This is a genomic window from Bacillus sp. AG4(2022), from assembly GCF_031844465.1.
Taxonomy (GTDB): Bacteria; Bacillota; Bacilli; order Bacillales; family Cytobacillaceae; genus Bacillus_AB; species Bacillus_AB infantis.
In genome coordinates, this window is sequence record NZ_JAUZVH010000004.1 from 1 (window position 1) to 57671 (window position 57671).

Annotated in this window: 46 protein-coding genes and 4 tRNA genes (1 of these 50 running past the window's edge); 44 read left to right on the top strand and 6 right to left on the bottom strand. The window is 46.6% G+C overall.

From position 1 onward, the window contains the following. Window positions 1-472 precede the first annotated feature (472 nt). The 28 genes from Q9R36_RS11590 to Q9R36_RS11725 all read left to right on the top strand — a co-directional run bounded on the left by Q9R36_RS11590 (window position 473) and on the right by Q9R36_RS11725 (window position 30664). Entirely contained in the window at window positions 473-1414 is a 942-nt protein-coding gene (locus Q9R36_RS11590) for a YybS family protein (protein WP_311225154.1), read from the top strand. A 22-nt stretch (window positions 1415-1436) separates the two neighbouring features. After that, a complete protein-coding gene (locus Q9R36_RS11595) occupies window positions 1437-3410 on the top strand; it encodes a DHH family phosphoesterase (protein ID WP_009791714.1) in 1974 nt (657 codons plus the stop codon). Continuing rightward, window positions 3407-3856 (top strand): 50S ribosomal protein L9, encoded by a 450-nt coding sequence (gene rplI / locus Q9R36_RS11600; RefSeq protein WP_009791713.1) that lies wholly within the window; start codon window positions 3407-3409, stop codon window positions 3854-3856. Before Q9R36_RS11595 ends, rplI begins: the two co-directional genes overlap by 4 nt. A gap of 180 nt (window positions 3857-4036) precedes the next feature. Then, window positions 4037-5401, top strand: a complete 1365-nt coding sequence (dnaB, locus tag Q9R36_RS11605; protein ID WP_009791712.1) for a replicative DNA helicase — start codon at window positions 4037-4039, stop codon at window positions 5399-5401. Window positions 5402-5621: 220 nt separating this feature from the next. Further along, window positions 5622-6914: an adenylosuccinate synthase gene (locus Q9R36_RS11610; RefSeq protein WP_009791711.1), complete on the top strand. Its 1293-nt coding sequence runs from the start codon at window positions 5622-5624 to the stop codon at window positions 6912-6914. A gap of 335 nt (window positions 6915-7249) precedes the next feature. Next, complete coding sequence (locus tag Q9R36_RS11615; RefSeq protein ID WP_022544624.1) at window positions 7250-7927, top strand: response regulator transcription factor; 678 nt, start codon at window positions 7250-7252, stop codon at window positions 7925-7927. 1 nt (window position 7928) lies between these two features. Next, window positions 7929-8930: a sensor histidine kinase gene (locus Q9R36_RS11620; RefSeq protein WP_009794708.1), complete on the top strand. Its 1002-nt coding sequence runs from the start codon at window positions 7929-7931 to the stop codon at window positions 8928-8930. An 86-nt stretch (window positions 8931-9016) separates the two neighbouring features. Beyond that, window positions 9017-9700 carry an ABC transporter ATP-binding protein gene (locus Q9R36_RS11625; RefSeq protein WP_009794707.1) on the top strand — a complete coding sequence of 228 codons (684 nt, stop codon included), beginning with the start codon at window positions 9017-9019 and terminating at the stop codon, window positions 9698-9700. Further along, window positions 9697-12234: an ABC transporter permease gene (locus Q9R36_RS11630; RefSeq protein WP_101548495.1), complete on the top strand. Its 2538-nt coding sequence runs from the start codon at window positions 9697-9699 to the stop codon at window positions 12232-12234. The genes Q9R36_RS11625 and Q9R36_RS11630 overlap by 4 nt, the downstream gene beginning before the upstream one ends. A gap of 174 nt (window positions 12235-12408) precedes the next feature. Continuing rightward, window positions 12409-12484, top strand: a tRNA-Lys gene (locus tag Q9R36_RS11635). A gap of 12 nt (window positions 12485-12496) precedes the next feature. Further along, window positions 12497-12568: transfer RNA gene (locus Q9R36_RS11640), tRNA-Glu, on the top strand. 248 nt (window positions 12569-12816) lie between these two features. Beyond that, a tRNA-Asp gene (locus tag Q9R36_RS11645) sits at window positions 12817-12892 on the top strand. Window positions 12893-13073: 181 nt separating this feature from the next. Further along, window positions 13074-13146, top strand: a tRNA-Phe gene (locus tag Q9R36_RS11650). A gap of 337 nt (window positions 13147-13483) precedes the next feature. Continuing rightward, complete coding sequence (locus Q9R36_RS11655; protein ID WP_311225155.1) at window positions 13484-14962, top strand: peptidoglycan DD-metalloendopeptidase family protein; 1479 nt, start codon at window positions 13484-13486, stop codon at window positions 14960-14962. A 247-nt stretch (window positions 14963-15209) separates the two neighbouring features. Next, the gene (gene yycF, locus Q9R36_RS11660) at window positions 15210-15920 is read left to right on the top strand and encodes a response regulator YycF (RefSeq protein WP_009794703.1); all 711 of its coding nucleotides are present in this window, start codon (window positions 15210-15212) and stop codon (window positions 15918-15920) included. 9 nt (window positions 15921-15929) lie between these two features. Then, window positions 15930-17759, top strand: a complete 1830-nt coding sequence (gene walK / locus Q9R36_RS11665; protein WP_009794702.1) for a cell wall metabolism sensor histidine kinase WalK — start codon at window positions 15930-15932, stop codon at window positions 17757-17759. Further along, entirely contained in the window at window positions 17756-19081 is a 1326-nt protein-coding gene (locus tag Q9R36_RS11670) for a YycH family regulatory protein (RefSeq protein WP_311225156.1), read from the top strand. Before walK ends, Q9R36_RS11670 begins: the two co-directional genes overlap by 4 nt. Continuing rightward, on the top strand, window positions 19062-19907 hold the full coding sequence (locus Q9R36_RS11675; RefSeq protein WP_101548499.1) for a two-component system regulatory protein YycI: 846 nt from the start codon (window positions 19062-19064) through the stop codon (window positions 19905-19907). Before Q9R36_RS11670 ends, Q9R36_RS11675 begins: the two co-directional genes overlap by 20 nt. A 4-nt stretch (window positions 19908-19911) precedes the next feature. Beyond that, complete coding sequence (locus Q9R36_RS11680; protein ID WP_009794699.1) at window positions 19912-20706, top strand: MBL fold metallo-hydrolase; 795 nt, start codon at window positions 19912-19914, stop codon at window positions 20704-20706. 251 nt (window positions 20707-20957) lie between these two features. Next, the gene (locus Q9R36_RS11685) at window positions 20958-22184 is read left to right on the top strand and encodes a S1C family serine protease (RefSeq protein ID WP_009794697.1); all 1227 of its coding nucleotides are present in this window, start codon (window positions 20958-20960) and stop codon (window positions 22182-22184) included. A 147-nt stretch (window positions 22185-22331) separates the two neighbouring features. Further along, window positions 22332-22490, top strand: coding sequence for a CxxH/CxxC protein (locus Q9R36_RS11690; RefSeq protein ID WP_009794696.1), 159 nt, complete (start codon window positions 22332-22334; stop codon window positions 22488-22490). Between the two features lie 101 nt (window positions 22491-22591). Further along, complete coding sequence (gene rlmH / locus Q9R36_RS11695) at window positions 22592-23071, top strand: 23S rRNA (pseudouridine(1915)-N(3))-methyltransferase RlmH (RefSeq protein ID WP_009794695.1); 480 nt, start codon at window positions 22592-22594, stop codon at window positions 23069-23071. Window positions 23072-23580: 509 nt separating this feature from the next. Next, window positions 23581-25248, top strand: a complete 1668-nt coding sequence (locus Q9R36_RS11700; protein WP_224948541.1) for a sensor histidine kinase — start codon at window positions 23581-23583, stop codon at window positions 25246-25248. Then, a complete protein-coding gene (locus tag Q9R36_RS11705) occupies window positions 25245-25973 on the top strand; it encodes a LytR/AlgR family response regulator transcription factor (RefSeq protein WP_009794692.1) in 729 nt (242 codons plus the stop codon). The genes Q9R36_RS11700 and Q9R36_RS11705 overlap by 4 nt, the downstream gene beginning before the upstream one ends. Before the next feature lie 128 nt (window positions 25974-26101). Then, complete coding sequence (locus Q9R36_RS11710; protein ID WP_311225157.1) at window positions 26102-27337, top strand: L-lactate MFS transporter; 1236 nt, start codon at window positions 26102-26104, stop codon at window positions 27335-27337. Between the two features lie 182 nt (window positions 27338-27519). After that, a complete protein-coding gene (locus Q9R36_RS11715; protein WP_311225158.1) occupies window positions 27520-28770 on the top strand; it encodes a DUF2254 domain-containing protein in 1251 nt (416 codons plus the stop codon). Window positions 28771-29032: 262 nt separating this feature from the next. Then, window positions 29033-29317 (top strand): hypothetical protein, encoded by a 285-nt coding sequence (locus tag Q9R36_RS11720; protein WP_311225159.1) that lies wholly within the window; start codon window positions 29033-29035, stop codon window positions 29315-29317. A gap of 99 nt (window positions 29318-29416) precedes the next feature. Continuing rightward, entirely contained in the window at window positions 29417-30664 is a 1248-nt protein-coding gene (locus Q9R36_RS11725; protein ID WP_311225160.1) for a TerD family protein, read from the top strand. Window positions 30665-30745: 81 nt separating this feature from the next. On the opposite strand, the gene Q9R36_RS11730 is transcribed toward Q9R36_RS11725, so the two are convergent. Beyond that, window positions 30746-32188: a DEAD/DEAH box helicase gene (locus Q9R36_RS11730; protein WP_009794687.1), complete on the bottom strand. Its 1443-nt coding sequence runs from the start codon at window positions 32186-32188 to the stop codon at window positions 30746-30748. Window positions 32189-32793: 605 nt separating this feature from the next. On the opposite strand from Q9R36_RS11730, the gene Q9R36_RS11735 reads away from it, so the two are divergent. From Q9R36_RS11735 to Q9R36_RS11780, 10 genes are all read left to right on the top strand, one after another. Continuing rightward, window positions 32794-33606: a formate/nitrite transporter family protein gene (locus tag Q9R36_RS11735; RefSeq protein WP_035402980.1), complete on the top strand. Its 813-nt coding sequence runs from the start codon at window positions 32794-32796 to the stop codon at window positions 33604-33606. A gap of 53 nt (window positions 33607-33659) precedes the next feature. Then, window positions 33660-36632: a formate dehydrogenase subunit alpha gene (fdhF, locus tag Q9R36_RS11740; RefSeq protein ID WP_009794685.1), complete on the top strand. Its 2973-nt coding sequence runs from the start codon at window positions 33660-33662 to the stop codon at window positions 36630-36632. Then, window positions 36632-37111 carry a helical membrane plugin domain-containing protein gene (locus Q9R36_RS11745; protein ID WP_009794684.1) on the top strand — a complete coding sequence of 160 codons (480 nt, stop codon included), beginning with the start codon at window positions 36632-36634 and terminating at the stop codon, window positions 37109-37111. Before fdhF ends, Q9R36_RS11745 begins: the two co-directional genes overlap by 1 nt. Window positions 37112-37195: 84 nt before the next feature. Further along, the gene (locus Q9R36_RS11750; RefSeq protein ID WP_009794683.1) at window positions 37196-37567 is read left to right on the top strand and encodes a Na-translocating system protein MpsC family protein; all 372 of its coding nucleotides are present in this window, start codon (window positions 37196-37198) and stop codon (window positions 37565-37567) included. A 369-nt stretch (window positions 37568-37936) separates the two neighbouring features. After that, window positions 37937-38212 carry a hypothetical protein gene (locus tag Q9R36_RS11755; RefSeq protein WP_022544620.1) on the top strand — a complete coding sequence of 92 codons (276 nt, stop codon included), beginning with the start codon at window positions 37937-37939 and terminating at the stop codon, window positions 38210-38212. Window positions 38213-38421: 209 nt separating this feature from the next. Continuing rightward, a complete protein-coding gene (locus Q9R36_RS11760) occupies window positions 38422-39129 on the top strand; it encodes a DNA alkylation repair protein (RefSeq protein ID WP_009794681.1) in 708 nt (235 codons plus the stop codon). A gap of 75 nt (window positions 39130-39204) precedes the next feature. Next, entirely contained in the window at window positions 39205-39738 is a 534-nt protein-coding gene (locus tag Q9R36_RS11765; RefSeq protein ID WP_022544619.1) for a glycerol-3-phosphate responsive antiterminator, read from the top strand. Window positions 39739-39978: 240 nt separating this feature from the next. Beyond that, window positions 39979-41997 (top strand): alpha/beta fold hydrolase, encoded by a 2019-nt coding sequence (locus tag Q9R36_RS11770; RefSeq protein ID WP_311225161.1) that lies wholly within the window; start codon window positions 39979-39981, stop codon window positions 41995-41997. Between the two features lie 77 nt (window positions 41998-42074). Next, a complete protein-coding gene (gene glpK / locus Q9R36_RS11775; protein WP_009794678.1) occupies window positions 42075-43565 on the top strand; it encodes a glycerol kinase GlpK in 1491 nt (496 codons plus the stop codon). A gap of 269 nt (window positions 43566-43834) precedes the next feature. Next, window positions 43835-45502, top strand: a complete 1668-nt coding sequence (locus Q9R36_RS11780) for a glycerol-3-phosphate dehydrogenase/oxidase (protein ID WP_311225162.1) — start codon at window positions 43835-43837, stop codon at window positions 45500-45502. Window positions 45503-45572: 70 nt separating this feature from the next. Here the strand turns inward: Q9R36_RS11780 and Q9R36_RS11785 are convergent, their stop codons facing one another. The 4 genes from Q9R36_RS11785 to Q9R36_RS11800 are packed head-to-tail and all read right to left on the bottom strand — an operon-like array spanning window position 45573 to window position 49522. Next, a complete protein-coding gene (locus Q9R36_RS11785; protein WP_101548521.1) occupies window positions 45573-46391 on the bottom strand; it encodes an ABC transporter ATP-binding protein in 819 nt (272 codons plus the stop codon). Continuing rightward, entirely contained in the window at window positions 46391-47422 is a 1032-nt protein-coding gene (locus Q9R36_RS11790) for a FecCD family ABC transporter permease (protein WP_009794675.1), read from the bottom strand. Before Q9R36_RS11790 ends, Q9R36_RS11785 begins: the two co-directional genes overlap by 1 nt. Next, window positions 47419-48453, bottom strand: coding sequence for a FecCD family ABC transporter permease (locus tag Q9R36_RS11795; RefSeq protein WP_311225163.1), 1035 nt, complete (start codon window positions 48451-48453; stop codon window positions 47419-47421). Before Q9R36_RS11795 ends, Q9R36_RS11790 begins: the two co-directional genes overlap by 4 nt. A 1-nt stretch (window position 48454) precedes the next feature. Further along, window positions 48455-49522, bottom strand: coding sequence for an iron-siderophore ABC transporter substrate-binding protein (locus tag Q9R36_RS11800; RefSeq protein WP_009794673.1), 1068 nt, complete (start codon window positions 49520-49522; stop codon window positions 48455-48457). 409 nt (window positions 49523-49931) lie between these two features. Between Q9R36_RS11800 and Q9R36_RS11805 the strand changes: the two genes are divergently transcribed. Continuing rightward, window positions 49932-51323, top strand: a complete 1392-nt coding sequence (locus Q9R36_RS11805; protein WP_311225164.1) for a DUF1565 domain-containing protein — start codon at window positions 49932-49934, stop codon at window positions 51321-51323. A 246-nt stretch (window positions 51324-51569) separates the two neighbouring features. Continuing rightward, a complete protein-coding gene (locus tag Q9R36_RS11810) occupies window positions 51570-52961 on the top strand; it encodes a hypothetical protein (protein ID WP_094767815.1) in 1392 nt (463 codons plus the stop codon). Between the two features lie 81 nt (window positions 52962-53042). Here the strand turns inward: Q9R36_RS11810 and Q9R36_RS11815 are convergent, their stop codons facing one another. Further along, the gene (locus tag Q9R36_RS11815; RefSeq protein ID WP_009794669.1) at window positions 53043-53588 is read right to left on the bottom strand and encodes a GbsR/MarR family transcriptional regulator; all 546 of its coding nucleotides are present in this window, start codon (window positions 53586-53588) and stop codon (window positions 53043-53045) included. A gap of 312 nt (window positions 53589-53900) precedes the next feature. Between Q9R36_RS11815 and proV the strand changes: the two genes are divergently transcribed. The 4 genes from proV to Q9R36_RS11835 all read left to right on the top strand — a co-directional run. After that, window positions 53901-55127, top strand: a complete 1227-nt coding sequence (proV, locus tag Q9R36_RS11820; protein ID WP_009794668.1) for a glycine betaine/L-proline ABC transporter ATP-binding protein ProV — start codon at window positions 53901-53903, stop codon at window positions 55125-55127. Then, window positions 55124-55957, top strand: coding sequence for an ABC transporter permease (locus Q9R36_RS11825; RefSeq protein ID WP_009794667.1), 834 nt, complete (start codon window positions 55124-55126; stop codon window positions 55955-55957). Before proV ends, Q9R36_RS11825 begins: the two co-directional genes overlap by 4 nt. 15 nt (window positions 55958-55972) lie before the next feature. Further along, window positions 55973-56863: a glycine betaine ABC transporter substrate-binding protein gene (locus Q9R36_RS11830; protein ID WP_009794666.1), complete on the top strand. Its 891-nt coding sequence runs from the start codon at window positions 55973-55975 to the stop codon at window positions 56861-56863. A gap of 287 nt (window positions 56864-57150) precedes the next feature. Next, window positions 57151-57671 carry the 5' end (the start) of a right-handed parallel beta-helix repeat-containing protein gene (locus tag Q9R36_RS11835; protein ID WP_311225165.1) on the top strand. The gene runs 886 nt beyond the window's last position, so 521 of the gene's 1407 nt are visible here — the first part of the coding sequence; the start codon lies at window positions 57151-57153; its stop codon lies off the right edge, out of view.

Sequence of the window (57671 nt, forward strand, 5' to 3'; positions counted from 1 at the left end):
CATACATAGAAGATTGTTTTGGATCTTTGATGCCCACAGGATTCGGGTCATGCAGACGCTGCCGCAGGATGTGGCGTTTTTAGTCTGCGTTCCTTTATAAAGGATCCTCCGCATTTCGATTGTCCAGCTTCAAAGCCTAGCCCCTCGAGTCATAAGCCACTTAGGAATTAAAGGCAAAGAACGCCTTTTATTCTGCCGCGTGTTATGCTTGTCGGCTCTGGGCAAGCCGCTGCCGCATTTCGATTTGTCCAGCTGCGGGTGCTAGCCCCTCGAGTCATAAGCCACTTCAGCATTGAAGCCAAAGAACACCTTCTATTCTGAAACGTTTTATGCTTGTCGGGGCTGAGCAAGCACCCTCCGCATTTCGAAAGGTTGAACCAAGCCTTCATACCCGATAAAATAGTAATAGGAATATGTCTTTGACCTGCTGCTGGATGCAGCTTAGTATAAAGAGAATTTGAGAGGTGAAGCAGTGAAGAATGTCCATAAGTTGACTTCGGGTGCAGTCATGCTGGCAGTGTTTGCTGTCCTGATGCTGCTGACCCTTTACGTCCCTGTCCTGGGGGTTGTCACAAATCTGTTTTTAGCAGCGCCGTTTATTTTATTTGCTGCAACGAATGACCGCAAAAGCTCGCTGGTCTTTTTGACAGGGGGCATCCTCATTTCGCTGATTGTCGGGACGATACTGGCGATTCCGCTTGCGCTGCTCTATGGTATAACGGGAACTGTAATGGGGGATTTTATCCGGGAGAAAAAGTCGCGGTTCAGCACGTATATGGCAAGCTCACTTGCCTTCCTGATCCTGCTGGTTGCCCAATACGGGATCGCGGTCCAGTTTTTTGAGCTGAATGTGATAAAAGAATCGTTTGATATCTTAAAGCAGTCTGTCGATAAGATTGTGTCTTTGATGGAAAATCTCGGCCAGCCGCTCGATGAAAAGATGAAGGATCAGCTTTACAGCGGCATTGAATTGACCGAGACACTCATTCCGAGCTTGCTGATTATGGCATCATTTATCAATGTCCTGATCCTCCAGGCAGTATCCCTTCCAATCGTGAAGCGTTTTGGCGTGAATATGGAAAAATGGGGCCAGTTCCGGAATCTGTCCCTCCCGAAGAGTGTACTCTGGTATTATCTGATTACCATCATTGCGGCCCTCCTTCTGAAGCCGGAGGAAGGGACAGTCCTTTTTGATGCGTTTATAAATCTGAGTTTTATCCTGCAGCTGCTTATGATTGTGCAGGGGCTCTCGCTCGTCTTTTATTTCTGCCACATAAAAGGCTATCCAAAGGCCGTGCCGGTCATAGCCGCCGTCCTGAGCTTCATCCTGCCTTTTCTCCTTTATATTATCAGGATATTAGGTATAATTGACTTAGGATTCAATTTGAAAAAATGGTTAAAAGAAAAAGTCTGACACTACTGTAGGAGCTGAAAACATGCCATCGTATTTAGAAAAGCGATCCATCCGCTATCCGCTTTATTGGCTGATGGGAATAACAGTGGTGGTCCTTGGGATATTGGCATATTACAACTGGATCCTTGGCCTGGCAGGTGTGCTGCTGATTGTGCTGCCATTCTATTTCATTTTTATGATAGACTACCGCCAGCGCCGGGAAACAGAAGAGTATATATCAACACTCTCATACCGTGTCAAAAAAGTAGGCGAAGAAGCCTTGATGGAAATGCCGATCGGGATCATGCTCTTCAATGAAGAGCTATATATCGAATGGACCAACCCATTCCTTGCTTCCTGCTTTGATGAAGATACACTGGTCGGAAGATCGCTTTATGATGCAGCAGAAACACTCGTCCCTTTGATCAAGCAAGAGGTGGAGTCTGAGATCATCACCCTCCACGAACGGAAATTCAGGGTCATACATAAGCCGGATGAACGGCTCCTGTATTTCTTTGACGTGACCGAGCAGACGGAAATTGAAAAGCTGTATGAAGATGAAAGGACCGTACTGGCCATCATCTTCTTAGATAACTATGATGAGCTGACACAGGGGATGGACGACCAGACGAGAAGCAGCCTCAACAATCTTGTCACCTCCCTCCTGAATAAGTGGGCGACGGACAATGGCGTCTTCCTGAAAAGGATTTCGTCTGAGCGCTTCATCGCGGTGTTCAATGAAAACATCCTCCAGCTGCTTGAAAGAGGAAAGTTCACGATCCTCGACGACGTCCGGGAAACAAGCTCGACCCAAAATGTCCCGCTCACCTTAAGCATTGGCGTCGGCTCCGGTGTCTCTTCACTGCCAGAGCTCGGTTCGCTGGCACAGTCAAGCCTTGACCTTGCCCTCGGCAGGGGGGGCGACCAGGTGGCCATCAAGCAGCCGAATGGGAAAGTCAAATTCTTCGGCGGCAAGACCAATCCTGTTGAAAAAAGGACGAGGGTCCGTGCAAGGGTGATTTCCCACGCATTGAAGGAATTGATCACTGAAAGCGATAAAGTGATCATCATGGGCCATAAAAGCCCGGATATGGACGCTGTAGGCGCTTCGATCGGCATCCTGAAGGTAGCTGAGATGAACCAGTGTGAAGGGTATGTGGTCATGAACTTCCAGGATATCGATACAGGCGTCCAGCGGATGATGAAGGAAATCCGCAAGAATGAATCCCTCTTCTCGCGCTTTATCAGCCCTGAGGAGGCGCTTGAGATTGCGACGGATGATACCTTGCTTGTTGTGGTGGATACCCATAAGCCGTCCCTTGTCATCGAGGAGCGGCTGCTCAGCAAGATTGATCATGTGGTGGTCATTGACCACCACAGGCGCGGTGAGGAATTCATCAAGAACCCGCTGCTCGTCTATATGGAGCCGTATGCATCCTCGACAGCGGAACTTGTCACCGAGCTGCTTGAATATCAGCCAAAGAAAGGCCGGATCGAAATGCTCGAAGCCACCGCCCTTCTTGCCGGGATCATTGTCGATACGAAAAGCTTTACGCTCAGGACCGGTGCCCGAACCTTTGATGCCGCCTCCTATCTGCGCGGCCAGGGAGCGGATACCGTCCTTGTCCAGAAGTTCCTCAAGGAGGATGTCGACACCTATGTGAAGCGGGCCAAGCTGATTGAGACAGTATCCCTATACCGGGAAGGGCTGGCGATTGCAAAGGGGAACCCTGATCAGACATTCGATCAGGTGCTGATTGCCCAGACTGCCGACACCCTCCTGACAATGGATGGGATCGATGCTTCTTTTGTTATCTCCAAACGGGCAGATAATCTGGTTGGCATCAGCGCCCGCTCGCTCGGCGATGTGAATGTCCAGATCATCATGGAAAGCCTTGAGGGCGGAGGGCATCTCACGAATGCAGCAACACAGCTGACAGACATAACAGTCGATGAGGCGGAAGAGCGCCTTCATCAGGCTATAGATGATTACTTTGAAGGGAGACGGAAAGAATGAAAGTCATTTTCTTAAAAGATGTTAAAGGAAAAGGAAAAAAAGGTGAAGTCAAAAACGTGGCTGACGGCTATGCCCACAACTTCCTGCTGAAGCAGGGGCTTGCCATTGAAGCGAATCAGGCGAATATCAGCACACTGAGCGCACAGAAAAAGAAAGAAGAAAAAGTTGCTGCCAATGAACTGGAAGAAGCGAAAGAGCTTAAAGAAAAACTTGAAAAGATTACAGTAGAATTTTCAGCAAAATCAGGTGAAGGCGGAAGATTGTTCGGCTCCATCACAAGCAAGCAGATTGCTGAAGAGCTTAATAAAAAGAACGGCATCAAGATTGACAAGCGCAAAATCGAGCTCAGCGATGCGATCCGCACGCTCGGCTATACAAAGGTTCCTGTAAAGCTTCATACTGAAGTAACTGCTACATTGAATGTCCATGTAAAAGAAGTAAACTAATTTTGGAAGTTCCATTTACAGATAAACATGTTAAAATATAAGAGTTGAGAGAAATGTGGTCGGTGCCAAGCTGATCACATTTTTCCTGCTTAATCGGCCTTTTTTGTGAATTCAATGGATTTTTGCATAGATTTTTAATAGATATAAAGATAGATAGGCATTAAGAGGGAGTTGGAATAGATGAGTGATCTGTTTGCAGACAGGCTGCCCCCGCAGAATATAGAAGCGGAGCAGGCTGTGCTCGGTGCCATTTTCCTGGAGCCGGCATCTTTGACGCTGGCATCTGAGATGCTGATCCCGGAAGATTTCTACCGGGCAGCCCACCAGAAAATTTACAACATGATGCTTAAGCTGAATGACGAAGGAAAGGCTGTTGACCTTGTCACTGTAACCGAGGAGCTGGCAGCTGCCAAGCTGCTGGAGGATACAGGAGGCGTCAGCTACCTGAGTGAATTGGCAGGCTCTGTGCCGACAGCGGCCAATATTGAATATTATGCGCGGATCGTCGAGGAGAAATCGCTTCTCAGAAGATTGATCCGGACGGCGACAGGCATCGCCCAGGACGGCTACTCCCGTGAGGACGAGGTTGAAGTTCTGCTCGGCGAGGCGGAAAAGAACATTCTTGAGGTGGCCCAGCGCAAAAATGCCGGCGCCTTTCATAATATTAAAGATGTGCTTGTGCGCACCTACGATAATATTGAAGTCATGCACAACCGCAAAGGTGATATCACGGGGATTCCGACGGGATTCGCCGAATTGGATAAAATGACTGCCGGTTTCCAGCGGAATGACCTGATCATTGTGGGCGCCCGTCCATCGGTTGGTAAAACAGCCTTTGCCCTGAATATCGCGCAGAATGTTGCCACCAAAACTAATGAAAACATCGCGATTTTCAGTCTTGAGATGGGTGCAGAGCAGCTTGTTATGCGTATGCTCTGCGCTGAAGGCAATATTGACGCCCAAAGGCTCAGGACCGGCTCACTGACAGATGATGACTGGGGCAAGCTGACGATGGCGATGGGAAGCCTCTCAAACGCAGGAATCTTCATCGATGACACGCCGGGTGTAAGGATCACCGAAATCCGTTCCAAGTGCCGCCGCCTGAAGCAGGAGCACGGCCTTGGCATGATCCTGATCGACTATCTGCAGCTGATCTTAGGAAGCGGCCGCTCCGGCGAGAACCGACAGCAGGAAGTATCGGAAATTTCCCGTTCCCTGAAGGCGCTCGCCCGTGAGCTCCAGGTTCCTGTCATCGCCCTGTCCCAGCTCTCCCGTGGAGTGGAGCAGCGCCAGGATAAGCGCCCGATGATGTCCGACATCCGTGAATCGGGAAGCATCGAGCAGGATGCCGATATTGTGGCATTCCTGTACCGTGACGATTATTATGATAAAGAATCAGAAGACAAGAACATCATTGAAATCATTATTGCCAAGCAGCGTAACGGCCCGGTCGGTACTGTCCAGCTGGCGTTCGTGAAGGAATATAATAAATTCGTCAATCTCGAGAAGAGGTTCGATGACTCAGGCATGCCGCCTGGTGCGTAAAGCCGCAGTTCTGTACTGCGGCTTTTTTCTGTGGAAAAAAGAATAGGACCTTTCTCATATGCAAAAACTAAAGGATAGCCTACAAAAAAAATTACGAACGTATTTTTATGATTTCTTTAAAAATGTTCGTGTTTCATTGACTTTTATTGCTTTCCCTTGGTAAAATTAGAGTTGTTTGAAGAACGGATACATATTTACACTCTTTGGAGGTGCTTTATAAATGTCATCAGTCGTTGTAGTTGGAACTCAATGGGGAGATGAAGGAAAAGGAAAGATTACAGACTTCCTTTCAGAAAATGCTGAAGTGATTGCCCGCTACCAGGGAGGAAATAATGCCGGCCATACCATCAAGTTTGGCGGGGAGACCTACAAGCTTCATTTGATTCCATCCGGAATTTTTTATAAAGAGAAAAACTGTGTCATTGGAAACGGCATGGTTGTAGATCCGAAAGCCCTGCTCAAGGAGCTTGCGTATCTGCATGAAAGAAATATCACAACCGACAATCTGCGCATCTCAAACCGCGCGCATGTGATTCTCCCTTACCACCTGAAGCTGGATGAAGTGGAAGAGGAAAGAAAAGGCGCCAACAAGATCGGCACCACAAAGAAGGGCATCGGGCCTGCGTACATGGATAAAGCTGCCCGGAACGGCATCCGCATCGCCGACCTTCTTGACCGTGAAGTGTTTGAAGAGAAGCTGCAGCGCAATCTTGAAGAAAAGAACCGCCTGCTGGAGCGCTTCTATGAAACAGAAGGCTTCAAGCTTGAGGATATTCTTGAAGAGTATTATGAGTATGGCCAGCAGATCAAGCAGTATGTGTGCGACACGTCTGTTGTGCTGAACGATGCCCTTGATGAAGGCCGCCGTGTTCTGTTTGAAGGAGCACAGGGCGTTATGCTCGATATCGACCAGGGGACATACCCGTTTGTTACTTCTTCCAACCCGGTTGCGGGCGGCGTAACGATCGGTTCAGGAGTCGGCCCTACGAAAATCAAGCATGTTGTCGGCGTATCCAAAGCCTACACAACACGTGTCGGTGACGGACCGTTCCCGACTGAGCTTGATAATGAGATCGGCAATAGGATCCGCGAGGTTGGCCGCGAGTATGGTACAACTACGGGCCGTGCACGACGTGTCGGCTGGTTTGACAGTGTTGTTGTCCGCCACGCCCGCAGGGTCAGCGGCATCACTGATCTGTCCCTGAACTCTATTGATGTTCTGACAGGCATCGAAACGCTGAAAATCTGTGTTGCTTACCGCTATAAAGGCGAAGTGATCGAAGAATTCCCGGCGAGCCTGAAGGTGCTTGCTGAATGTGAGCCTGTGTATGAAGAGCTCCCAGGCTGGACTGAGGACATCACTGGCTGCAAGTCGCTGGATGAGCTTCCGGCCAATGCCCGCCACTACCTCGAAAGAGTTGCCCAGCTGACAGGCATTCCATTGTCCATCTTCTCTGTCGGTCCGGACCGCTCACAGACAAATGTTGTCATGAGCCCTTGGCGCCAGAATTAATAGTTGAAGCCCTCTTTATGGGGGCTTTTTTTCATGGAAAGGTTTAGGATGGGGACATTCAGATCTTTTTTGTTAAGAGTAATTAAAAATTTCAGGAGCCTCTGTTTATTGGAGTGGAAGGCACGTAGACTCCTGCGGGATTGCAGCGGCAATGCTGAGAACCCGCAGACGCGGAGCGGTGAGGAGGCTCAGCATCGCCCCGCGGAAAGCGAAGTGCCTGGAACGGAAACGAACAGACCACATATGGACGCTATCACTCTACCCACATTTTGACGAACCAATCTATTTTCCCCTATGATTAGCATACATAAGAAGATTTTGTCAGGGGGGATAGTATGAACATTCTGGTTGTTGAGGATGATCGGACGATAGCGGCGGGGCTGGAGTATTCTTTGCAGAATGAGAAATATGGTACATTCGTATGCCATGATGCCGCGGGGGCGCGGGAATTGATCAGGACGAAGCTGGATGAGATTGATCTTTGCCTGTTTGATCTGGGGCTGCCGGATGGAAGCGGGTATGATTTGTGCTCACTTGTGAAAAAGCAGAGCGATCTGCCTGTCATTTTTCTCACGGCAATGGATGAAGAAGTGAATGTCGTGATGGGACTGGATATGGGGGCTGATGATTATATCACGAAGCCATTCCGGGTCCGCGAGCTGCTGTCGCGCATCAGGTCGGTGCTGCGCCGCTATGATAAGCAGGACAGGCAGACTGTCACCTTCCAGGCAATCACGGTTCATACCGGCGAAGGGAAGGTCTATAAGCATGGAGAAGAGATCCAGCTGACGGCCCTGGAGTACCGCCTCCTCCTGATCTTTGCGAACCATAAAGGGCAGGTGCTGACGAGGAGCCAGCTGCTCGATAAAATCTGGGACGTTGCCGGCGATTTTGTGAACGATAATACACTGACCGTCTACATAAAGCGGCTAAGGGAAAAGCTCGAGGACGATCCGCAAAAGCCTTCCATCATCAAGACCGTCCGCGGTCTCGGCTATAAGGCAGGCGACTGAGATGCTGCGGAACAAAGAATTCAGGACCTTTTTGTTCACAAGCATCGGCCTTGCAGTTCTATGTGTGCTGCTATCCTCCCTTTTATCCTGGCAGGCAGCCCTGGCAGCAGGGACGGCCTCTATCCTCCTTTTAGCTGCCTTTTTAATTTTCACTTCCTGGCGCTACCGTGAGATTGAAAAGCTTTCACGCTATCTAAGGAGGATCAGCAGTGGAGATTATATGCTCGATGTCCGGGATAATCATGAGGGCGAACTCAGCATTCTGAAATCTGAGATCTATAAGGTGACCATCAGGCTCTCAGAGCAGGGCGCCCTCCTGCAGGAAGATAAAACGAAGCTGACAGATGCGATTTCAGATATATCACATCAATTGAAGACCCCTCTTACCTCGATGATGGTCATGTCAGACCTGCTGAGTGATATGTCGCTTGCGGATGATAAGCGAAAAGAGTTTACCCGCCGCATTCAGGTGCAGCTGGAAAGAATCGAATGGCTGGTTTCCTCCCTTTTGAAGCTTTCAAAAATTGACGCTGGCACTGCCCTTTTTAAAACAGAAAGAGTGAATGTCCCGCAGCTGATCAAGGAGGCTGTTGAGCCGCTTCTGATTCCCATCGAGCTCAAGGAACAGGAGCTTCAGGTCAGAGGGGCAGAGGGCGTCTTCTTCACCGGCGATCATAATTGGACGAAGGAAGCATTGATCAATATCATTAAAAACAGCATCGAACATTCCAGTGAAAAAGGGCGTATCAGCATCAGCTGCAGCCAAAATCCGCTCCTCACCGAAATTATTATCGAGGATAATGGCAAGGGCATCCTAAAAGAAGATCTTCCCTACATTTTCAAGCGCTTTTACCGGGGCAAGAATGCCTCGGAAGACAGCGTTGGCATTGGGCTGGCCATGGCATACGGGATCATGAAAAGGCAGGGCGGAGATATTGAAGTGGCCAGTAAAAAGGGTGTCGGAACAAGATTTACGCTGAAGTTTTACCACCAGGTCATTTAGCAGATGACTAAACTGTCACTTTAGAGTCACGCTAGAGTCATTTTCGCCAGATATACTGAACCTATCAAATCATTGGAGGCTCTAGCATGGAAATCTTGAAAATTGAGAATCTGTCTAAAGTGTACGGAAGCGGAGATACTGCTGTAAAGGCATTGGATGACGTATCTTTTAGTGTCAATAAAGGAGAATTTGTTGCGATCATCGGCCCATCGGGATCCGGGAAATCGACCCTCCTTCATATGCTCGGCGGGGTGGACCGCCCTACAGGAGGCCGTGTGCTGGTCGATAACACTGATATTTACAAACTGAATGAAACACAGCTCGCCATCTTCAGGAGAAGACAGATCGGACTGATTTACCAATTTTACAATCTGATCCCGATCTTGAGTGTTGAGGAAAATATCACGCTCCCAATGCTGCTTGACGGCCAGAAGGTCGACCGGGGGCAGCTTGAAGAAATTGTCGGGATCCTTGGACTGCAGAATCGCCTGTCCCATCTTCCAAACCAGCTGTCCGGCGGGCAGCAGCAGCGCGTGTCCATCGGCCGTGCCCTTATCAGCCGTCCGGCTATCATGCTTGCTGACGAGCCGACCGGAAACCTGGACAGCCGAAACAGCGGTGAAATCATGGAGCTTTTAAAAATGTTCAATAAAACTTATAAGCAGACACTGATTGTTATCACCCATGATGAGCGGATCGCGATGCAGGCTGACCGGGTCATTTCCATTGAAGACGGTAAGGTTGCGAAAAATGAGGTCATCCGGCCATGAATATCATAAACAAGCTGACATTGCGGCATTTGAAAAAGAACAGGAGAAGGACACTTGTCACGATTATCGGCGTCATCATCTCAGTCGCCATGGTTTCGGCGGTTTCCACCCTGTTTGTCTCCTTCCTCGGGATGATGAAGCAGGAAGCTATCCAGAATTCCGGGGATTGGCATGTCATCTACCGTGATGTGTCAGAAAGCCAGATGGAAGCGATACGAAAGGACGAGCAGACGGAAAAGCTGTTTTTCACAAGGGACAGGGGATATTCATCGCTTGAAAATCCCTCCAATAAAAATAGGCCTTATCTTTTTATCAAGGAATTCGATTCAGAGGGAATGGAGCACTTCCCTGTTGAATTGAGTGAAGGGCGCCTTCCAAAAAAGGAGAACGAAGTCCTTTTTCCAAAAGAAATCGTGGAAAAGCAGAATTACCAAATAGGCGATGAAATCACTCTTGAAATTGGGGACCGGCATATCCCAAATGATGACCGCTCTTTTGGCCAGGGGGATTATCTGCAGTACGATGAAACAGAAGTAATTGAAACATTAAGCAAAAAAGAGGAAGGCATCTTTACAATTGTCGGTACGATGGAGCGTCCGGAATGGGAACCATACTCCGCACCCGGCTACACAATCGTTAGCTATATGGAGCAGGATCCCTTTAAGGGCGGAGCAGCTGATATCGGTGTAACGGTGAAAAAGGTGAACCGGTCGCTCTACGAGCATGCCAAAGAGCTGGCCGAAAAAAATGGAATTACTAAAGTCAGCTTCAATAGCGAACTGCTTCGTTATTATGGGGTGACCGATAGTGATAATCTGGCTATCACGCTTTATTCTCTTGCAGCCATTATCATATTAATTATTATCATCGGTTCGGTATCCCTGATCTATAATTCATTTGCCATCAGCGTCTCCGAGAGGGCCCGCCATCTCGGAATGTTATCCAGTGTCGGTGCGACCAAAACACAAAAACGGAATTCTGTCTTCTTTGAAGGGGCGGTAATCGGGGTGATATCCATCCCGCTTGGACTGCTGGCAGGAATCGGCGGCATCTTTGCAACCTTTCTGGTAATGAATCGGACCTTTGGCGATACCCTGGGGATAGACGATGGACTGACCTTAACCGTGACACCCATGTCCATCCTGCTTTCTTGCCTGATCTCGATTCTGACGATTTTCATCTCCACCTATATGCCGGCGAGGAAGGCTTCAAAGGTCTCTGCCATCGACGCCATCAGGCAGAGCCAGGATGTGAAGCTGACCGGCAAAGCGGTAAAAACGTCCAGATTGGTCAGGAAAATCTTCGGCCTTGAAGCAGAAATTGGTTTGAAGAATCTGAAACGGAATAAAAGAAGATATCAAGTGACAGTGTTCTCGCTGGTTATCACGATTGTTCTTTTCCTGGCAGTTTCCTATTTTACTGCAAACCTGAAGCAGTCGATTACGATGACACAGGTGAACTATAACTATGATGTACAGATATACAGTTCTGAAGATCAGGCAGCCCTTGAACCTTATATGAATCTAAATTATGTGAGTGATGCTTCCTTAATGGAGGAGGCCTATTTTTCAACATGGATCAATGAGTCAGAGCTGCCGGATGAAGTGAAGGCGCAGGAATATTATGAAGATATGCTCCAGGGTGGGAAATATCCTTATTCTCTCGTGCTGCATGGAATAGATGAGAAGAGCTTTAAAACATATGCTAATAAGATCGGAGCCGATGTGAATGAGCTCCAGGATAAAGTAATCATCCTTAATAAATTTGTGTACGAAGACGTACAGACGGGGAAAAAGATTGAAACTGGCGGAATCAACGGAAAGCCTGGAGATAAGCTGGATCTGTATCTCCCAGAGGAGAACAGTCCATTTCAATCCCTTGAAATCGGCTTTGCTGCTGTAGAGGCGCCGATGGGCATCCTGCCGCTAGGCAATTATGAAGTTCATCTCCTGATGCCTCAGAAGCAGTTCGAACAGCTGAAGCAGAATAGTGCAGAGACTTCTTATTCCTTGTTCCTGGACAGCTCAAAGCCTGAAGAAATGCAGGATCAGCTTGATCAGATCGAGTCAGAAAATCTTATGATCCAGAATGTCTATCAAAACCGTGAACGGGATGAACAGATGGTAACGTTCATGTCAGTTTTCACCTACGGCTTCATCACGCTGATTTCCGCCATTTCAATTGCGAATATCTTTAACACCATTTCAACGAGCATTGCGCTCAGGGGCAGGGAGTTCGCCATGCTGAGATCAATCGGGATGACACCGAAGGGCTTTAATAAAATGATCAACTATGAAAGCATCTTTTATGGACTCAAGGCCCTGCTGTACGGGCTTCCGATCTCACTCGGTGTTATGCTGCTCATGTATTGGTCATTGCAGAATACATTCCAATACTCATTCGCCGTACCATGGATAAGTGTTCTGATCGCCATCGCTGCGATTTTCATCATCGTGAGCGCCGCCATGCTTTACTCGATTCAAAAGGTGAAAAAGCAGAACATTATTGATGGCCTGAAGCAGGAAAATATCTAAAAATATATGCCTCTCCAGTGCAAAAAGGAGAGGCATATGTTTGCTTTCAGCTGAGAATGGTATACAGATAGAGGCGGCATTCTAGCTTGCAAAATATTTTTTAAAAAATAAGTTGCAATAGTTTTAGAATCTATGATATTATAAAAAGCGTCGTCACAAGAGACAACATATTGAGAGCCATTAGCTCAGTCGGTAGAGCATCTGACTTTTAATCAGAGGGTCGAAGGTTCGAGTCCTTCATGGCTCACCATTTTACTCCAATGGCCCCTTGGTCAAGCGGTTAAGACACCGCCCTTTCACGGCGGTAACACGGGTTCGAATCCCGTAGGGGTCATCGGCATTTGGCTGGTCGGCAAGTAGCTGGCAAGGACGGCTTCCTTGCTGACTGCCATATACATAATCTAGTGGTTTCATTTGAGAGAGTAGTTTCCTTTTTAAGAGTGGTCCCGTGGTGTAGCGACGAGCGAAGCTTCTGTGAAAAATCAGCGAGTTGTCTCGACGCATCAGCTTCCCTGGTTAAGCTTTTAGAGGAAGAGACAGGACAACGCAAACAACGAGCATAGATAATTTCTTTTTAAGAGTGGTCCCGTGGTGTAGCGGTTAACATGCCTGCCTGTCACGCAGGAGATCGCGGGTTCGATTCCCGTCGGGACCGCCATTTATATAGATTCTTTTTAAAGTGGTTTGGAAGAATAACTTAATATGGCTCAGTAGCTCAGTCGGTAGAGCAGATTGCTACCTTCCCTGAAAAGCTTCTGCGGCAATCTGCGAGGAAGTTCGCGAGAACCTTCCGAGCAAAGGACTTAAGCAATACATATTTTAGAATTAAATATTATTATGGCTCAGTAGCTCAGTCGGTAGAGCAAAGGACTGAAAATCCTTGTGTCGGCGGTTCGATTCCGTCCTGAGCCATCCCGTGAAGAGAGAGTATACCTTGTATGCTCTCTCTTCTTTTTTGTTACGGTTTTGTAATATACCCCACACCCTTTTATGGCAGAGATAAGACAAATAGCGGGCAGAAAGCTTGGAAGTATAGGGATTTATGCCTATCTGCGAAAAAAAGATGTTTTTGTAATAAAATGTAAGATTTTATACAATTTTATTACAATGCTGAGACAAGTCCAGGCCCCAGCTTGTTTTATGGTACATTATAGTGGCGTCAAAATAGTACAAAACGAACAATGGTAGATACATAGAACTATGAATATAGATTTGTTTGTTTCCGAAGTCTAGGGGGATCCATTTTACAATGAAGAACTGGGGAAATAGGTTAACAGCATTATCAGGTGCTATGAAAGCCAAAGTGAATAAAGGCAGGAAGTCGGCAATTGCATTGACAGCAGCAGCGGTTTTGGCCGCAGGAGGCACACATCCTGCCGCTGCAGACAGTGAGCAGCTGACAACGGTCTATTATGTATATATTGACGGGAACTACGCCGGTACGGTCCTTGATAAGGAGAGTATTCAATCCAAAGTCGCTCAGCAGGTGGAGAAAGCCCAGGAATCTTATGACTATGAATTGTCTGCAGGGGCTGATATCAGTTACATCCCTGAGCAGGTGTTCAATACAAATATCAAGACAGAAGAAAGCCAGGTGCTGGAGGAAGTGGCGGAAGTCGGCGTCAGCACAGAGGCAGCAGGAATTGTAATTGATGGAGAGACAGCCGTTTATCTGGAAACGATGGAAGAAGCAGAAGCTGTTCTTGAGAAATTCAAGCTTCAATATGCCAGCGAGAAAGAGCTGGATGGATTAGAAGCGTATAAACAAGCTGAAGAGAGCAAAGAAACCCTTCCGCCGCTTGAGAAAAATGAAGAGCGGCTGACAAGGGCCGCCATGTCTGAAGAAGTGAAGGCAGAGGAAATGAAGGCTGATCCAAAGCTGATCCTGTCAGAGGAAGAGGCATTAAAGCTTTTAAATAAAGGAACATTGGAAGAAAAGAAATATACAGTCCAGGAAGGCGATGTGCTCGGCAAGATTGCCGCTAAGCATGATTTGGATCTTAATAAGCTCCTTGCTCTCAATCCCGGGATGAAGGAAGACAGCATCGTTAAGGTGGGCCAGGAAGTCAACGTGACAGTCCTGGAGCCGATGATCCACGCGGTTATTGAGAAAGAGCTTTATAAGAAGGAAAAAATCGCATTTGAAAAAGAGGTCATTGAAGACAGCTCGATGTTCAAGGGCGATACGAAGGTGAAGCAGGAAGGCAAGGACGGCGTTAAAGGGGTGACCTACAAGATCACTGAACAAAATGGCGTGCCTGTCCGAAAGGCGGCTATTTCTGAAAAAGTGCTTGAAGAGCCTGTGAAAGAGATTGTCATCAAGGGTACGAAGGTCATTCCATCCCGCGGCGACGGCAGCTTTGCCTGGCCAGCGGACGGCGGGTATATTTCCAGCAAGCTTGGCTACCGCTGGGGCAAAATGCATAAAGGAATTGATATCGCACGGCCGAGCAGCCGGACAATCAGCGCAGCAGACAACGGTAAAGTCGTGTCAGCCGGAATGACTGGTGACGGCTATGGGAAAAAAGTCATCATCGACCACCAGAATGGATACAGGACGCTATATGCCCACCTCGATTCAATCGATGTGAAGATTGGGCAGACTGTCCCTAAAGGAACAAAGATCGGCATGATGGGCTCAACTGGCGATTCTACCGGCGTGCACCTTCATTTTGAAGTGTATAAGAACGGAAGCTTGCAGGATCCATTGAAGTACGTGAACCGATAGGAGGAAGTCTCTAGTGTGGATGCTAGAGACTTTTTCTATAGGCAGGGAAGCAGCAGGGGCAGGCACTTGAAAGGGACACGGATCGGCATCTTCCAAAAATTGCATAACCTAGGAACAACCCGTTCATCGCTATTAGATGAATTCCGGCGCATAACATGGTAAAGTAAAATAGAGAACTTATGTTTTGATGAGCAATGAAAAATAATAGATATATGATAGATAATCTGCTTCTTAAAGGAGAATGGGTATGGATAAGAAGATATTGGTTGTAGACGATGAAAAGCCGATTGCGGATATACTGCAGTTCAATTTGAAAAAGGAAGGCTATGAGGTGCATTGCGCTTATGACGGCAATGAGGCGCTCGAGAAGGTGGAGGAGGTCAAGCCTGATCTGATCCTGCTTGATATCATGCTGCCGCAGCGCGATGGCATGGAGGTATGCCGCGAGGTGCGGAAGAAGTATGAAATGCCGATTATCATGCTGACGGCCAAGGATTCAGAAATTGATAAGGTTCTCGGCCTTGAGCTTGGCGCTGACGATTATGTGACAAAGCCGTTTTCGAACCGGGAGCTTATCGCCCGTGTGAAGGCGAACTTGAGAAGGCACCAGCAGATTGCTGCAAAAGCCGGGGAAGAGGAAGAAACGAATGAGATTGCGATCGGTTCCCTTGTCATCCACCCGGATGCCTATGTGGTTTCCAAACGCGGTGAGACAATCGAGCTGACACATCGGGAGTTTGAACTGCTGCACTACCTGGCCAAGCATATCGGACAGGTCATGACACGTGAGCATCTGCTTCAGACCGTATGGGGCTATGATTATTATGGGGATGTCCGTACCGTCGACGTTACGGTAAGGCGCCTGCGCGAAAAGATTGAAGACAACCCGAGCCACCCGACCTGGATTGTAACAAGAAGGGGAGTAGGCTATTATTTGAGGAATCCGGAACAGGAGTAAAGAGCCATCATGAAAAAAGTCGGTTTTTTCCGTTCGATCCATCTGAAGTTTGTTTTAATTTATGTGCTGCTGATCATCATTGCTATGCAGATCATCGGAGTGTATTTTGTCGGCCAGCTTGAGAAGACGCTGCGAAGCAATTTCCAGACAGCGATCGAGGAAAGAGTCGACCTGCTATCAGTCTATTTGGAAGAAATCATTACCAAGGAACGGCCTGCCGGCGAGGACCTGCCGACAAAGGAAGAAGAGGTCCAGCGTATTCTGCGTGACTATACTTCCAAGGATATTATTGAGCTCCGGGTCATTGACGGTGAAACACAGAAAGTCCTTGGTTCCAATAAAGATGGGTATGTAAATCAGAAGGCTGTAGATGCACTCACGACTTCAGCCCTGGCCACACGGGCCCCCAAAAGTGATGAGTATACAGATCAGAGCCTTGGGAACCGCAGGGTCTGGGTCCTTGCTTCGCCGGTGAAATCGGCCAATGAAGAAGTCGTCGGTGTGGTATATGTAAAGGCAGATATCGAAAATGTCTTTGAACAGAAGAACCAGATCAACAGCATTTTTGCATCAGGCATCATCATTGCTCTTGCAATCACTGCCTTGCTCGGCATCCTGCTCGCACAGACGATCACGCGGCCGCTGTCTGATATGAGGCGGCAGGCATTGGCAATGGCAAAAGGGAATTTCTCCCGCAAAGTTAAAGTGTATGGCTATGATGAGATCGGGCAGCTGGCCATCACATTCAACAGTCTGACGAAGAAGCTGCAGGAAGCCCAGGCTACTACAGAAGGGGAGCGCCGCAAGCTGTCTTCAGTCCTTTCCTATATGACCGACGGCGTAATTGCGACCGACAGGCGGGGACGGGTTATCCTGATCAATGAACCGGCTGCAAAAATGCTGAATGTTCCACGTGAAACAGTGCTGTCGAGCCCGATTGTGAATCTGCTCGGCCTTGAGGAAGATTATACGTTTGAAGAGCTGCTTGCTGAAAGGGAGTCCGTCATCCTGGATTATAGTACAGAGACAACTCCATATGTGCTCCGCGCCAATTTTTCTGTTATTCAAAAAGAGACAGGCTTTGTTAATGGACTTATTACTGTATTGCATGATATTACGGAACAGGAAAAAATTGATTTGGAGCGCCGGGAGTTTGTGGCGAATGTATCCCATGAATTGCGGACACCGCTGACGACGATGAGGAGCTATCTTGAAGCGCTGGCGGAAGGGGCTATGCATGATGAAGATATTGCCCCCCAATTCCTTAATGTGACAAGGACAGAAACAGAGCGGATGATCCGGATGGTCAATGACCTTCTTCAGCTTTCAAAGCTGGACAGCAAGGATTACCGCATGAAGAAGGAATGGGTCAATTTTGTCGACTTCTTTAACCGGATCATCGACCGGTTCGATTTTTCAAAAGAGCAGAATGTGACCTTCCAGCGCAATCTGCCGGAGCATGCGGCATTTGTGGAAATTGATGAGGACAAGCTTACACAGGTTGTTGATAATATCATTTCGAATGCGCTGAAATACTCACCTGAAGGCGGACAGGTCTCTTTTAACATCGTCGAGCAGGAGGAGCAGCTGCTTATCAGGATTTCCGACCAGGGCGTCGGGATTCCGAAGGACAATCTGGATAAAGTATTCGAACGGTTTTACAGAGTGGATAAAGCTAGAACGAGAAAGCTTGGCGGCACCGGCCTCGGGCTTGCCATTGCCAAAGAGGTTGTGGAAGCCCATGACGGCAAGATATGGGCAGAAAGTACAGAAGGAAAAGGCACGACCATTTCCTTTACGCTTCCTTTCGTTCGTTCTGATGAGGATGATTGGGAATGACCTATGAAGATATTAAATCAATAATATTGGCAGTTCTTGTGTCAGGGAGCATTCTGCTGACATGGAGCCTCTGGACCTATCAGCCTACTTCCGAACAGCTTGGCGAGGAAAATACCGTTCAGGAAGTCGAGCTGGAGGCAAAGAAAGATGTCGGGGACCTCATCGAGCCGAATATGGCCCTGTTCCATTATGAAGACAGCCAGCATCTTGGCACCCTTTCCGCCGAGGAAACAGAAAAGCTTCTTACTGAAATTAAAAAATGGAACTTTGATGATTTTTCGGATATAACAGACGAAGTCGGGAATATTGACCTCTTTGTGCAGGAAGCAGGCCATGCTGAAATCATATACCCGGGAATCACGCCGATGAATCTTTATAAAGAGATCCTGCAGATTAAGGACAGACGGCTGGAGAATATTTACTTCAATAAGATGGTCATAGACATGCAAACTGGACAAAAAAGCGGAATCGTCTACTTTGTCGACACGGAAAGAGGAAGGGTGTACAAAACGGGTGTTGGGCTTTCGAATATCCAAAATTTTAACACCAGGTTCTACCGGCTGGCGAGTGCTTCAACCAATCCTGCTTTTGCCCGCTATGCTCCTTTTGATACCGGGAAGAAATTGATTTTCATACCGGAAAACAAAGTGGAGATGCCGAGATACAGCTTTTTATCGGAAGAGTATGATTCTGAAAGATTTAAAGAAGCATTATTCGACGATCTGGATTCTGTCCAGAAAAGCTATCTTGGGACCGGGGAGGAATTCACAAATGAATCCAGCCTGCTGAGGATCGACCAGAATAAGGTTGAATTCAAGAATCCTACTCCTGAGGATAATGAAAGCCTCAGCCCTGACAATCTGCTGAAGAAAAGCATCAATTATGTGAATGCCCATGGCGGCTGGACTGATAATTACCGCTATGTCCGGATGGATGAGAATAAACACCAGGTGTTTTTCCGGATCTACCGCAATAATTACCCGGTGTTCAGCGAGGATCTGAATCTGTCGGAGATCCAGCTCCGCTGGGGCGGCAGTGAAATCCTTGCCTATTTCCGGAACAATTTCAAACTGGCAAACCTGATAAGTTCTGCTGATGTTACGCTGAGATCCGGCCCGGAGATCCTCGACTATCTGCAGAAGAAAGAGGATTTTGAAGCCGGGAAGCTGGAGGATATCACGCTCGGCTATCAGCTTGATAAGAAATCAAAAACGGAGCTGATCCAGCTTGAGCCTTCCTGGTTTTATAAATACGAAGGCAAGTGGCAGCAGATCAGCACATTTGAACCGGGAGGGAACGATTATGGATTGGAGCAGAATTAAAACGATCTTTATCCTGACCTTCCTCATCCTGGATATCTACCTGGTCTATGAATACTCCCAGCTTCGCATGAACGGCAGCCAGGCGCTTCCGCAGGACAAGCTGGAGAACAGCTTCAAGAGTGCCAACATCAAGTTTGAAGCTGACATACCAAAAGGTGAAGTGCGGGACGGCAACCTGACCGCGGTTTCGAAGAATTTTGCAGAAGAGAACCTGGAAGAGCTGAAGGAAACAATCCTGAAGGACCAGGATATCTCCACCCTTGAGGAAAATGCCCTGAACTCGACCTTAAACAAGCCATTTAAGGTCGGCAAGGACTTCAATCAGGCGGAACTTGATAAGTTCGTCAGGCAAAACATCTATGAAGGCGATAAATACGGTTTCTGGGAAAAAAGCGATGACAGCAATAAGATTACCTATTATCAGAAGTTCGAAGGAAAATTCCTCTACAAGAATGTAAATGGGGAGCTCACCTTTTACTTGAATGCCGACCAGGAAATTGTTACCTACAGACAGACGCTGTTTGAAAAAGTACAGTATCTGAAGGGCGATAAAAAGAAGCTGATTGATCCGACAGAGGCGATTGAAAACCTTTATAGGAATCAAAGTTTAAAAGAAGGCAGCAAGATTACAGACGTGGAACAAGGATATTATTCCAATATCCAGGATGACTCTTCCACCTGGGTGCTGAGCCCTGCCTGGAGAGTTGTCGTGGACGGCAAGGAGAACTTGTTCGTCAATGCCTTTAAAGGCCAGGTCCTCAGTCTCGACAGCGAGAAGAAAGACCTGGGAGAAGATTCGGAAGAAAAAACTGAAATAGTGGAGTGATAATATGTCTTTGCATTTTAGTGTTCTCGCCAGTGGGAGTACGGGAAATGCGATTTATGTTGAAGCGGACGGACAGTCCTTTATCGTGGATGCAGGCCTGAGCGGCAAGCAGATGGAGGCGCTGATCAAGCAGATCGACCGCAGCCTCGGCAATCTGTCCGGAATATTGGTCACCCATGAGCACAGCGATCATATCAAAGGCGTTGGCATCGTTGCCCGCAAATACGGCCTTCCCGTCTACGCGAATGAAAAGACGTGGCAGGCGATGAACGGCCTGATCGGGGAAGTGCCGCTCGACCAGAAATTCACCTTTGATATGGAAACCGTGAAAAGCTTCGGCTCGCTTGATATTGAATCTTTCGGTGTATCCCATGATGCGGCTGAGCCGATGTTCTATATTTTCCATCATGAAGGCAAGAAGCTTGCCCTCATCACGGACACAGGTTATGTGAGCGACCGGATGAAGGGAATCATCAAGAATGCCGACGCGTTTGTATTCGAAAGCAATCATGATGTCCAGATGCTCCGGATGGGGCGCTATCCATGGAATATCAAACGAAGGATTCTCGGCGACTTTGGGCACGTGTCCAATGAAGATGCGGCGCTTGCGATGAGCGAGGTGGCCGGCGACAATACAAAGAGCATTTACCTGGCCCACTTAAGCCAGGATAACAATATAAAAGATCTGGCGCGCATGTCTGTCAGCCAGACGCTGGAATCGCGCGGAATCCTAGTCGGGGAACAGTTCAGCCTGTATGACACTGACCCGAAGGCTCCGACTCCGCTGACAGCGGTTTAAGGTTTACCGGCGGAATAAATAGGAAAAAAGAATGGTACGAGCATGATGCCATTCTTTTTTTGTGCTTTTTTTTAAGTCTTGGATATCACCACAGCCTCACTTTTGATCAGCATCTGATAAAAATTATGAACAAAATCGTAAGATTCCTTCAGGCAGTTTGTTTTTCTTAGAAATTCCCGGCCCGGCGAGTATAATATTGGATAGAAGGAAGAATAATTCTTAGCAGCTTTGTGAGAAAGGATTGGTCAAACTTGGGTTATTATGATCAGGATTATCAGAACCGCTATAAAAAGCAAAAAGGAAATAAGGGCGGCTATTTCTTGGCCAGCCTGATCGGCATCATCCTTGGCGCCATACTGGTCATTGTCGCTGTCCCTAAGCTGATTGACTATGATGTGCTCCCATACTCAGCGAACGAGGATGCAGGACAGGCTAATACAGGCGGAAGCAATAATAATGTAACCACCCGCAATGTTTCGCTCAATGTTGAATCAGATATAACGAAAGCAGTCGATAAAGCCGGCGATGCGGTTGTCGGCATCGATAACATCCAGAATGCGAGCATGTGGTCAGGCGCAGAAGAAGGGGACGGCCAGACAGCTGGAACCGGCTCAGGCGTCATTTATAAAAAAGAAGGCGGCAAAGCCTATGTCGTGACGAACCATCACGTGGTAGAGGGAGCTTCAAGGATTGAAGTGACACTTGCAGATGGAACGAAAATCCCGGCCAAGCTGCGCGGCAGCGATATTTGGACCGACCTTGCCGTATTGGAGGTCGAAGGGGAAAAAATCGATAAAGTTGCTGAATTCGGCGATTCAGATGCTTTGAAAATCGGCGAACCGGTCATTGCCATTGGAAATCCGCTTGGACCAACCTTCTCAGGTTCTGTTACCCAGGGAATCGTTTCAGGCCTTGAGCGTGCCATTCCGGTTGACATCAACCAGGACGGGACAGTAGACTGGCAGGCAGAAGTCCTGCAGACTGATGCTGCCATCAATCCGGGGAACAGCGGCGGTGCCCTCATCAATATCAATGGTCAGGTGATCGGCATCAACTCGATGAAGATTGCCCAGGATACGGTTGAAGGAATCGGCTTATCGATCCCGATCAACTCGGCCCAGCCGGTCATCAGCGACCTGGAACAGTTCGGGGAAGTGAAAAGGCCGTATATGGGTGTTGAGCTGCGCTCTGTTAATGAAATACCTGCCTACTATCAGCAGGAAGCCCTGAAGCTGCCTGAGGATGTGACAAACGGTGTTGCAGTCATCCGTGTGTCTCCTAACTCACCGGCCGACCAGGCAGGATTGCAGGAATTTGATGTTATCGTCGAAATGGACGGCGAACAGATCAATGATGTCATCGATCTCAGGAAGCATCTGTATAATAACAAGCAGGTCGGAGATCAGATGAAAGTGAAATTTTACCGCGGCGGAAAGGCACAGGAAACAACCCTGAAGCTGTCAGGCGAAACTATCTAAAGAGAAGAAACTAACAGGAAGGCCAAGAGGCTTTCCTGTTTTTTCTTTTGGTGTTACGATGGATGTGGATAAGTATTTCGACAAATAGAAGAATGAAATTTATCCACAATTCTTATAATAAAAAGAAAAACTGATAGGAGTGCCAAAATGATTTACAGCTGCGAAGAACACATTGATATAGCCATTGATACCGTGGTGGACGAGTATGAAACGTTCCCTGTGATGAATAAAATTGAAGACAGCCAGTTATCAACAACCTGTGAATATTGTCGAAATAAGGCAGTATATATGGTGGCGAACAAGTGATTCCATACAAGATGTGGATATAAAATGTGGATATGTGGATAACTTTTGTGGATATCTTGTTTGTAAGCTGTTTGTAATTAAATTGTAAAGGATTGTGAATAGTGAATATCTCAATCATCACCGTTGGAAAGCTAAAAGAAAAGTACCTGAAACAGGGCATCGACGAATACCTCAAGCGCCTGTCCGCCTACGCCAAAATGGATATCATCGAAGTCCCTGACGAAAAAGCCCCCGAAGAACTGAGCGACATTGAAATGATTCAGGTCAAGCAAAAAGAAGGCGAAAGAATCCTCGCCAAAATTCATCCCGATGCCCATGTCATCGCCCTGGCTATTGAAGGGAAGATGAAATCATCTGAGGAGCTTGCTGATACGATCGATAAATTGGCTACATACGGAAAAAGCAAAATTGCCTTTGTTATTGGAGGATCACTTGGCTTGAGCCAGGAGGTTTTGCAGCGGTCAGATGAGAAGCTGTCATTTTCGAAGATGACATTTCCGCATCAGCTGATGAAGCTGGTTTTGCTGGAGCAGGTTTATCGGAGCTTTCGGATCAATCGGGGGGAGCCTTATCATAAGTAGTTGAGATTTAACAAAATGCCTCTCCTGATGAGGAGAGGCTGGGATAAAAATAGAAAAGGTTATCCTGTAGGGGATAAGATTAAGAAGACTGACTGATTAATAGACGGAAGAATTCCGCTTAATTAGTAAAATTGATAAAAATCAGCGCAAATAGACGGAGAAATTCCGCTTATTAACTTGAAAATTGTGAAATTGTAATAATTTGCTTTGCATAACCGGAAAATCTCCTCTTATTTACCTAAAAATGAATTCCATTCTGTATTTAGCCGGAAAATCCCCGCTTATTTTTCTTATGTAGGATCCATCAATTAAAAGAAGCCAGCTAGGTAAAGTATTAACGTGCCGGGAGTCAGGCACCTCACAAAGCCAAATCATAGCTTTGTGTTTTTTATTACCCTAAAATAGCATTATCCTCAACTTTCCAGCCAATAATGATAAGAATACAAAATACCTCATCTATATCATGAATTTATTTATAAGTACTTTTGCACCAAGGAGGCCACACCATTATGTACGCTTCATCTGAGTTAGAAATGCTCATTCGGTTAATCGAGCGGGCTGCACTTTTGCTGATTACGTTGTTTTTCATGGCGAGGGTGCCGAAGTTTAAGGAGATTTTGCAGAGGGACCATCATTCCCCGGTAGAGCTGTCGCTGCTGACGGGGATTTTCTGTGTGTTTGCCCTTTTTGGGACCTATTCGGGAATTGAAGTGGAAGGGTCAATTATTAATATCCGGACGATTGCTATTGTCTCCGGAGGAATCCTGTTTGGGCCGTGGGTTGGCATAGTAACAGGGATTGTTTCCGGGGTGCACCGCTATTTGATCGATATTGGCGGGGTGACCTCTGTTCCGTGCCTGATCACCAGTATTCTGGCAGGGTTCACTGCTGGCTATATCCATGTTTATATGAAAAAAAGCAGGCGATGGATTTATGGGATTATCGCCGGGATGTTCTGCGAGACCCTGACGATGATTCTTATTTTAGCAATGGCTGATTCCTTTGAATTGGGTGTCGCGATTGTATCGAAGATAGGGATTCCGATGATTTTGGGACAGGTCAGCATTGGACTGATCATCCTGATGATTGCGAGTGTGGAAGGGGAGAAAGAGCGGATTGCCGCCCAGCAGTCCCAGCTGGCCCTTAATATCGCTAATAAGACTCTGCCATATTTCCGCTCGATTAACGGAGAATCGCTTCGGACGATTTGCAGGATCATTAAAGACGATATCAAGGCGGATGCTGTTGCGATTACGGATACGAAGGATGTTCTTGCCTATGTCGGATATGGGGAAGAGAAGTATAAGATTGGACAGGAAATCATCAGTGATCTGACGAAAGAAACGATCCGCAATGGGCAGATTACCATCAGGAACAATATTGCCGATCATCATACACCGCAGATCCACTGCCTGCTGATTATTCCTCTATCAGAGCAGGGCATTATAACAGGGACATTGAAAATTTATTACCGGAGAGCCTATACCATCACAAATACACTGCAGACGATGGCGATTGGACTGGCGCAGATCATCTCTACTTTGATGGAAGTTTCGAGAGTGGAGCAGATTAAGGAAGAAGCCAATAAAGCCGAGATAAGGGCCTTGCAGTCAAAAATCAATCCTCACTTCTTGTTCAATGCCCTTAATGCGATTGCCTCAACGACAAGGCGTGACCCGGAAAAAGCAAGGGAACTGATCATCAGTCTATCTGGGTATATGCGCTATAATTTGGAAGTTGGCGAAGAACTGATTGAAGTTCAAACGGCGCTTGAGCAGGTGAGAAATTATATTAAAATAGAAAAAGCAAGGTTTGGTGAACGTCTTCAGGTTGTTTATGATATAGACGATCTTCATTTAAAACTGCCAAGCCTGCTGATCCAGCCTTTAGTGGAAAATGCCGTGGTCCATGGCATATTAAAACAAAAAGGGCCTGGCAGCGTGACGATTTCCATTAAAGAATTCCAAGATAAAATTAGAGTGAGTGTCAGGGATACAGGAAAAGGAATCGATCAGGAAGTGATTGACCGCCTGCACAAAGGGGAGGTTTCCTCCAAGCAGATTGGCCTTTTCAATGTGCATCAGCGGGTGAAGCTGATTTACGGGACTGATCTGGTGATTCACAGGCTGAATCCGGGCACGGAAGTTTATTTTGACATAGGTAAGGAGCCATCATGAGAGCGATCATAGTAGAAGATGAAATTCCGGCGAAGGAAGAGCTGGAATATTTAATAGAGACGCATAGCAAAATCGAGATTGTGGCTTCGTTTGAGGACGGGCTGGATGTGCTGAAGTTCCTTCAGGAGGAAGAAGTCGATGCCATCTTCCTGGACATCAATATCCCCTCATTGGATGGGATGCTGCTGGCAGGAAGCATCAGCAAGTTTGCTAAGAAGCCGTATATCATTTTCACAACAGCTTATAAGGAGCATGCGGCACAGGCCTTTGAACTGGAGGCTTTTGATTATATTTTAAAGCCTTATGAGGAAAAAAGGATTGCCGCTATGCTTTCCAAGCTGGAAGCAGCCTTTCAGAAGGGAAAGCAGACGCAGGAAGAGATTCCCCAGGACCGCAATCGCCGGATTAATCTGAGGAAAAATGAAAATATCATCGTGACGGAGGTAAATGATATTTATTATGCAGAAGCAAGTGAGAAAATCACCCTGGTTTACACAGAATCGGAAGAGTATACGATGCCTGTGTCAATTAGCGAATTTCATGACAGCCTGCCTCAGGATCTCTTTTTTAGATGCCACCGTTCCTATAGTGTGAATCTGTCCAAGATCCATGAGATTGTGCCATGGTTCAATAATACATATGTATTGAAACTGAAGGGTGTGAAGGCGGAAATACCGGTCAGCAGAAGCAAGTCGAAAGCGTTCCGGCAGATTATGCATTTGTAAATACCACTCATTCCGAATATCAGGCATTTCGTTCTGAAAGCGATTTAATTCCTATTTTCAGCGGTAGAATTCAAGTATAAACACAATTGCTTGAGATTATGAAACCGCTTAGAAAGAGGAGATTCGACATGAACGAACGAAAGGCAAATCGACTTCTTATCATCATTGGCACCATTATCGTCCAGATGGGTTTGGGCACCATTTATACGTGGAGCCTTTTCAATCAGCCTCTAGTCGATAAATTCGGCTGGGAATTAAGCGCAACCAGCATTACTTTTTCCATTACAAGCTTTGCATTAGCATTTGCGACCCTGTTCTCAGGGAAGCTGCAGGATAGATGGGGCCTTCGCCGTTTGGTGGCCGCGGCCGGGATATTGCTTGGTGCTGGGTTAATCCTCAGCTCACAGGTATCCTCATTATGGATGCTGTACGCTGTTGCCGGAGTGATCGTTGGCTTCGCAGATGGTATGGCTTATATTACAACACTAAGCAATTTGATCAAATGGTTCCCAGAGAAAAAAGGCTTGATCTCAGGGATTTCCGTTGGTGCATTTGGGACAGGCAGCCTGATTTTTAAATATGTGAACGCCAGTTTTATCTCATCATTCGGTGTCTCAACAGCCTTCCTCCTATGGGGAGCAATCGTCCTGGTAATGGTCGTTGGCGGCTCGTTTTTACTAAAAGAAGCAAAAGAAACAGCAGACAGCTCTATGAAAGCGGCATCAAAGCAAAAGGATTATACAGTCAGAGAAATGCTGAAAACGAAGCAGGCATATCTGCTGTTTGTGATCTTCTTCACAGCATGTATGAGCGGGTTATACCTGGTCGGGATTGTCAAGGACATCGGAGTCAGCTTAGCCGGGCTGGATGCAGCTACAGCGGCAAACGCAGTCGCATTGGTAGCCATCTTTAATACAACAGGCCGAATCGTTCTGGGTGCACTGTCAGATAAAGTCGGCCGGATGGAAGTTATTTGCGGAACGCTGCTGGTCACTGCCATTGCAGTCACAGTCTTAAGCTTTGTTCCATTGAACTTCCCGATCTTCTTCGCCTGTGTAGCAGCCATTGCCTTCTGCTTTGGCGGAAACATCACTGTATTTCCAGCCATCGTGGCAGACTTCTTCGGACTGAAGAACCAAAGCAAGAACTACGGCGTAATCTACCAGGGATTTGGAATCGGGGCTTTAGCGGGCTCTCTGGTAGCCGCTGTACTTGGTGGATTCCAGGCAACGTTTACGGTTATCGCAGCATTGTGTATCGTCTCACTTGTGATTGCACTGACCATTAAGCCGCCTGGTGAGGGCAAGAAGCGTAAGGAACGTAAGGGGAAGATGAAGTTGGAGCCTCATACGAGAGTTGGATAATATGAAATAGTGCCTAAGTCGGTGCCTGACCCCCAGTACGGTAAAGTGTTAACATACTGAAGGGTCAGGCGCCTTTTATTTGAAAAGAAGAGCCAAGGGACCTGACCCCTTGGCTCTCTTTGTTTCACAAAAACAATTTTAGGGCAAAAACAATTAAAACGCGTAAAGAAAGGGGAAGGGGATTGTTTAAGCAGTTCTTATTTAAAATTAAAGAAGGTACATGGTTCATTCCGGCTGTGTATACGCTCGTCGCATTGATTCTTGCGATCGGTGTGGTATATGTTGATTATTATTTGAACGAATTTTATCCAGAGATCTTTCTTGTGGGGCTGGATTTGGGTAAAACAATTCTTGGGACCATTGCCGGTTCGTTATTGACCATGACGACCATTACCTTTTCTACCACCATGGTTGTGTTAACTACATATTCTTCCCAATTTTCGCCGAGGACGCTGGAGAATTTTATTCAGGATCCGGTGACGATGAGGGTGCTGGGAGTCTTTATTGGCGGATTTGTTTATTGTATATTTACACTGCTGTTTATAAGAGAATCCTTTGGTAATACGGTGGCATCGGCTTCTATTGGCATAATCATTGCGTTCATATGCCTCGCATTTTTTGCCTATTTCATCTACCATGTCGCCACATCCATTCAGGTCGGCAAGCTGATTGAGAGGCTTGCTGACGATGCATTGGATGTGATTAAGAAGGAAAAAGAAAGGTATGAGCAGGATGACCGTGTATCCCTGCTGCAGGTCCGGCCGTCGGTTGTCATTGAAGCAAAGGCTGTAAAGGCCAGACGGTTTGGCTATATTCAGTATATTGATGAAGGCATGCTGATGGAGCATGCCGCTGAACAGGAAAGCATCATTGAGGTTCTCAAGCCAATCGGCCATTTTGTTACGGAAAAACATGATCTGCTTTGTGTCCACAATCAGGAAGAAATACCGGAAGGCCTTGAGGATGCTGTTATCGTAGGGACAGAGCGGACCACTTATAGTGATGTGGAATTTGGCCTGCAAAAAATTGCTGAGGTGGCCTTGAGGGCGGTATCACCGGGAATCAATGATCCCAATACAGCCATCCAGTGCATCAATTATTTAAGTGTCTGCCTGTCTGCAGCCAGCAATTTAAACGGGGAGGTTAAAGCCATCTCTGATGATGAAGGAAGAATGAAGGTTATCATTCCGCATCGGCCATTTGAAGATCTTTTGAATACTTCCTTCAGGCAGATCAGCCACTACGCGAAAGATGATTTTTCAGTCATGCAGGCGATTTTTAAGGCGCTTGAAGAAATAGGCTCAGGCTGCGGCCCGGCAATACGCAAAACCCTTGATAAGTTCGCAGATTATTTGAAAGAACAAGTAGAAACGGCTGCACTCACCAAAACCGAGAAGGATGAATTGTATAAAGTCTGTCTGGTTGAAGAATGATGGGGAAAGGCAGGTTTTTCGACTGCCTGTTTCGAAACTTGGAAAGAATACGTTAAATAATACAGTTTATGGGGACACAATCCGTAAAAGGATTGGTGTCCCTGTTTTTGTTGCAGCAGTTTCTTGATTAGCATGACAGGAATTTTCTGAAATAAAAGAAATTATTTGCTAGAATAGATGAAGAGCTTTTTCAACTCATAGGAAGAAATTAACAGAAAAATAATAATACATGTTCTTCTAAAAATAGGATGGAGGTATAATTATGTGGTTTATACTAGGAGCTGCTGTCATAGCAGCAACCTTTATAAATCTTTATATGTATATGACAGGAAAAGATTACAAATTTGCGATGGCAATGGGATTATCACTTACTGCTTTGACACTCTGTGCACAATACAGCGCTGTATCTAATTGGGTAAACAGTGAAGATTGGCCGGCTTTAATGGATGTTGTACCTACTATGGAGAAGGCGTTGTGGGTTTTGACGATTATTTCTATTTGGCTGAATATAGCACCTACACTTCTAGAGGTGAAAAAGAAAAAATAATTACCTATTGCTGTGATTACCAGATTACTAGTCCACAAGGTTGCTTGATTTCAACTTGCAAAAACATCATCAATGCATTTATGAGAAGGGTTGGTTTATATGAATTCATTGCTTCAGATGGGAGCAAATGCAGTTTTGAGTTCCCCAAAAGGAACTGTAACTGTCAGCTACGAAATGTCCAATATGATAGATATTTCCTTAACCGCTTTCCTGCTGACCGATTCAGGCAAGGTGCAGGGAGACAGCGGGATCATTTTTTATAATCAGCCGAAAAGTCTGTCTGGAGCCGCTGCTCTTATCCCGTCTGTGAATGTGGGTCAGACTAAGGTACATAAACTTGAGTTTGATATGAGTAAACTGCCTGCAGGGATTGCTAAAATAGCCATCACGCTAACCGAGGATAATCATACCGGCTTTTCCAATGTGAGGAATTTAAAGGCGGAGATCAGTGCGGGCGGGGAATTGATTCAATTTGTCCCATCTGTTTTTAAAAATGAAAATGGAATAGTAGTACTGGAATTGTATGTAAGAAACGGCCAGACAAAGGCAAAATCAGTGTGGCGGGGATTCGATTCAGGCCTTGAAGGTTTATGTAAACTTTACGGTGTTGAGGTTGAAGCTGAGGAGCAAAAACAGCCTCCTGCACCTCAAGCTGTTGAAAAACAAGCTTTAAAAGAACCTGCTAAAACACAATCAGTCCCTGAAAAGAAAAGCAGCTTAAATACTCTGCCGCCGATAAGCCTTGAAAAAGCAAAAGGGAAAATAAATCTCGATAAAGGCCAGAAGCCGGTGTTAATTGAGAAAACACCTGAAATTACGGCGACAGTCTCCTGGAAGACAGGGACGGACTATGATATCTATGCTCTGGTTTATACAAAGAATGGCAGGCAGATAGATGTAGCCATGTTCGGGGCCCAGGGGACACCGCCACTCAAGAGGTTTGGCAATGGAGCAGTAGAGCATATGGGGGATGTGGGAAGATTCAGCGGATCCACAAAGAAAGAAGTCATTAAATTGAGGCTGACCAATGATATTCTGGCAGTGGTGCCTGTTGTATATTCAGCTCAGTCAAATGGAACAGGGTCATTCTACAGATACAAGGTATCCATGAGTATTAATAACCATAGCGGAACTTCTGTTACCATTTCCTCCAAGAATGCGAATAATAATGACACGATCTATACCTGTGTGCCCGGAATACTCCATAATACCGACGATGGAGTGATTATAAGCCCATTAGAGCTTTATAGTGCACCCAACTCTGAGTATAGACCCAGACTAGTAATGGGAGCTTCGAATATGGTAGAGGTATTGATGGATCAGGGGCCGATTAATGATTATAAGTAGGGGAAAAAAGAGCCAAGGGGTCTGTCCCCGTGGCTCATAAGTAGGGGAAAAAAAGAGCCAAGGGGTCTGTCCCCGTGGCTCTTACTTAATCGCCTTACTGACCTTCAATTTCTTCCCCTTAACCGTGGCATTCTCCATAGCCTGCAGAACCAGCGATCCTTTCCCATTCAGAATATCAACATATGACATCTGATCATGGATGGTGATGATGCCGATATCGTCTGCTGTGACTCCAGGGATTTTGGCGATGGTTCCGACAAAATCAACGGCACGGATTTTCTTCTTTTTACCGCCGGTAAAGTGGAGCTTCATGATATCCTGGTTGATTCGGGCTGTTTTATTATTTCTGACGACCCGCCTGCCGCTGATTTTTTCTTCGAAGGCAGCTTTTCCGGCAGCAACATCCTGCTGGCTTGGTGCTTCTATGACAGGAATCTCAAAGCCGATGTATCTTTCAATCGCTTTAAGGAATTTTTCTTCAAAAGGTGTGGCAAACGTAATGGCTTTGCCTTTGTTTCCGGCGCGGCCGGTTCTTCCGGTCCGGTGCACATAGCTTTCTTTTTCCATTGGGACATCATAGTTAATGACAAGGCTCACATTATCAATATCAATCCCTCTGGCAGCTACATCGGTGGCCACAAGATAGCGGTAGTTCCCCATTTTAAAGCCTTCCATAACCGCAAACCGGTCTTCCTGCTCCAGTCCGCCATGGAGCCTCTCACTGGAATATCCAGCACCATCCAGTTCAGTGTACACTGTATCAACATGTTCTTTAGTCCGGCAGAAAATGAGGCAGCTGTCAGGATTTTCTGTAACTGTGATGTCTTTAAGGAGCGAAATCTTATCTTCCTGCTTTACTTCCATTAGGAGATGTTCGATCGTCTCAGCGGTTACCCCGGTTGATTCAATCTCAACGTGAACAGGGTCTTTCATATATTCGTGGCAAAGAGCTTCAACATCTTTAGGCAGGGTAGCAGAAAAAACCATGGTCACCCGGTCTGAAGGAAGCTCTTTAATGATGGCTTCCACTTCATCGATGAACCCTCTATTAAGCATCTCATCCGCTTCATCGATGATCAGATACTGTATTCGATCCAGGACGAGCGTTTCCCGGTCGATATGGTCCATAACCCGTCCTGGCGTCCCAACGACCACATGCGTTTTCTGCTTCAATTCTTCCTTTTGCTTTGTAAAAGGTTCTTTTCCGTAGACGGCCACTGCTTTGATGCGTTTGAAACGGCCGATATTCGTAATATCTTCACGAACCTGAACGGCGAGCTCCCTTGTTGGGGTAAGGATCAAAGCCTGCGGGCTTTTTTCTTCCCATTCAACCATATCGCAGACAGGAATACCGAAGGAGGCGGTCTTCCCGCTTCCGGTTTGAGCCTTCACCACAAGATCCTGCTTTTCCATCGCCAATGGAATGACCTTGCTTTGTACCTCTGTTGGAGATTCGTATTTTAACACACCCAGTGCCCTTTGTATTTCTTCGCTTAAATGATAATCCGCAAAACTTTTACTCATTATTTAACCCCGTTTTTTTGTTTTTTCGTCATATGGATAGAATTCTCTTTAAGAAGTATTGTATGCATGATCAGATATGGTTCATTATACTTGAAAATTGCTGGACAAGATATAAGAGTCCAGCCCCCTCAACTCCGCCCCGCGGAAAGCGAAGTGTCTGGAGCGGAAACCATCAGCCCTCATTAGGAACACAACAACGAATAGAGGAACAAAAAGAGTCAACGTTTACTTAAAGATACTTTATAGACAGTATCCCCTGTAAAAAAGTTCAAGAACTATTCGCAAATCGAAGAATCTATGATAGAATTAAAAAGTTATAGAGGATGAAACGTTCATTGATGTTAGTTAATTAACATTGACTGTACATCCTGTTCTTTCATTTCGTATGAAGCGGGAAGGTTTGCTGGTATTACATAATGCTAAGCTTTCAGCCCACTGTAAAATGGTACATGCAAATGCATGGGGCCTTTTTATAGTGGGCTTTTTTTGTGTTCTCGTTCATATGCCCTTTAATACGGCAGGCTGGTTCTAGAGAGATGGTCCTAAGAGGCAGCCTTATGCCTTATGTATTGTGGACCATAAAGACAATAATTGGGGGAAGAAATATGGCATTTCATAGTTCACAGCAGATCGCCGAAATGGCGGTTGAAGCTGGGGTGAAGAAGGCTACCATGCGGCCGGCGCACACACTCATTTTAGGATTTTTAGGTGGAGCTTTTATTTCTTTAGGTTTCTTATTATATATCCGGGTTGTTGCTGACCTGCCGCATGAATGGGGCACTTTCAGCTCGCTTATTGGCGGAGCCGTGTTCCCGGTAGGGTTGATGCTGATCATTATTGCCGGCGGAGAATTGCTGACAGGCAATATGATGGCACTGCCGCTGGCTGTGATGGCGAAGCGCGCGACGTTTAAGCAGCTGGGCAGGAATTGGCTGCTGGTTTTGGTTAGTAATTTTATTGGTTCAATCTTTGTAGCTTATTTCTTTGGACATGTTGTTGGAATGACGGAAACAGGTGCATTCCTGACTAAAACTATAGCAGTTGCGGGAGCAAAAATAGATCAGGCATTCTGGCCGACTCTAATATCCGCTGTTGGCTGTAACTGGCTCGTTTGTTTAGGCATCTGGCTTGCTTTCGGAGCTGATGATATCGGCGGTAAGATTCTTGCGATCTGGTTCCCGATCATGGCATTTGTTGCCATCGGCTTCCAGCACGTTGTAGCCAATATGTTTATCATTCCTGCAGCCATCTTTGCAGGGAGCTTCACATGGGCTGATTATGCTGCAAACTTTGTACCGGTTGCCATTGGAAATGCCATTGGCGGAGGAGTCTTCGTAGCATTGGCTTACTGGATGGTTCATAAAGATTCTCTTCAATCATCTATGAGAGCAAAATCAAGTATTAAGAAAGCCAGCTGATAATTACTCTTGTTTTTTGGATAGATTTGTTTTTTTACTAAGGAGGCTTTACCGTGGGGGAAAAAGTGAATGTTCTGATCAACGGAACAGCACACCAGGTTGAAGAAGGAACTCGTATTTTAGATTATCTCATGCAGCAGGAAATCGAACATCCGCATATATGCTATTCCGAGGTTCTTGGACCGGTACAGAGCTGTGATACTTGTATGTGTGAAGTGAATGGCAATCTGATGCGTGCATGCTCTACAGTTGTGGAAGACGGCATGGACATTGCCACCTCGTCTGAAATCGCCAAAGGCGCCCAAGAGGAAGCAATGGACCGTATTTTAGAAAACCATCTGCTGTACTGCACTGTATGTGACAATAACAATGGCAACTGCCGTGTACATAACACAGCAGAAATGATGGGGATTGAGCACCAGACGCGTCCGCATCGTTCTAAGGGCTATGAAGTCGATATGTCTCATCCGTTTTACCGCTATGACCCTGACCAATGTATTCTGTGCGGCCGCTGTGTGGAAACATGCCAGGATCTTCAGGTAAATGAAACGCTGACCATTGATTGGGAAACAGGGCAGCCGCGCGTATTATGGGACGGAGGAAAAAGCATCAATGAATCCTCTTGTGTTTCCTGCGGACAATGTGTATCTGTTTGTCCTTGTAACGCATTGATGGAAAAATCAATGCTTGGAAACGCTGGCTTCATGACAAGCATGTCTGATGACCTGCTTACTCCTATGATCGACCTTGTAAAAGCAGTTGAGCCGGATTATCAAACAATCATGGCCGTTTCAGAAGTAGAAGCAGCCATGCGTGAAACAAAGATCGAGAAAACAAAAACGGTTTGTACTTTCTGCGGTGTCGGCTGTTCATTTGAAGTTTGGACAAAAGACCGTGAAATCCTTAAAATTGAACCATCAGAGAATGCGCCGGTCAACAGCGTTTCTACTTGTGTAAAAGGCAAGTTTGGCTGGGACTTTGTCAATTCCCAGGAACGTATCACTTCACCATTGATCCGTAAAGGCGATGTGTTTGTGGAAGCGAGCTGGGATGAAGCTCTTTCTGTTGTGGCCAAAAACCTCGGAGAAATCAAAGATACTTACGGAAGCGATGCATTAGGTTTCATTTCTTCATCTAAGATCACAAATGAAGAAAACTATCTGATTCAGAAGATGGCCCGCCAGGTGTTCGGCACACATAATGTCGATAACTGTTCCCGCTACTGCCAGTCTCCTGCGTCATGGGGACTGCAGCAGACAGGAGGCATCGGCGGCGACTCTGGAACGATCCAGGATATTGCAGGTGCAGGGCTTGTCATCCTGGTAGGCTGTGCTCCGGCAGAAGGACATCCGGTCCTTGCGACACGCATCAAGCGTGCGCAGAAGCTACATGGCCAGAAACTGATCACAGTGGATGTGCGCAGGCATGAAATGGGTGACCGTGCCGACTTGTTTGTACGTCCAAAGCAGGGTACTGACTTTGTATGGCTTTCCGCTGTCACAAAGTATATGATTGACCAAGGCTGGCATGATGCGAAATTCATCACAGAACATGTGAATCAGTATGATGAGTTCTTGAGCATGATCGAGTCCTATACGCTTGAAGAAGCTGAAAGCATTACAGGCATTTCTGTTGCAACATTAAAAGAAATGGCTGAAATGATCCGTGACGCAGATGGAACAGTCGTCTGCTGGGGAATGGGTGTAACACAGAATATCGCCGGCTCCCACACTTCTGTTGCCATTGCAAACCTGCTTCTGGCAACTGGAAACATGATGCGTCCGAATGCTGGTGCCTATCCATTGCGCGGACATAATAACGTACAGGGTGCTGCCGATATGGGAACGATGCCTAATATTTTCCCTGGCTATCAGTCTGTGACAAATAAAGAATTACGTGAGAAATTCGAGAAAGCCTGGGGCGTGGAACTGCCTGAAAATCCAGGGCTTGATAATATTGAAATGCTCGGTGAAGTGGATAAAGGCAATCTGAAGGCAATGTTTGTTGCCGGTGAGGATATGGCATGGGTTGATGCTGACTCTAACCATACACAGGCAATGCTTGCGAAGCTGGACTTCCTTGTGGTGCAGGAAATCTTCCTGACAACAACAGCCCAATTCGCTGATGTGATACTGCCGGGTGCTCCTTCTCTTGAAAAAGATGGGACATTTACAAATACTGAACGCCGCGTTCAGCGTCTATACAAAGCATTAGAGCCTATGGGCAACAGCAAACCGGACTGGTGGATCCTTACTCAGCTGGCTAAAAAGATGGGCTATGACTGGAACTACTCTCACCCTAGCGAAATTTTTGACGAAATGGCAAGCCTGACTCCATTCTTCAGCCAGTGCAGCTATGATGTTCTTGAAGGCTGGAACAGCTTCCACTGGGGATCTCAGGATGGATCGAACACACCGCTTCTTTTCCAGGACGGCTTTAACTTCCCTGATAAAAAAGCACGCTTCGGATTGTTTGACTATGTACCGCCTGCTGTATTCCCGGATGAGTTCGATCTATCACTGGATAATGGACGACTGCTCGAACATTTCCATGAAGGAAACATGACTCATAAATCAGAGGGACTGAACTACAAATTCCCTAAAGTGTTCGTTGAAGTATCGCCTGAACTTGCAAAAGAACGCGGCGTAGAAGAAGGCTCGATTGTACGCCTGATCTCGCCATATGGTGCGATCAAGCTGCCGGTCCTTGTAACCGATCGCGTTGTTGGAAAAACGGTCTATGTGCCAATGCACTCTTCAAGCCATGAAAGTGCGGTCAACCTCCTGACTGGCGGTGCGGTTGACGTTGTGACACATACACCTGCTTACAAGCAAGTGAAGGTGCGGATGGAGATCCTCCAGCTGAATGGAGAGAATCCTCTTCCGAAGTACAATCCCCGCTATGCGACACGCACACCGCAAATGGGTCTTGAAATCTACCGCAAGTGGGAACGCGGTGATTATGTACCGCTCAGCACTGTCAACGAACATGTCTTCCCTGGTACCTATGACAGGAGGAATGCCTGATGGCAAAACCGATTAGCATCATTCAAAAGACAGAACTGACAGAAGAACAATTGAAGCAGCAATCCCTGGAGAATCTTCTCTCCGGGATTGCGGAAAATAAAGATTCCCTGCTTGAGACATTGGCTCTCTTGCAGGAATTGCATGACAGCGGGATACTGGATGCTGCCGGAAGCCTTCTGAAAGCAAAAGAGCATGCTGCACATGCTGCAATCGGCCAGCTCACACGCGAGCCTGTCACAAACATGATCAATAACGCAATGGCAGCAGGAGGCATCCTCACCCAGCTTGATCCAGAGACAACAGCCAAGCTGTCAAAAAGCTTGATAGCAGGAATGAAAAAGGCTGAGCAGGGATTAAAAGAGGATAGCAAAATCGGGATTTTTGACTTAATGAAGGCCTTAAAAGATCCTGACATCAACCGTGTGCTCGGATTTGGATTCAATCTATTAAAAGGTATGGGGGAAGGCTTAAAAGAATAAGCCTGAATCCTGGCCCATTCATTTTATAATGAATGGGTTTCCTTTTTTATAACAAACTATGTGTATCAATAGGAGGGACAGATCATGGCAAAGAATCTGGAGCATCAATTCAGTATGCTTGTCCGTGAAATCCGAAAAGAATACGTTGGAAATGGGCCTAAAGAAATAACCACCAAGTTCATTGGCTCCTGGGCTGTCAGTGAAATGAGAGGGAATCTGACCAATGTGGAAAAGTTCATGATCACTTCGGCACAAGGGGAAGATATGGTCCATGAAACGAGAACAAGATTTGTAAAAGAAATCTACAAAAAGCCGGAAGTCCAATTAAAATTTGAAAACCTGATGGACGCCAGAGTGATCAGGCTGTTTTCCGATATTAATATTAAAGAAGATATCGCCATGACTGTATTTGTCTTTGACCGGCCGATTGAGGGGAAACAGGGGAAACAGCTTTGAATTCTGTTCATTTGCGGCGTCATACCAGCTTGTGAATTAGACGATTCATGAATGGCATCTCAGCGTTCTTACAATGAGAGAGATAATCGATTTTCTGCAGAGGTTTATGAATGACAATTAAAAGAAATTATAAAGCTTAGAGGCTTTCCAAATGTTGATTGGACAATCGGGAAGCCTCTTTTTATTGTGCTTTTTTTGGGATTGAAGAAGGTACGGCTTTAATTTCTTTATTATAGGCAAATGCCCATTAAGCTAGTAGAATGGAATGGCTGGTTTTTAGTGCTAAGAAATCCTCACGAGGAATAGGCTGATTTATATAGCACAGATCATACTGCGGACATGCGCATAGCCGCTGCAAGGGGGAACATAATGAAGATATTTCTGATCATCAGCCAGCTCATTTATGTTATTTGCCTTATTCCCTGGTTTCCTATCTGGGGCTTGTCATTTATGAGTTTTGACAGTGGGATCGCCCTTGGAAACAGTGCGTTTGTCATAGGCATCGGGCTGTATCCTGTGGCTGTTATTGTGTGTTCCATTCTGGGCTGGGTGCTTCGCGGGCGCAATAAAAGGCTTGCCATCATCTTTAATTCTGTTCCGATGATCTGGATTATCGGTTTTGGACTGCTGATGATCATCATTTGAAGAGCAACTCCATTGAACCGGGATAAAGGCCGTTCATGCAGGCTGCTGCCCGATTAACAAGGTCAAAGGTTTAATAAATAGGAACGAGGTAAAGCCTGCCAGTAAGGGAGAGGTTTTGCCTCGTATTTTATTTTTACCCGGATTATAAGCTGTGCAGGAATGATAAAATAGAGCTATAAATAAATAGCTCATGGAAGGAAGTGCGGAAGATGGATTTCGAAACAGTCATGCAGGAGCTTGAAGCCCTCGGCAAGGAACGGACAAAGAAAATATACCTGTCCAATGGCGCCCATGAGCCTCTCTTTGGAGTCGCGACTGGGGCTATGAAGCCGATGGCGAAGAAAATAAAGATCGATCAGAAATTAGCCGAAGAACTCTACTCGACAGGAAACTATGATGCCATGTATTTTGCCGGCATCATTGCAGATCCGAATGGTATGATGGAGGCTGATTATGACCGCTGGATCGATTCTGCGTATTTTTATATGATCTCAGACTATGTAGTGGCAGTCACTTTGTCAGAGTCAGAGATCGCTCAGGAGGTTGCAGACAAATGGATTGCCAGCGGTGACGAGCTGAAGATGTCTGCAGGCTGGAGCTGCTACTGCTGGCTGCTGGGGAACCGGAAGGACCATGAATTTGAGGAAGAGAAGATCTCCAGTATGCTTGATCTTGCGAAAAAGTCTATCCATGACGCGCCGGAAAGAACGAAATCTTCTATGAGCAACTTCATATACACTGTCGGGCTTTCCTATTTGCCGCAGCATGAAAAGGCGCTCGGGACCGCACAGGAAGTTGGTGTGGTAGAAATGAAGCGGGAAAATAAAAAGAACAGTCTGCTGAATCCATACGAAAATCTGCAGAAAGAAGTAGATAGAGGACGGCTTGGCTTTAAGAGGAGATATGTCAGGTGTTAGGCTATTGCTAAATCCTGCCCAAACCCGCAGAATGTACCTAACAGACTTCTACTAACATAAACTGGATGTGATCTATTGTTTACTGGCATAATCCCGGCTATTCGAAATATGAAAGATTTTGAGCATGTATTGAAGAGGGATCATGAGCATATCATTCTTCTGGAGACGCGCCTGTCGCAGATCGAAAGTGTGGTCAAGTATGCGAAGCAGAGCGGGAAGAAGGTGTTTGTGCATGCGGATCTCGTTCAAGGGCTGAAGGTGGACGAGTATGGGATTGAATATCTGATCAATAACGTGAAGGTGGACGGCATCGTCTCTACCAGGGTTAATGTCATTTCTTTGGCGAAAAAGCACAATGTCATTGCGATTCAAAGACTGTTTGCACTGGACAGCCATGTACTGGAGCATAATGTCAGGATCAGCCGCAAAGTCAAACCGGATTATATCGAGGTTCTGCCCGGCATCATCCCGGGCATCATGGAAGAAATTCATGAGAAAACAGATATTCCGCTGATTGCAGGGGGACTCATCCGTACCGAAGAGGATATACAAAGTGCTTTGAATAACGGAGCATCTGCCGTCACCACCTCCAATCGGGATTTATGGTGACAGGGCCTTTTTCCTTATTTTAAAATAGAACATTGTTCAGAAAATTGTCGAATTATGTTGACAACGTTTTCATTTGAATTTACACTAGGGATAAGTTAATAACCCGTGACGAGATGAGGAGACACATTAAATGCCTTGAATTCAGGATTCAGGGGTGTTTAATGTGTCTTTTTTGTCTTTCCGATCTGGTTATTTAGGCAATATATCTTGAATATCAATAGGTTAAAAGGGGGATATGAGATGAATAGAGTAAAGAAGCCGGTCGTCTTATTAGTGATTTCTTTGCTGTTAATTCTTGCTGGAAGCTTTGGTGCTTCCCAGTTTAATAGCTCGAGCGGGGATGTGGATGTCTCACGCATTTATTTTGATACACCAAGAGGGGAGCTTTCAGGTCTTCTGTATAAGCCGGATGGTGCAGATCAGGAAGCAAGGCCAGCCATCGTGGCTACGCACGGCTACCTGAACTCTGCAGAAATGCAGGATGCACAGGCTATCGAAATGTCAAAGAGAGGTTACGTAGTCCTCGCCTTGGATCAGTATGACCATGGCCATTCAACAGGCACAATGGAAAAGCCGGTTCCATTCTTCTCCTTCTGGCCGCATGCGATCTATGATGCTGTCCAGTATATGTATGATCAGGATTATGTCCTGAAAGATGAAAACGGCAATGGCATCATTGCAGTTTCCGGCCACAGTATGGGCGGTTTCTCTTCCACCCATGCCGTCATGCTGGATGAAGTGGATTTCCAGGAAAGCGGCATCAGGAAAATCTACAGCTCCCTTACAATGGGGTCTGACTATCAATGGCTGAAGTCTCTCGGCTATACTATAGAAGATATCAACAACTCTTATGGGCCCAGGCCTTCCGGAAAAATTGCCGGACAGTATGATGAATTCTTTTTTGATGCAGAAGCAGCAGCTGCCGGTACGCCTGTAGTGAAGAAAAACTATGCTGCAACAGAAGAAGGCATGAGCTTCCTGGGCAACCCGGAAAAGCCTGAGGCTGGGAAAGTGTATGAGGTGAACGGCGGAGAAAGAATCATTTATCAGCCAAATGAGACACATCCTTGGAATCATTTCTCCAAAACGTCTACAGGAGATGCCATCGATTTTTATGATAGGGCATTTGCCGGCTATAATGGTTCATTAACAGTGGATAGTGATGGGCAGACATGGATGTTTAAAGAGTGGTTCTCTTTTGTCGCCCTGATCGGATTCTTCCTGCTGTTTGTGCCAGTTGTGTCCTTATTATCAAGGCTGCCGTTCCTTAACAGCATCTATACCGGTAGGCCAGAGCCGCTTCCTGCTCCAAAGACAAACGGCGCGAAGCTGGCAGGTTTGATCCTGATCGTAGTCGGGGGGCTTTTCCCTGCCTTATTCTTCTCCGCACTATATGGAGGAGATGTCTACGGAATGAGATTACTAAGACAGATCAGTATGATTTTCATTGCCCTGTCTGCCATTGTCCAGATTTCTTCTTTTGTGAAAAAATCAGAGCGCAACATCAAGACAGTTTCTGCTATCATGCTCGTTCTAAGTGTGATTCAATATATCTATCTAAGGCTGCAGGATAAAATGCTTGCCACAACAGAGCTTTTTGGCGCCCCGACTGTGAATCCAGTTCTGTATTGGGCGATCAATGTGGCAATCATCACACTGATGATGATGGTCGGCTACCATTATGTTGCGAAAAAACCTGAAGGTGCTGCCATTAAGAATTATGGCGTGAAAGCAAGCGTCAAGTCAGTTATTGCTTCGCTTGTCACTGCCATTGCAGCTGTTGCGATCGGCTACGGGGTTCTTTATCTGATGGATGCCCTTTTCCAGGTAGACTTCCGCATTTGGACATTCGCTGTAAAAACATTCGAAGGCCAGCATCTGGCAGCACTGCTGAAATATGCACCATTATTCCTGATCTACTACTTTGTTGTCGGCCTGTCCGTCAACATGAATACAGCGACTGTGAAGTATAATGGATGGAAAGGCTATCTCATTTCTGTCTTCCATTTCATCGGCGGGCTTGTTCTTTACCTGGCCTACCATTACGGCTTGTTGTTTACGACTGGAACTGCCGGCTATCCGGGCGAATCGCTTTCTTCCATCATTGTAATTGGCCTGGTGCCAGCCCTTCTCGTAGCGGCGCTGTTTAACCGCTACTTCTATAGGAAAACAGGAAATGTCTATGTGGGCGCCTTCATCAATACTTTGCTGATGACACTGATCACACTGGCAAACACAGCGCTTTACACGATCTTTTAATAGTCTGCAAAATATATAGAGAGCAAGGGGCCTATCTGCCCCCCGCTCTTTTTTATCAAGCGGAGGGAGGAATATCTATGGGGAAATACATCTTGGCACTTGATCAGGGCACAACCAGTTCCCGTGCCATATTATTCGATAAAAACGGTGAGATTGTGGAAACGGCTCAGCAGGAATTTGAGCAATTTTTTCCAAAGCCAGGGTGGGTTGAGCATGATGCCAGCGAAATCTGGACCTCGATCCTTGCCTGTATGGCATCCGTCCTGCGGAAGGCTGATGTGGGACCGGAGGAAATAGCGGGCATCGGCATCACGAATCAGCGTGAAACCGCGGTTGTCTGGGATAAGCACACGGGGAAGCCTGTTTACCATGCCATCGTCTGGCAGTCCCGTCAGACAGAGCCTATTTGCCGCGACCTGCGGGAGCAGGGATATAATGATCTGTTCAATAGTAAAACCGGCCTTCTTCTGGACCCTTATTTTTCAGGTACAAAAGTAAAGTGGATTCTTGATCATGTGGAAGGTGCAAGAGAGAAGGCAGAAAACGGCGATCTGCTGTTTGGCACCATTGATACTTGGCTGGTATATAAGCTTTCCGGGGGGAAGGTTCATGTGACTGATTATTCCAATGCCTCCCGGACCTTGATGTACAATATTTATGATTTGAAGTGGGATGAAGAGCTTCTTGACATCCTGACTGTACCAAAAAGCATGCTTCCTGAAGTCCGCCCATCTTCTGAAGTGTATGCCCATACAGTGGACTATCACTTCTTCGGGCATAATGTCCCGATTGCGGGCATCGCCGGCGATCAGCAGGCCGCTCTGTTCGGCCAGGCCTGCTTTGAAAAAGGGATGGCGAAGAACACTTACGGAACCGGCTGCTTTATGCTGATGAATACCGGTGAAGAACCTGTTAAATCGAGCCATGGGCTGCTTACGACGCTTGCATGGGGCGTGGATGGGAAAGTTGAATATGCACTTGAAGGCAGCATCTTTGTAGCGGGGTCGGCCATCCAATGGCTGCGCGACGGCATGAGGATGATCGACAGTGCTTCAGCCAGCGAGCAGTATGCACTGAGGGTCGATTCTACAGAAGGCGTCTATGTGGTCCCTGCCTTTGTCGGACTGGGGACACCGTATTGGGACAGCGATGCCCGCGGTGCGGTTTTCGGCCTGACCAGGGGGACGACAAAAGAGCATTTTATCCGGGCGACCCTGGAATCGCTCGCCTATCAGACAAGAGATGTGCTGGACAGCATGGCTGCAGATTCCGGTACAGAGGTGAAATCCCTGCGGGTAGACGGCGGTGTGGTCAAAAATAACTTCCTGATGCAATTCCAGAGCGACATCCTCGGCGCCCCTGTAGACCGCCCGGTTGTCAATGAAACGACCGCACTGGGGGCTGCTTTCCTAGCCGGCCTGGCTGTAGGCTACTGGTCCAAAAAAGAGGAAATCACAGCACACTGGAAAAAGGACCGCACTTTCACGGCAGAAATGGCCGAAGAGACGCGCGAAGAACTCTATAAAGGCTGGAAAAAAGCTGTGGCGGCCACCCGTGAGTATAAATGAAGTCAATTTCCATAATGTGCCACAAAACGATTGGAATGCTTTAATTTTCAGCTTTATTATGGTATACTAAAAACAAGTTAATATATTTGGATGGAGAACTCGAGAGACCACATCGCTCTATTTTTCGGCAACGAAAAGCAGGGCTGATTTGTGGTCTCTTTTTTTGTTTTTCGGGTATGGGACTTATAGAGCTTAAAAAACAAGACAGCTCCTCATAGGCTGGAGCCGGGCTGAAACATGAATATGATGATCCTGAAGGGACTGATTTGATGAAATTCACCAACTTACAAAGACATGATATAAAGGGAAAAATACAGAAGGGGCCATTGGACCTTCTTGTCATCGGCGGCGGGATTACAGGCGCTGGAATCGCGCTGGATGCCGCCCTGAGAGGGATGAAGGTGGCTGTCGTTGAAATGCAGGACTTTGCTGCCGGTACATCCAGCAGAAGCACAAAGCTTGTCCACGGCGGACTGCGCTACTTGAAGCAATTTGAAATTGGGGTTGTCGCAGAAGTCGGCAAAGAGCGGGCCATTGTGTATGAGAACGGGCCGCATGTCACCACACCGGAATGGATGCTGCTTCCGTTCTATAAGGGAGGCACTTTCGGACCATTCACAACGAATATCGGCCTGAGGGTATATGACTTCCTTGCCGGTGTCAAAAAGGACGAAAGAAGAAAAATGATGAAGCCGGAAGAAGCCCTGAAGCGGGAACCGCTGTTAAAGCGCGAGGGGATGAATGGCGCAGGTTATTATGTTGAATATAAAACAGATGATGCCCGCCTGACTCTTGAAGTCATGAAAAAAGCGGTTGAAAAAGGGGCGATTGCACTCAATTATATGAAAGTCACTGATCTTGTCTATGAAAACAGTGCAGTGGCAGGTGTGAAAGCGGAAGATCTGACCGATGGAACGGTACAGGAAATCCGGGCAAAGAAAATCGTCAATGCAGCAGGCCCATGGGTAGACACACTGAGGGAAATTGACCATAGCAAAAAAGGCAAATCGCTGCAGCTGACGAAGGGGATCCATCTTGTATTCGACAGCAAAAGATTTCCGCTGAAACAGGCCGTGTACTTTGACACGCCTGACGGCCGCATGGTCTTTGCCATCCCGCGTGAAGGCAAGACTTATGTAGGCACCACAGATACGGTCTACAAAGGGAATATTGCCCATCCAAGAATGACGGTGGCAGACCGGGATTATGTCCTTGGTGCGATTGACTTCATGTTCCCTGATGTGAAGATCACGGCTGATGATGTGGAATCAAGCTGGTCCGGATTAAGGCCGCTGATTCATGAAGACGGGAAATCACCTTCTGAAATCTCGCGCAAGGACGAAATCTTTGTGTCGCATTCCGGATTCATTTCCATTGCCGGCGGCAAACTGACAGGCTACCGGAAAATGGCGGAAAGCATCGTCGATCTAGTGGCAAAGCAGCTGGGTGAAGAAGATGAAGCAGACTATCCTAAAACAGCCACGATGCACCTGCCAATATCGGGCGGCGATGTGGGCGGTTCTGAAGGATTTAAGTCATTTATGACAAACAAAGTGAGCGAAGGAAAAGAGCTGGGCTTGACCGAAGAAGCAGCAAGGAAGCTTGTTCAGCGCTATGGCTCCAACGTGGACATCGTCTTTGATATCTATAAAAACGGCAAAGAAAAGGCTTTGGCAGAAAATCTTGATCCAGTCGTCTACGCTGGCTTAAGATACAGCATTGACTACGAAATGGCCTACAAGCCTGCCGACTTCTTCATCAGAAGGACAGGGGCCCTCTTCTTTGACATCGGGTGGGTCCGGGAACATAAGGATGCTGTGATCATGTTCATGAAAAAAGAATTCAGCTGGTCAGAGGAACAGGCAGCAGCTTACACAGAAGAGCTGGATGTACTGATTTATGAGGCCTCACATCCAATTGAAAAGGAAGAATTTTAAATAGAGACCAAAAAGGGCCTGGTCCCAGCTTAGTAAAGCTGGGACCAGGCCCTTTTGATTTTTCGGCAAATCAATTAAAGGCAAATTCCCTTTTGACATGATGGCGCCCTATAGGCACTACAGATGGGCATCCTGCAACAGGGTCTTCTACAACCGTACAGTGAAGGCCGAAAATATCTTCGATCAATTTGCTTGTAATAACCTCTGATGGCGCTCCCTCTGCCACAAGCTTTCCTTTATCGAGAGCAAAAATATGGTCTGCATAACGGGCAGACAGGTTGATATCATGAAGGACCATGACGATTGTCGTTCCGTGCTTCCGGTTAAGGTCTGTCAGCAGGTCGAGGATCTCGACCTGGTAGGTGATATCCAAGTAGGTTGTCGGCTCATCCAGGAACAGGATGTCAGTCTGCTGTGCCAGCGCCATGGCAATCCAGACACGCTGTCTTTGGCCGCCTGAGAGTTCATCGATATGGCGGTCGGCAAATTCAGTGATCTTCATCAGCTCCATTGCTTCAGCAACAGCTTCATAATCCTTCTTAGTCCAGCCTTTCAGAAAAGACTGGTGCGGGAATCTTCCGCGTCCAACCAGGTCTGCAACCGTTATTCCCTCAGGAACAATCGGTGTTTGAGGAAGAAGCCCGAGGACCCGGGCCAGCTGTTTTGGCGGAATTTTATGAATGGGCTTACCTCCCAGGGTAACCTGCCCGGAATCAGGTTTGATCAGCCTTGCCATTGTTTTGAGCAGGGTCGATTTACCGCAGCCGTTGGCACCGATGATGATGCTTATTTGGCTGCTGGGAATGCTGATGCTTATATCATGCAGGATGGTTTTCTGATCATATCCGGCAGTGACTCCTTCAGCCCGGAAATCATGTGTCGGTTTCATTATAAATCACCCTTTCGATTCATTCGGATCAGCAGGTAGATCAAATATGGGGCACCGATAATGCCTGTGATCACACCTACAGGATATCTGGCATCGAATGCGAACTGTCCGATAAGGTCTCCTGCCAGTACTAAAATGATGCCGACAAGGCCTGCCGGGACGATGCTAGAGAATCCAACCCCCACCAGCCTCTTGGCAATGGGCCCGGAAAGGAACGCGATGAATGCGATCGGTCCTGTGGCCGCGGTAGCTAATGCAATGATCAGCACTGAACTGATGATGAGCATCAATCGCGTCTTATTGGTATCTACCCCGAGTGAGGTGGCTGCCTGTTCCCCAAGCTCCAGCATATCCAGCCTTTTCCCGAGCATCATGATGATGGGGGCAAAGATCAGGACTGTAATCATGAGCGGATAAAGATCTTCCATTTTCGCCCCGTTCAGGCTCCCTGTCAGCCATCTCATGGCAGCAGGGAGGTCATTCTGCTGGCCAATCAGCAATAAGTAGGATACGGCAGCATCAAGCATGGCCTGGATGCCGATCCCGATCAGGATTAATCTGCCTATTGAGAAAGAAGAACCTTTTGATAATAGAAAAATAACAGCCACTGCAGTAAGCCCGCCGATAATGGATGCGATGGAAACAAAGGTATCGCTCGCGTGGAGGACGGTGATGCAAAAAACCGCAGCGGCGCTGGATCCGGCTGTTATGCCGATCACATTCGGGTTTGCCAGGGGATTGCGGAGCATCGTTTGGAAGACATGTCCCGCAGCGCCAAAAGCAAACCCTGTAAAAACACCTGCAATCATTCTCGGGAAGCGTATGGTGCCCACTGCAAATGAAGCGCCTTTTACTTTTTCGCCCATCAGCACGCTGATGACATCTGAAACAGGATAAATCGTGTTTCCCAGCATAAGCATGGTCCCGCAGAGGGAGAAGGCGATCATGGCAAGAAGCGAAGTGACAAGGACAAACCGGCGTCGTCTCTTTAGTCTGCCCATCATAATAAGATTCATGGATTCATTCATCATAACGCACGCATTTTCGCTTTCATAGTAATTAAGATCAATATAGGAGCCCCGATAAAGGCTGTAACAACACCGACTTCAAGCTCTCCCGGACTTCCCAGTACCCGGCCGCACACATCTGCTATGGTTAAGATGGCTGCGCCTGAAAGAGCAGCCATCGGGATGACAAACCGCAGATCCGGGCCGATGACGAGCCGGATCAGGTGTGTGGCCAACAGGCCGATAAAGCCGATGGGGCCTGCCAGCGCTGTCGCCGCACCGCATAAAAGGACGCCGCCAAAGGCAGCGGAAAGCCTGAGGGTTCCTGTCCGGACTCCCAGCCCCTTGGCGGCTTCATCACCTAGTGCCAGTGCATTCAGTCCTGGAGCTGTGAAGACGGCAATCAGCAGTCCAATAATAAGAAAGGGTATGAAAATGGAGACAGAGTTCCAATTTCCTGCTCCGACACTGCCCACCTGCCAGAATCTGAACTGATCCATCACGTTGGAGCGGGGAATCATAACCGCCATCACAAGGGATGATAACGCAGCACTTGTGGCAGCACCCGCTAAAACGAGCTTAAGGGGCGTGGCACCGCCACTCCCCATTGAACCAATTCCGAATACAAAAATGGCAGTTATGAATGCACCAGCCAATGCAAGCCAGATATACTGGCCAGCACTGCCTATATCCAAAAAGGAAATTCCGCAGACAACGAATAATGCTGCCCCTGTGTTGACTCCCAATATGCTTGGGTCTGCAATTGGATTGCGGGTGACCGACTGCATGAGGGCACCGGAAACTCCTAATGCCGCTCCGCACATTAAGCTGAATACAGTCCTGGCAATTCTTTGGCGCACCACATTTGCTCCATGGCTCTCTGCTTCCGGATGGAATAAGCCGTCCATCAGATCATTCCATCCCACAATGCGGGATCCAAAAGCAAGTGAAGCCAATACGCATAAGCCGAGCAGGACCATAGAAAGGACCAGCACCATGATGAAATGCTTCGGCAGATGCAGCTGCTTATTTTCTGAAACGGAAGTATGATTCATTTTACTGAACTTTGCCTGCAGCTTCTGAAAGCAATGTCAGATACTCGTCAATGGAATATTCAATCGAGAGCGGGCTCGGTGTACCTGCTGCTGCAAGAGGAGTGTTATCTCCGATGATGACAACAGAGCCTCTTTCTACTGCAGGGATTTTTCCAAGGATAGGATCAGCCTGCAGGGCTGCAAGAGTTTCATCATTTCCATAAGATACGATAATTTCAGCATCGTTCAGCATATCTGCATTTTCGGCACTTACTTCGATATAGAAGCTGTTTGGATCAGTCATTTGGCTTGTGAGACTTTCAGGATATTCCATCTCCAGCTCAGAAAGGAATGCACCGCGCGGATCTGCTGGAGAGTAGATATAAAACTTGGATAAATCAGAAGCATCAAAGCTTACGAATGCAGCCTTCTTCCCTTTGACCTCCGGATGTTCGCTCACTTTATCTGCAATCAGTTTTTCTGTATCGGCAATCAGCTGCTTGCCTTCTTCTTCCATACCCAAGCCCATTGAATTATAGGTTACTTGCTCGCGCCATGAGGCCACCCAAGGGCTTGTCTGATAGGCAACAACTGGGGCAATTTCGCTTAGTGTATCATATTCTTCCTGAGTGATGCCTGAGTATGCGGCAAGGATCACATCAGGGCTTACATCAGCAATGGCTTCGAAATCAAGGCCGTCAGTATCCTGGAAAATAACAGGGGTATCGGCATCAAGTTCTTTCAGTGCATCCGCTGTCCAAGGCAGCATCCCGCTGTCATCCTGAACACCATAGTTTGCAGCAGAGAAGCCTACAGGCACAACGCCTAGAGCAAGAGCGACGTCATGGTTCGACCATGCAATCGTAGCAACGCGCTCAGGTTTTTCTTCTATAGTAGTTTCGCCAAAAGCATGTTTGATTACGATTGGATACTCAGCAGAAGCTTCTTCGGATTCAGCCTTATCTGTGTTGGAATTCCCGGCAGATTCTGAGTTTCCATTTGATTGATCATCTGAACAGCCAGCTAATGCAAAAGTCAGCAAGGCGATCAGGAATGTTGTAAAAATAGAAAATCTTCGTTTGGCATTCATCTTGTTTTTCCTTCCTTCTCTGAACGTAATTGATAATAATTATCACTATCATTAATTTATATGGTATGGATGATGATGTCAATAGAATATTTAGAATTCAGAAAACTGGGAGGAACATTGTATAGCAGGCACAGTTGATTCAGGATTCCTGTGACTTTGCTGTGCTTTTAGGATTTTTCAAAAGGCAGCTTGCACCCATAGCATGCGCTGTTGGGCTTCTAGTTATGATGAAGGGATGCATAAAGCGGCAGCCGGCGGTATATGCTTAATTTTTTTCTATTGAAATGGATGAGGTTTTTGCCGATATTATGAAGCAGGATGAAAATAGCAATAGGCTGATTTTCTAGGCTGCCATGCCTCTTCTTAAAAAGGGACTGGCTGGAGTGAAGCTGACGGGAGTGAAATAGTATTGAATAAGTGGATTGCAGGGCTGGCGCTAATCCTGGTTTTTTTGGCCATCGGAATGTTCATCAATGAAACGGAGACAGGGACTTCCCCGAAAAAAATTCTATATGTGTCGCCGGACGGCAGCGACAAAAATTCGGGAAGCAAGCAAAAGCCTTTAAAAAACATACAAAAGGCAGCTGATTCAGCAGAGCCGGGAACTGTCGTTTATGTTAGAGAAGGTATTTATAAGGAGCAGATTGTTATCAGGGAATCCGGATCCAAGAATGCGCCTATTATGATTAAGTCATATAAAAAAGAGAAAGCAGTATTGGACGGAACAAGCCTTAAGGCAAACGGGGACAACCAAGGTCTGATATCCATCCATAATAAAAGTTATATTACGATTGCCGGGTTTGAAGTCAGAAACTATAAAACAGCGGAAGAAGATGTGGTGCCGATCGGCATCTCTGTCAGCGGCAGCGGAAAGGGTATCCGGATTTTGCGGAATCATGTTCACCATATTGAGACGCTACATGATAACGGCAATGCCCACGGGATTGCAGTCTATGGAACAAAGGCGCCGGAAGCAATTGAAGATATAGAGATCTCGGAGAACCTCGTAGAGGACTTAAAGCTTGGCTGGAGTGAAGCAATTGTATTAAACGGGAATGTGAGCCATTTTAAAGTGACCAAAAATATCGTCAGGCAGAGCAATAACATCGGAATTGATATAATCGGATTTGAAGGAACATCGCCCCGGGAGGCTTATGACCAGGCCAGGAATGGACTTGTCAGCCATAATACCGTCTGCGGGATATCGAGCTACGGCAACCCTGCATATGGCCCCCATTATACAGCCGGCGGCATTTATGTGGATGGAGGAAAAGATATAACAATTGAGGAGAACCGGGTCTATCAGAATGATATCGGCATCGAAGCAGCCAGTGAACATAAAGGGAAGTCGACAAGCGGGATAAGTATCCGCAAAAATATAATCTTTGAAAATAGAAGTGCCGGCATTGCCATAGGCGGGTATGACGAGGAAAGAGGCAATACGGTTAAATCCAGCATTACTGATAATGTACTGTATAAGAATGACAGGGAATATCAGGACGGCGGGCAAGTGCTCATTCAATACAATACAAAACATAATACAATCAAGAATAATATCATGGTTGCGGGTGAATCGGGACTTTTGATCAGCAGCCCTTTCAGGAAAAGTGAAGGCAACAGCATCAACCATAATATGTATTATGTTAGCGGCGGGGAAAAGAAAGCACGTTGGATCTGGGAAGAAAAAGAGATCTCCGGATTCAGTGAATATCAAAAGAAAAGCCGGCAGGACGGCAATAGTGTGTTTCAAAAACCGGAATTTATAGATGAAGGAAAGAAAGACTTCCGTCTGGAAAAATAGGCCTGCACTGCAGGTTTTTTATTTTGCTTCCAAGCAGCACTTAGCATCTATGCAATGACCAATCATCAGATGCGGCCCGGAAAATGGCAGCGGGCACCTGGCAATGTGACTCCAGCCTTGGGAGAAGGAACTTGTATGCCAGAACCCGAAGTTAGGGTGTGGCGCTTCCGTATGCTAAAATACTGATAGAGGGTTATTTTATACAGATCAGTTATTGTTTACAGCAGAAATAAGGGGGGATTTGAAATGAGACAGGATCAATTCTTGCTTTATGATCATAAAAAACAGATCAGTCTAAAAGCGGAGCGGGCAGCATTCTATCTGCAAGGTCAGATAATTGAAGCGTTCAGTGAAAAGAATGAAGTTTATTATCTTATCTTTTATAAATATCATTTCCTGACAGCGGTGAAAACCACGAAACTCCGCCGCCATTCTTACATTGAGCACGCCTTTAAAAAAGGCATAGTCTTCGAAAGTCCCCACCCGCTTATCAAAATACTGCTTTCTTCTAATCAACCTTGCCAATGCATCAGCTTTAAGCAGCTGCTAAAAAAGCTGGAAAGGCAATACACCCCCCAGGAAAAGTCATTTATTCTTACCTTTTTCGAATCACTGATACCCAAAAGGGATCTGTTCAATGAAATTAAATCCGTCTATTATGAATACCGCCGCAATGGAGACTATTTTTCAGGCTATCAGATGATCCGCCTGATCATGGAGTTTGCCCCAAAAACGAGTCTGGCTGTTTCGCATAGCAATGATATGATCTTCAGTAAATATGCCTGGCAGTACAGTGAAAAGCCTGAGAAACTGTTTGCCAAAGATCCCATCTTTGCAGAAAAAACACTCTATTCCCAGAGGGAGGACGAAGTATGCTTCCAGCAGCTTATTGACCGGCTGGAAAAAGAGTCCCGCTGGATGGACCTCATCGCCTTATCCATACAAAAACTCATAGCGTCACCTTCACCTGACTGCTATGCCCATCTTTTAAGATTGCTAGCTCAGCATACAGAAATAGATTCCCTCCACATTCAAGAGTCCTTATCTTTTCAATTGCCTGCCTTCCTTCCATTGCAAAAGGATCTATTAGAAAAATATATACAAAACCATGCTGCTGATAAAGTTTTCAAACTGATGAAAACCAATGCTTTTCAGCTGGATGATTCTCAGATATATGCCGTTGGGGAAATGCTGGAAGAGTGGGAGCCGGACACTCAGCCTGTCCAGCCTGAACTGCTGTATCCCCTCATCAAGCGATATATCAGCAGATTCCCTGAAAAAGCTGACAAGCTCCTTAAAAAGTTTGTCATATCGCTGCTGAATACTCATGAGCTGCCATATATCCAAAATTGGCTGAAGCCATTAAAAGACAAGAATAAGAAGCTGGCGATAGTTGAAAAAATTGATATGATGCAAAAGCTTTATGAAGATCCCGATGATATGCAGCAGCTTGGGGAGCTGTATTTTGAACTGAGCCAGCTGGATAAAGCGGTTGAATGCTTCAGCTGGGAAATGGAGCTGAAGCCCGCTGATCCGAGACCTCTGCAATGGCTGGCGAAAACCTACCATGAAAAAGGGATGGACTACGAATCAGATGCCTATCGCCAGCTGTGTATCCAGCTCCAGAAAAGAGCTTGAACCAGCCAGTGCCTGCCGCTGATCCCCTAATCCAAAAAGGTGCCTGCCCCATCGGGGGGCAGGCACCTTTTTGGAGAGCATCTACTCTTCCTTTTTTTCATCCTCAGATTTTGTCAGTTCAAAGATCTCCCTTGATTCAAAAAGATCGATGACTTTGTTGAGCCAGGTATAGTATTCAATGGCGTAAGTGATCTTTTGAAGATGGTTTTCGGCTTTCTTTACCGTTTCATCATCTTCTGTATGTGATAGGACTTCTTCGAGGTCCTTAAGTGATCTAAGCGAGGCATCCAGGTTCATCTGGGTTCCTTTTCTCCATTGCGTACAAAAGCGATCGATGAAATTCTGGTACCAATCCCCTTTGACCTGGTATAAATCTTTTCTTTCTCCTTTTCGCCAGACCTTTTCAACCATATTTAATTCCAGCAGGGTCCTGACACCAGTGGACATACTGGTTTTGCTCATTTCGAGCTCTTCCTTCAATTCATCCAATGTCATGGGTTTATTTTCAAAATAGAGGGTTCCATAGATACGCCCGATAGAGGCGGGAACTCCGTATAAATGCATGTTTCTCGCGACAGATTCAATGACTCTCTCCCGTGCCTGTGCGACCAATTCTTCGTTATGCATGATACACCACCATTTCTAGTCACAAATGAGAGGATAATTATGCTAATCCATTCATCTTGATTCATTTTAAAGTTTGAACCCACTAAAGTAAAGTAAATGCAAGTTGAGGAAAAGGGAGCATATCAGAAGAAATCTAAGAATAAGATAATTTAGTACGTACAGTTCAAACTGTACGTACTTTATTGATGGAATTTGATGGATTTATAGGTTTGTTGTATGCAACTAAAGTCCCTTATACTTTTTAAGTACGCTGGAAAAACAGTTCGATTCGACAGAAATCGTCATGTATAAACAAAGTTTAGAGGTGGATTTATGGCTGAAAAGAAAATAAGCGTCCAAAACGTTACGAAAGTCTTTGGTAAATCGCCCCATCAGGGAGTCAGACTCCTGAATGAGGGGAAATCAAAGCGGGAGATACTTGAAAAGACTGGAATGACCGTCGGTGTCAATAAAGCGAGCTTCGATGTGTATGCCGGGGAGATATTCGTCATTATGGGATTATCCGGGAGCGGAAAATCCACATTGGTCCGGATGCTGAATCGGCTGATCGACCCAACCGATGGAGAAGTACATATTGATGGAAAGAACATCGTTAAGCTCAACCCCCAAGAGCTGCGGGAAGTAAGACGGAAGAAACTGAGCATGGTATTCCAGCGCTTCGCATTATTCCCTCACCGAACTGTTCTCGAAAATACTGAATACGGCCTTGAAATCCAAGGAGCAGAAAAGTCCGCATGCAGACAGAAGGCAATGGAGTCATTAGAGCTTGTCGGCCTTAAAGGATATGAAAACAGCTATCCGAGCGAACTGAGCGGCGGTATGCAGCAGCGTGTCGGCCTGGCCCGCGCCCTTGCGAACGACCCTGACATCCTGCTGATGGATGAAGCGTTCAGTGCGCTCGATCCATTGATCCGCAAAGATATGCAGAACGAATTGCTTGAACTGCAGGAAAAGATGGAGAAAACGATCGTTTTCATCACCCATGATCTTGATGAAGCTCTCCGCATCGGCGACCGAATTGCTCTGATGAAGGATGGGAACATCGTCCAGATCGGTACGCCTGAAGAAATCATGACAAACCCTGCCAATGAATATGTGGAGCGGTTTGTTGAGGATGTTGACCTCTCGAAGGTCCTAACGGCAGAGCATGTCATGAAACGCCCTGAAATGGTGCGCATCGACCGCGGTCCGCGTGTGGCTGTGAAGGTCATGAAAAATGAAGGGATATCCCATCTGTTCGTTGTTGACAGCAAGCAGAAGCTCCTCGGCACCGTCACAATCGAAGCTGCTTCAGCTGCCGTCAAGAACCAGCAGACCCTAGAAGAGATCCTCATTACTGATCTCGATTCCATTAAACCGGAGACCCTTCTCGTAGACTTGTTCGAGCAGGTGGCTACGGCTGTACTTCCGCTGCCTGTCATCAATGAGGAAGGACGGCTCAAGGGAGTCATTGTAAGGGGCGCTGTACTTGGTGCACTTGCAGGGCTGGAGTCTGATCTTAATGCAGATGTTCAGGGAAATGAGGTGGAAAGCATATGACATTTTTGCCGAAGCTTCCGTTAGCCAGCTGGGTAGATAGTGCGGTCAGCTGGATCAAAGACATTCTGGGCCCGTTCTTTGACATCCTGACAGATGGAATCGGAGCAGTTGTTGAATTCTTTGTCATGGTATTGGAATCGATACCGGCACTGCTGCTGATTTTGATATTTGCAGGCTTGGCCTGGTGGGTAAGCCGCTGGACGATAGCATTATTTACCGCTATAGGTTTATTGCTGATTGATAATCTCGGCTATTGGGATGGCACGATCGATACGCTTGCCCTTGTCCTGGCATCGGTCATTATATCGATCATCATAGGAATTCCTATTGGAATCTGGATTTCACAAAGCGACCGTGCGCAAAGCATCCTTACGCCGATCCTTGACTTTATGCAGACGATGCCGGCCTTTGTATATTTGATCCCGGCCATCATTTTCTTTGGGATCGGGGTCGTACCAGGTATCATTGCTTCCGTCATCTTCTCGATGCCGCCAACGATCCGATTGACCAATCTCGGAATTCGCCAGGTGCCGGAGGATCTTGTAGAAGCATCTGACGCATTTGGCTCAACGCCAAGCCAGAAGTTATTCAAGGTTCAGCTGCCATTGGCAATGAACACCATCATGGCCGGAATCAACCAAAGCATCATGCTTGCTCTATCCATGGTTGTTATCGCATCCCTTGTAGGTGCGCCGGGACTGGGTGCAGATGTGTACCGTGCCGTGACCCAGCTGAAAGTCGGTACAGGTTTTGAAGCTGGTCTCGCCATCGTCATCCTGGCGATCGTGCTTGACCGGATTTCTCAAAATATAAGAATCACTAAAAACTAAGGGGGAAGTATCACAATGAAAAAATTGCGTATGGCCGGGTTGGCTTCAATCCTTGCATTGTCTGTCGGATTGGCTGCCTGCGGAAATGATTCTCAAGATTCAGAGGAAGGCAGCACGATCGGTGATGGAGTGGATTACAAAATCACTGGCATCGAGCCTGGTGCCGGAATCATGTCGGCAACCAATAAAGCATTGGAAGAGTATGATAATCTGGAAGACTATACACTGGTTGAGTCTTCTTCGGCTGCTATGGCTGCTGAGCTGGACAACGCCATCAAAGATGAAGAGCCTATCATCGTAACTGGCTGGACGCCGCACTGGATGTTCGCTAAGTATGATCTGAAATATCTGGAAGACCCTAAAGGGATCTACGGTGAAGCAGAGAAAATCGAAACCTTCACACGCAAAGGCCTGGAAGAAGACCAGCCAAGTGCCTACAAAGTGCTTGACCAATTTTTCTGGACAAATGATGATATCGGTGAAGTCATGGTTGCAATCCAGGAAGGGACAGATCCTGCCGAAGCTGCTGACACATGGGTGAAAGACAATAGCGATAAAGTAGCCGAGTGGACAAACGGCGCAGAGGAAGTAAGCGGGGAAGATATCTCACTTTCTTATGTGGCGTGGGATTCTGAGATTGCAAGCACCAATGTAGTAGCGAAAGTGCTCGAAAGCATCGGCTATAATGTGGAAATGGTTCAATTGGATGCAGGCCCAATGTTTACAGCTGTGGCCAATGGCGACGCAGATGCGACCGTTTCCGGCTGGCTGCCGCTGACACATAAAGACTATCTTGATCAGTATGGCGACGATATGGAACGCCTTGGTGAAAACCTTGAAGGCGCGAAAACAGGACTTGTCGTTCCTTCTTACGTGGAAGCTGATTCAATCGAAGACTTAGATTAATGAGGCGAGAGCCGGGGATGATCCCGGCTCTTTTTCTGTCTGCGCCACTTTAGAAGTTTGAGGGGTTCAGCTGCTTTACGTGCAAAATGCAATGGAAATTTAACGGATTGAAAGTGGATGTACATAATAGAGGCATATCCCTGGATATGTCTCTTTTTCTAGCAATAGCAGTCGGACCAGAACCCGTTTTTACAGTCGCACTCTTTAACAGACAAGCAATTAATAGTGCCTTGTCCAAGCACTCCCCCTCTCCTTGCATATTTTATAAGGAAGGAGGATGAAATATTATGACTGAATTCATCGTAAATCCGGGCCAGCGCATTCAGGATTTTATTGATGGAGCTGAGCCTGGAGATATTATTACTGTGAACCCTGGTACCTATGAGGAACCAGATATTACAGGTCCGACACTTATCAGGATTGATAAACCGCTGACAGTAAGATCCAGTGGAGGGCCTGAAGTGACGTTTTTGAATGGAAACAGTGAAGAAGAGCGTAATATTGTGGTGGAGATTTCTGCAGCCAATGTGGTTCTTGAGGGCTTTACGATCACAAATCCGCTTTACAGCGGTTCCGCGGAAGCTGTTGGAGTCAGGACCCGATTAATAGACCAGGCTGTTGCGCCGAGTGATGTGGAGATTCGCGGAAACATCATCAGGGAAATTGGAACACCGGCCCGGCAGGCAATTGAAGGGACATATGGAATCAGGACGAGTGCGATAGAAAGGCTTCGGGCAGCTGATAATGAAATCTCTGAGATCAGGCATGCGAGTGCCTCTGCACCGGCCATTGGCATTTCTATTGAGGG

Coding starts and splice junctions, on each gene's coding strand:
- Q9R36_RS11630 (WP_101548495.1), top strand. CDS start 9,697: ATGAATATCATAAACAAGCTGACATTGCGGCATTTGAAAAAGAACAGG.
- Q9R36_RS11790 (WP_009794675.1), bottom strand. CDS start 47,422: ATGATGAATGAATCCATGAATCTTATTATGATGGGCAGACTAAAGAGA.
- Q9R36_RS11730 (WP_009794687.1), bottom strand. CDS start 32,188: ATGAGTAAAAGTTTTGCGGATTATCATTTAAGCGAAGAAATACAAAGG.
- Q9R36_RS11735 (WP_035402980.1), top strand. CDS start 32,794: ATGGCATTTCATAGTTCACAGCAGATCGCCGAAATGGCGGTTGAAGCT.
- Q9R36_RS11615 (WP_022544624.1), top strand. CDS start 7,250: ATGAACATTCTGGTTGTTGAGGATGATCGGACGATAGCGGCGGGGCTG.
- Q9R36_RS11780 (WP_311225162.1), top strand. CDS start 43,835: ATGAAATTCACCAACTTACAAAGACATGATATAAAGGGAAAAATACAG.
- Q9R36_RS11720 (WP_311225159.1), top strand. CDS start 29,033: ATGTGGTTTATACTAGGAGCTGCTGTCATAGCAGCAACCTTTATAAAT.
- yycF (WP_009794703.1), top strand. CDS start 15,210: ATGGATAAGAAGATATTGGTTGTAGACGATGAAAAGCCGATTGCGGAT.
- Q9R36_RS11725 (WP_311225160.1), top strand. CDS start 29,417: ATGAATTCATTGCTTCAGATGGGAGCAAATGCAGTTTTGAGTTCCCCA.
- Q9R36_RS11755 (WP_022544620.1), top strand. CDS start 37,937: ATGAAGATATTTCTGATCATCAGCCAGCTCATTTATGTTATTTGCCTT.
- walK (WP_009794702.1), top strand. CDS start 15,930: ATGAAAAAAGTCGGTTTTTTCCGTTCGATCCATCTGAAGTTTGTTTTA.
- Q9R36_RS11830 (WP_009794666.1), top strand. CDS start 55,973: ATGAAAAAATTGCGTATGGCCGGGTTGGCTTCAATCCTTGCATTGTCT.
- Q9R36_RS11785 (WP_101548521.1), bottom strand. CDS start 46,391: ATGAAACCGACACATGATTTCCGGGCTGAAGGAGTCACTGCCGGATAT.
- Q9R36_RS11760 (WP_009794681.1), top strand. CDS start 38,422: ATGGATTTCGAAACAGTCATGCAGGAGCTTGAAGCCCTCGGCAAGGAA.
- rplI (WP_009791713.1), top strand. CDS start 3,407: ATGAAAGTCATTTTCTTAAAAGATGTTAAAGGAAAAGGAAAAAAAGGT.
- Q9R36_RS11750 (WP_009794683.1), top strand. CDS start 37,196: ATGGCAAAGAATCTGGAGCATCAATTCAGTATGCTTGTCCGTGAAATC.
- Q9R36_RS11810 (WP_094767815.1), top strand. CDS start 51,570: ATGAGACAGGATCAATTCTTGCTTTATGATCATAAAAAACAGATCAGT.
- Q9R36_RS11680 (WP_009794699.1), top strand. CDS start 19,912: ATGTCTTTGCATTTTAGTGTTCTCGCCAGTGGGAGTACGGGAAATGCG.
- Q9R36_RS11795 (WP_311225163.1), bottom strand. CDS start 48,453: ATGAATCATACTTCCGTTTCAGAAAATAAGCAGCTGCATCTGCCGAAG.
- Q9R36_RS11655 (WP_311225155.1), top strand. CDS start 13,484: ATGAAGAACTGGGGAAATAGGTTAACAGCATTATCAGGTGCTATGAAA.
- Q9R36_RS11710 (WP_311225157.1), top strand. CDS start 26,102: ATGAACGAACGAAAGGCAAATCGACTTCTTATCATCATTGGCACCATT.
- Q9R36_RS11690 (WP_009794696.1), top strand. CDS start 22,332: ATGATTTACAGCTGCGAAGAACACATTGATATAGCCATTGATACCGTG.
- Q9R36_RS11675 (WP_101548499.1), top strand. CDS start 19,062: ATGGATTGGAGCAGAATTAAAACGATCTTTATCCTGACCTTCCTCATC.
- Q9R36_RS11625 (WP_009794707.1), top strand. CDS start 9,017: ATGGAAATCTTGAAAATTGAGAATCTGTCTAAAGTGTACGGAAGCGGA.
- Q9R36_RS11815 (WP_009794669.1), bottom strand. CDS start 53,588: ATGCATAACGAAGAATTGGTCGCACAGGCACGGGAGAGAGTCATTGAA.
- Q9R36_RS11670 (WP_311225156.1), top strand. CDS start 17,756: ATGACCTATGAAGATATTAAATCAATAATATTGGCAGTTCTTGTGTCA.
- glpK (WP_009794678.1), top strand. CDS start 42,075: ATGGGGAAATACATCTTGGCACTTGATCAGGGCACAACCAGTTCCCGT.
- Q9R36_RS11610 (WP_009791711.1), top strand. CDS start 5,622: ATGTCATCAGTCGTTGTAGTTGGAACTCAATGGGGAGATGAAGGAAAA.
- Q9R36_RS11700 (WP_224948541.1), top strand. CDS start 23,581: ATGTACGCTTCATCTGAGTTAGAAATGCTCATTCGGTTAATCGAGCGG.
- Q9R36_RS11620 (WP_009794708.1), top strand. CDS start 7,929: ATGCTGCGGAACAAAGAATTCAGGACCTTTTTGTTCACAAGCATCGGC.
- proV (WP_009794668.1), top strand. CDS start 53,901: ATGGCTGAAAAGAAAATAAGCGTCCAAAACGTTACGAAAGTCTTTGGT.
- Q9R36_RS11705 (WP_009794692.1), top strand. CDS start 25,245: ATGAGAGCGATCATAGTAGAAGATGAAATTCCGGCGAAGGAAGAGCTG.
- Q9R36_RS11595 (WP_009791714.1), top strand. CDS start 1,437: ATGCCATCGTATTTAGAAAAGCGATCCATCCGCTATCCGCTTTATTGG.
- dnaB (WP_009791712.1), top strand. CDS start 4,037: ATGAGTGATCTGTTTGCAGACAGGCTGCCCCCGCAGAATATAGAAGCG.
- Q9R36_RS11770 (WP_311225161.1), top strand. CDS start 39,979: ATGAATAGAGTAAAGAAGCCGGTCGTCTTATTAGTGATTTCTTTGCTG.
- Q9R36_RS11800 (WP_009794673.1), bottom strand. CDS start 49,522: ATGAATGCCAAACGAAGATTTTCTATTTTTACAACATTCCTGATCGCC.
- Q9R36_RS11745 (WP_009794684.1), top strand. CDS start 36,632: ATGGCAAAACCGATTAGCATCATTCAAAAGACAGAACTGACAGAAGAA.
- Q9R36_RS11825 (WP_009794667.1), top strand. CDS start 55,124: ATGACATTTTTGCCGAAGCTTCCGTTAGCCAGCTGGGTAGATAGTGCG.